The organism is Massilia sp. ZL223, assembly GCF_018119395.1.
Taxonomy (GTDB): domain Bacteria; phylum Pseudomonadota; class Gammaproteobacteria; order Burkholderiales; family Burkholderiaceae_D; genus Telluria.
The window spans coordinates 1-57,671 of record NZ_JAGPWD010000010.1 but is presented as its reverse complement, the minus strand read 5'-3'; the positions used below and the strand labels follow the sequence as shown (position 1 = coordinate 57,671).

Genomic DNA, 57,671 nt, shown 5'->3' with positions numbered 1-57,671 from the left:
TCCTGGCCTCGCCGGTCTGCTCCGGCTACATCACGGGCGTGGTGCTGCCGATTACCGGCGTGGTGGGCGAATAAACGAGGAGAAGCCATGGCGCGCAGCATGTGGAAAGGGGCGATCAGCTTCGGACTGGTCCACATCCCCGTCGAAATGTACGCGGCGGTCGACAACAAGGGACTCGACCTGACGATGCTCGACCGGCGCGATTTCTCGCCGGTCGGCTTCAAGCGCTACAACAAGGGCAACAACAAGGAAGTCTCGTGGGACGACATCGTCAAGGGCTATGAATACGCGTCCGGCGAATACGTGGTCCTGTCGGACGAAGACCTGCGCCGCGCCAACCCGGAAGCCACCCAGACCATCGACATCCTGGCCTTCGTCGATGCCGAGGAAGTCCCGCTGATCTACTACGAGCAGCCCTACTACCTCGCGCCCGGCAAGGGCGGCGACAAGGTCTACGCACTGCTGCGAGAAACGCTGAAAAAAGCCGGCAAGATCGGCATTGCCAACGTCGTCATCCGCGTCAAGCAGCACCTGGCGGCGCTGGTGTGCGTGGGCGACACCATCGTCCTCAACACCCTGCGCTACGCCGACGAGATCCGCGAGACCGAAGCGCTCAAGATCCCGGGCAAGACCGGCAGGGCCGCCGTCAACGACAAGGAGCTCAAGATGGCGATGGCGCTGGTGCAGGGCATGAGCGAGGACTGGGACCCCGAGCAGTACCACGACACCTACCGCGAGGACGTGCTGGCCATGATCGAGAAGAAGATCAAGGCCAAGCAGACCAAGACCATCACCATGCCCGAGCCGGAAAAGGAAAAGCGCGAATCGGGCAAGGTCATCGACCTGGTCGCCCTGCTCCAGGCCAGCCTGGGCAAGAAGCCCGGCAAGGCGGCCAGCGCGGACGATGACGACGACGACGAACCGCCGCCGCGCAAGTCGCGCAAGCCCGAGGCCGAGCAAGAGGAGGAGGAAACCCCGCGTCCCCGCAAGGCGCCTGCGCACAGCACCGAGCGCGTGGCAGCCAAGCGCACGACGGCTTCGAAATCGGCCGCCAAGCCGGCCGCGAAGAAGGCCACAGCGAAAGCAGCTCCCGCCGCCAAGGCGCCGGCGCGCCGCAGGAAGGCCGCCTGAAGGATGGATGGATTCATCGACTTCCTGCAATGGCCCGCCATGGCGGTGACCCTGTTCGCCGCCTACCTGATCGGCTCCAAGCGCGCGGAGCGGCGCGTGTTCGGCTTCTCCATGTTCATCCTCAGTAATGTGCTGTGGATCGTATGGGGCGTCCACGACGAGGCCTGGGCCCTGATCGCGCTGCAGGCGGCGCTGATGGTGACCAACATCCGCGGCATCTTCAAGAACGAGCAGTGAGGTGCTAACACTTTGCCGCTCATCTGTATTGTAAAAATCTATCGAAATAATTAAATCAATTATCTTTTTCTTTCTGGCACCACCGCCTAGAATCTCTTTCATTGACGTTCACACATCAACGAGGAGATTTCCGCATGACCCAGCCCCGCCTGACCACCGCTTCCGGCATCCCGGTCGACGACAACCAGAATTCGCTGAGCGCCGGCGCCCGCGGCCCGCTGCTGCTGCAGGACTTCCACCTGATCGAAAAGCTCCAGCACTTCAACCGCGAGCGCATTCCCGAGCGCGTGGTCCACGCCAAGGGCTCAGGCGCCTACGGCAGCTTCACCGTCACCCACGACATCCGCCACTTCACCAAGGCCGCGCTGTTCGCGGAGCTCGGCAAGCAGACCCCGGTCTTCCTGCGCTTCTCGACCGTCGGCGGCGAGAAAGGCAGCGCCGACACGGAGCGCGATCCGCGCGGCTTCGCCCTGCGCTTCTACACCGAAGAAGGCAACTGGGACCTGGTGGGCAACAACACGCCGGTGTTCTTTATCAAGGATCCGATCAACTTCCCGGACTTCATCCACACCCAGAAGCGCGACCCGCAGACCAACCTCAAGTCGGCCAACATGATGTTCGACTTCTGGAGCAAGGCGCCGGAGAGCCTGCACCAGGTGACGATCCTGTTTTCCGATCGCGGCACGCCGGACGGCTACCGCCACATGGACGGCTTCGGCAGCCATACCTACAGCCTGATCAACGCCGGCGGCGAACGCCATTACGTGAAGTGGCACTTCAAGACCCGCCAGGGCATCAGGAACCTGAGCGCGGCTGAAAGCCAGCGTATTGCCGGCACCGACCCGGACCACGCCCAGCGCGACCTGTTCGAGGCGATCGCGCGCGGCGACTTCCCGCAGTGGGACGTCAAGCTGCAGGTGGCGAGCGAGCAGCAGCTGGCCGAGTGGAGCCAGCGCACCGGCTGGAATCCCTTCGACCTGACCAAGGTCTGGCCGCATGGCGACTTCCCGCTGCTGCCGGTGGGCGTGCTGGAGCTGAACCGCAATCCGGCCAACTACCACGCCGAGGTCGAGCAGGCCGCGTTCTCGCCGGCCAATGTGGTGCCCGGCATGGGCTACTCGCCGGACAAGATGCTGCAGGGGCGCCTGTTCGCCTACCACGACGCGCAGCTGTATCGCGTGGGTACCAATCACCAGCACCTGCCGGTAAACGCCCCGCGCTGCCCCTTCCACAACCACCAGCGCGACGGCGCGATGGCGATCGCCAACGGCGGCGCGGCGCGCAACTACCACACGCTGGACGCCGTGGGGCGCGGCGCCACGGGCATGGGACACGGTGAACGCGAGCTTGCCATCGAAGGCAATGCGGGACGCTTCGATTTCCGCGGACGGGAAGACGACTTCACCCAGGCCGGTAACCTGTTCCGCCTGATGACGGCCCAGGAACGCCAGAACCTGTGCGACAACCTGGCCGGTCCGCTGAGCCAGGTGGATGCGGAGATCCTGGAGCGCCAGCTGGGGCATTTCGACAAGGCGGACCCGGCGTATGGACGCGGGGTACGGACGTCGCTCAAGGCTCTTGGTCGAAACGTCGACTAACCGTCACGCTGGGCTGTTTCACTCGCCTGGCCTCTAAACCGTCGTCCCGGCTTAGGCCGGGATGACGTGTTTTAGCTGCGGGGGATGGAAGCAGGTTGGTGTTCGTGGGCTCTTACGGCTCGAACCCCATCTTCTTCATCGCCTTCGCCAGGGTCTTCGCCGCCTTAGAATACCCCTCCCACGGCGTATTTCCCTTGTCCAGGCGCGTGTGCGCGTTCGTGATATCCCACTGCGTGCTCGACTTCAGTCCTTCCAGCTCGTCCCAGGCCAGCGGCACCGAGATGCCCAGTCCCGGCCGCACGCGCGCCGACCAGGCGCACACCGTGGTCGCGCCCTGCCCGTTGCGCAGGTAGTCGATGAAGATCTTGCCCACCCGGTTCTTCGGCCCGCTCTTGAACGCGAAGCGCTCCGGGAACACCGTGGCAAGATGCTTCACGATGGCCTGCGAGAAGCTCTTCACCGTATCCCAGTCGTAGCCGCCCTTGACCGGCACCACGACGTGCAGGCCCTTGCCGCCGCTGGTCTTCAGGAAGGACGGCAGCCCGAGTTCGTCGAGGAAGGCGTGCATCAGCTGCGCCGCCTCCTGCATCGTGTGCCACTCCACGCCCTCGCCCGGGTCGAGGTCGAACACCATCCGGTCCGGCGTCTCATAGGCCTTGCGCGTGGCGTTCTGGGTGTGGATCTCGACCACGTTCCACTGCGCCGCCGACAAGATGCCCTGGACGCTCGCGATCTCCAGGAAAGGCTGGTGCTCCGGGTCGAGCTCCTGCGGCATGTGCTTCACGCCCGGCATCTTGGCGACGTCGGCGTGCTTCTGGAAGAACAGCTCCCCGCCCACGCCCTCCGGCGCGCGCACCAGCGACACCGGCCGCGCCTTCAGGTGCTCCATCATCAGTTCGCCCACCAGCGCGTAGTAGCGGATCAGGTCCAGCTTGGTCGAGCCGGTCTGCTTGTCGATCACGCGCTCTGGATTGGTCACCTTCATGGTGGCGGGCAGCTTGCTGGTCACGCTTTCCTTCATGTCCTTCTCCTTGTCGGCGGCCGGCTCGGCCGCCATGTGCTTCGGCACTTCGCGCGTGATGTTCTTCGCCGGCTTGTCCTTGCGCAGCCCCTGGAACACGGGATGGCGGATCGAGCCGGTCGCCGTCCATTCGGAGAAACTCACCTCCGCCACCAGGGTCGGCTTGACCCAGTGGTGCTTGCGGCCCGGTACGGAGCGCGGCGGGAAGGGGCTGTCATCGGTGCGCAGCTTTTCAAGTTGCGCGCTGATCGACTTCAGCGAGGAGTGGTTGAAGCCCGATCCGACATTACCGACATAGCGCAGCACCCCGTTCTCGTCGTGGGTGCCGAGCAGCAGGGAGCCGACGCCGGTGCGCGAACCCTTCGGGTCGGTGAAGCCGCCGATCACGAATTCCTGGCGCAGGCCGCATTTGAGCTTGATCCATTCCGGCGAGCGCGCCGACACGTAGCGCGAGCTGCGCCGCTTGCCGATCACGCCTTCCAGGCCGATGCGGCAGGCGGCCACCACCAGTTCTTCCGGATTGGTGCCGAATTCGGCCGAGAAACGCACCCGGCCTTCCTCATGGCCCTTCAGTGCTTTTTCCAGCAGCGCGCGCCGCTCGACCAGGGGCACGTCGCGCAGGTCGTAGCCGTCGAAGTAAGGCGCGTCGAACAGGAAGTACAGGATCTCGGCGCCGCGCGTGCCGTCGAAGGCCAGCTGCAGCATGCCGAAGTTCGGCTTGCCGTTCTCGTCGTGCACGACGATCTCGCCGTCGTACCAGCCGTCCGGCAGCTGCATGCGCTCGATCTCTTCCTTGAGCGGCAGCAGGCGGTCGGTCCAGTCGTTGTCGTTGCGCGTGATCAGGCTGACCACGCCTTGCTCGATCCGGGCCAGCATGCGGTAGCCGTCGAACTTGACCTCGAACACCCAATCCTCGGGGTCGGGCGGCGGCGCATCGACCAGGGTCGCCAGTTCCGGCTTGAAGTGTGCGGGCAGCGCGGCTTTCACGGCGCCCTCCGGCATATCCGTGGCGCCGCGCTTTTTCGCCGGCGCCTTCTTTGCCGCGCCCTTTGCCGCGCTCCTGGTCGCGCTCTTTGCCGCCGGGGCCGCCTTCCTGGCGGCCGTGCGCTTGGGCGGCGGCGCTTCCTCCTCTTCTTCCTTCAGCGCCTCGATCTTGCGCTCGGCCGGCCGCTCCGGCATGGGCAGCGCTTTCACGCTGTCGGGCATTTCGTCGACCACCGAGAATTCCTCGCTGGAGCGCATGTACTCGTCCTTCTCCTTGATCAGCAGCCAGGGTTCCTGGCGGTCGTCCTCGTGGCCCTTCAGGCGCACCAGGGTCCAGCGCCCGTGCATCTTATGCCCGTGCATTTCGAACTTGATGCTGCCTTTCGCGAAGCCTTTGTGCGGATCCTCCAGCGGCGTCCAGGTGCCCTTGTCCCAGATGATGACCTTGCCGGCGCCATACTGTTTCTCGGGAATGGTGCCTTCAAAATCCGAGTACGAGATCGGATGGTCCTCGACGTGCACGGCCATGCGCTTGTCGCGCGAATCGTAGCTGGGACCCTTGGGAACTGCCCAGCTTTTCATCGTGCCGTCCAATTCCAGACGGAAATCATAATGCAGGCGCGATGCCCAATGCTTCTGGATAACGAAGGTCAAGGCGTCGGCACTGGCCTCGCCGCCTTCGGCGGGCTCCGACGTAATCGCGAAATTGCGCTTGGCTTTATAGAGTTTGAGCGCGTCAGGCATGGTGGCAACCTCCCCGGCAATCCGATGTCCTGAGTCTAGGGCGGTGAACCCGGCGCGACTGTTCGGCAGCGAACCTAGCCCGCAGCAACATGGGATCAGGGCATTTGTAAGCGGATGTAAATGCGTGATCAACGCGTCAACCGTGCGCCAAACCTCCACGTTGATAGCTCAGTAACACGGGAAACACCTCCCACCTTGTCATCCACCAAAACGAAGGAAAGACACTATGAGCAAAATCGTCGCTACCCTGATTGCCGGCCTGTTCGCTACTTCCGTGTTCGCCCAGACTCCCGCTGCCACCAGCACCAGCACCACCACGCCGGAAGCCAAGGCAGAAGCCAAAGCCGAGAAGAAAGAGGCGAAGGCCGAGGCCAAGCACGACAAGAAAGTGGCTGCGGCGGACGCCAAGGCCGCGAAGGCCGAAGCCAAGGCCGACAAGGCGGATGCGAAGGTAGAAAAAGCTGCCGAGAAGGCGGATGCCAAGGTCGAGAAGACCGCCGAGAAAGCCGACGCCAAGATCGAGAAGACCCACGCAAAAGCTGAAGCGAAGGCAGACAAAGTCGCTGCCAAGACCGAAGCACAACACAAATAACAATCCCCGAGAGCTCAAGCCCCCCTCGCTCGAGCCCCGCCATATTTGACGAAGACAGGCCCGCCCTGTCTTCGCCCCTCTTTTTCCCGATGGCTAGCGCCAGCGCACGTGTTCTACAATGCGGTTTTGCCCGCTGCGAAAGGACACCATGCACCGTATCGTCTTCCTCGACCGCGACAGCCTGATCGCGAACGTACGCCCGCCCGCTTTCGCCCACGCATGGCAGGACCATGCAGCGACCGCCGAGCACGAAGTGGTCGAGCGCCTGCAGGGAGCGACGATCGCCATCACCAACAAGGTACCCTTGCGCGCCGCCGCCCTCGCCCAGCTGCCGGACTTGAAGATGGTCGCGATTGCCGCCACAGGCTCCGACAACGTCGACCTCGCGGCCTGCCGCGAGCGCGGCATCGTGGTATCGAACATCCGCAACTATTCCACCGTTTCGGTGCCGGAGCATTGCTTCGCGCTGCTGCTGGCGCTGCGCCGCAACCTGCGCGCCTACATCGCCGACGTCGAGGCCGGCCAATGGGAACGCTCGACACGCTTCTGCCTGCTCGACCATCCGATCGGCGACCTGGCCGGCAGCCGGCTCGGCATCGTCGGCTACGGCGCGCTCGGCAAGCAGGTGGCCCACCTGGCGCGCGCCTTCGGCATGGAAGTGTGCGCGACCTCGCGCTCGCCCATCGGCGACAGCGGCGTGATACAGCTCGAACTCGACGAGCTGCTGCGCACCTCCAGCGTGGTCAGCCTGCACCTGCCGCTGACGGAGCAGACCCGCCACCTGATCGGCGCGCGCGAACTGGGGCTGATGCGGCGCGACGCGCTCCTGATCAACACCGCGCGCGGCGGCCTGGTCGACGAAGCCGCGCTGGCCGAAGCGCTTCAGGCGGGGACGATCGCCGGCGCCGGCTTCGATGTGCTGAGCAAGGAACCGCCGGTGCCGGACAACCCGCTGCTGCGCCTGCGCCTGCCGAACTTCATCCTGACGCCGCACGTGGCCTGGGCCAGCGGCGGCGCCATGCAGCGGCTTGCGGACATGCTGGTCGACAATATCGAGGCCTGGGCGGCCGGGCAAGCGCGCAACGTGCTCTAAGCTGGAGCGACAGGGCGTCCTGCCGCGCGCTCAGGCAGGCGTGGCCTCATCGGCGGCGCGCGCTTCCGGAGCGCAAAGGGGCAGCTCGATCACGAAGGCCGTCCCCTGCCCGATTTCGCTCTCGACGCGGATCGTGCCGCCGAGCAGCGAGGTAAGGATGTTGTAGGCGATGTTCAGCCCCAGGCCGGTACCGCCCTGCCCCATCCGCGTTGTGAAGAAGGGATCGAAGATGCGCGCCAGGTGCTCCTGTGCGATCCCGCGCCCATCGTCGCGGAATTCGATCCGCACCATCGACTCCACCTGCACGGCCGACAGCCTCATCGTGCCACCCGGCTGCTCGAAAGCATGCAGCATCGCATTGTTGATGAAGTTTATGATCACCTGACCCAAGGGTCCTGGGAAGCCATCCATCACGATGCCCGGCGGCACCTCCACCACCAGCCTGTGGCCGGCCAGCCGCACCGTATTCATCATGGTGGCCGCAATCTCGTGGCAGGCCTGGGCCAGGTGGAAGCGGCGGCGCTGGGCGCTCGCCTGGTCGACCGAGACCTGGCGGAAGCTGCTCACCAGTTCGGCCGCGTTGTGCAGGCTGCGCACGATCAGGTCCGATGCCTCGGTGGACGCCGCCATGTACTCGGCCAGGTCGGAACGCTTGAGCTGGGCCTGCTCGAAACGCGTGGCCACCGCATGGGTCTTTTCCTGCAGCGTGCTGGCCATCAGCAGGCTGTTGCCGATCGGCGTATTCAGCTCGTGCGCCACGCCGGCCACCAGGGAGCCGAGCGAGGCCAGCTTTTCGTGCGACGCCAGCTGGGCCTGGGTCTCCTTGAGCTGCTGGTAGGCGCGCGCATTGTCGATCGCCACGCCTACGTAGGCGGCGAGGGTCTCGAGCATATCGAGATGCACCTGGCCGTAGGCATGCAGCTCCGGACTCTGCACAGTCACGGCGCCGATCACCCGCTCGCCCACCGTCACCGGCACGCACAAGAGCGAACCTTGCATCGGGGCGGCCGCCTGGACGGTCGCGCTGTCCGACCCCAGGATCGTCGGCAGCTCGGCTGCCAGATCGCCCACCAGGATTTCACGCGCGCCATCCATGCACCAGGCCACCAGCTCGCGCCGCGGATCGTCCGGGACTTCATGGCCCGGCAAGCGCTGGCCGTCTGCAACCGCGAACGGGAAGCCGATCACCCCGCGCTGGGGCTGGCGCAAAGCCACGGCGAAACCGCGCGCGTCCATCAGGGCGCCCACATGCTCGTACAAGGTACGCATGATCGCCTCGCTGTCGAGGTTGGCCGTCAGCAGGCGGCCGATATCGGACAGCAGCGCGATGTCGCGGTGTGCCCTTTCCACCACCTCTTTCTGGCGTTCGACCTCGCGCTTGCCACGTTCGGCCGCATTCTTTTGCAGCAGCAATTCCGCGGTACGCGCGCCGACTTCGTGTTCCAGCAGCACCTTTTGCCGCACCAGCACCCGTACGCGGAAGCGGTATATCAGGTAGGACAGTGTCAGCACCGTGATGACCGCCAGGGCGCGGAACCACCAGGTCTTCCAGAACGGCGGCGTGATGTGGATCGTGAGGGTGGCCGCCTCCTGGCTCCACAGGCCATCCTTGTTGCTGGCCCGCACCCGGAACACGTAGGGCCCCGGATCGAGGTTGGTATAGGTGGCGAAGCGGCGGCGCGCATCGGTGTCGACCCAGCCCTGGTCGAAGCCCTCCAGCTGGTAGGCGTAGCGGTTGCCCTGCGGGTCCGCGAAATGCAGGCCGGCGAATTCGAGTGCGAATACCGAGTCGCGGTAAGACAGCGTGATCTCCTTCTTGCCGCCCAGGCTGTCCGCGCGCGAGCGGTTCAGCACCAGCAGGTCGGTGATCACCGGCACCGGCGGATACGGATTGTCGCGCACCGCTTCGGGGCGGAAGGAACTCATGCCGTTGATGCCGCCGAAGTGCAGCTGGCCGTCCGGGCTGCGCCAGCCGGAACCGACGAAATAGGAACCGTCGATCAGCCCGTCCTTGGAAGTGTAGTTCTTGATCTGGCCGCTGACCGGGTCGAGCCGCGTGATGCCGACCGTGGTGCTGACCCACAGGACGCCGGTCGCGTCTTCCAGCACGGCGCCGATCGGCAGCGCCTCCTGGCCCTTGGCGAAGGGATAGAAGCGGAAGCGCGTGCGGCCGCCGGCGGTTTCCATCTTGTGCAGGCCGCCCGCGGTGCCGATCCACAGATCGCCGCGCGACGACTCCTTCAGGTAGTACACGCGGCTGTGGCGCAGGCTGTCCGGATCCCGGGGATCGTGGCGGAAGCGGGTGAACACGCCGGTTCGGCGGTCGAAGCGCTCCAGGCCGGTCTCGGTGCCGATCCAGATGATGCCCTGGCGGTCCTCGAGCACCGTGAAGCCGTAGTTGTCGCCCAGGCTGGTGGGATCGTCGGGATCGTGGCGCCAGCTGCGCGAGATGTTGGAACCGGGCGGCAGCGCCGACAGGCCGCCGCGCGTGACCACCCATAGCGTGCCGTCGCGCCCTTCGGCGATCGCCTGGACGAAGTTGGCCGCCGGTCCCGGTCCCAGCGCCACCTGCCCCATGCGCCCCTGCGCGTCGCGCCAGGCCAGGCCCATGGGGGTGCCGATCCACAGCCGGCCACGGGCGCGCGCCAGCGAGGTGACCACATCGCTGGGCAGGCGCTCGTCACGCTGCGGCTGGACGCGGCCGCTGGCACGGTCCAGGTGCAGCAGGCCGGCGCCGGTGGTGCCCAGCCACAGCCCGGCGGCGCCGTCGTCGACGATGGCGCGCACCCTGGTCCGGCCCAGGCCCTGGCTGTCGCCGTAGCGCGTGAAGCCGCCGCTGGCCAGGTCGGTGCGGTTCACGCCGCCGTAATAAGTGCCGACCCAGAGCGTGCCGGTCCGGTCCACCAGGACCGCCGGCACCTGGTTGTCCGACAGGCTGTGCTGGTCATTCTCGACATGGCTCCAGGAATCGAAGCGCCCGGTGGCCGGGTCGCGCCACTTGAGGCCTTCGCTGTCGGTGCCGACCCATAGCTGGGCGCCGCTGTCGTGGTACAGGCTGATGATGCGCACGTCCTGCATGCCTTCGGCGGGGCCGAGGTGCTGGCGCTGCGGACTGCCCTCCCCCAGGCGCCAGGCTTCGAGGCCTGCGGCGGTGCCGATCCAGAGCGTCTCGCGCGGGCCCATGGAGAGAGTCAGCACCGTGTTGCGCAGGGCGTCGTGCGCCGGTTCGACGGCAAAGTGCGTGAAGCGCCCGCTTGCCGGGTCGAGCCTGTCCAGGCCCGCTTCGGTACCGACCCACAGCTGGCCGCGGCCGTCGGTGGCAAGCGAGGTGACGCGGTTGTCGCGCAGGCTGGAGGGGTCGTCGGGATCGTTGCGGTAGGCGCGGAAGCGCTTGCTGGCGGGATCGAAATGCAGCAGGCCGTCGCTGGTCGCCAGCCACAAGGCGCCCTTGGGCGCAGCGGCGATGGCGTTCACGGAGCGATTGCCGCGGCGTTCCAGGTCGTCGGGCGGCACGAAGCGCTCGAAGCGGGCGCTGCGCGCATCGAAGCGCGCGAGGCCGCCCTTGGTGCCGAACCACAGGCGGCCGTCGGCATCCTCGAAGGAGGCGGAGACAAAATTGTCCGGCAGGCTGGAAGAATCGTTGGGGTCGTTGCGGTAGACCGTCATGCGGTAGCCGTCGTAACGGTTCAGGCCGGCCTGGGTGCCGAACCACATGAAGCCCTGGCGGTCCTGCAGCATGGTGAGGGCCGATTGCTGCGACAGCCCTTCTTCGATCGACAGGTGCTCGAAGCGCAGGCTGCGCTGGGTGGCGCCGGCCGCCGTGGCCAGCAGCGTCAGCAGCAGGCAAAGCGCCAGTCCCGGCAGGAGGCGATGCAGGCCGACGCGCGCGGCCCTGGTGAATCCCGACATAGTATTCCGTTCTTGAAACCCGTTCGCCTAATCTACCAGAGGCGATGAAGGCTGAGAAAGAAAATGAGACTTCCGGAAATAAAATGTCGCTGCTATAATGCGTGCCTCGGGCGGCTGTAGCTCAGCTGGATAGAGTACTTGGCTACGAACCAAGGGGTCGTGGGTTCGATTCCTGCCAGCCGCGCCAGAATATGAGGGACCAGATTGAAAAATCTGGTCCCTTTTTTCGTTTTGGCCCACCATGTCCGCTGTCCGTTTTCGCCTTTTCCGCGTGCGATTCCGGCACAAAACTGCGGAGAATGGCGATGAACCTTTGCCAAGATGCGTGTACGCCGCTATAATGCGTGCATCGGGCGGCTGTAGCTCAGCTGGATAGAGTACTTGGCTACGAACCAAGGGGTCGTGGGTTCGATTCCTGCCAGCCGCGCCAGAATATGAGGGACCAGATTGAGAGATCTGGTCCCTTTTTTCATCCCCACCCCGATTTGCGTCGCCCTCCAAGAGATCGCTATCCAGCGAGAAGTCGAGCACGCTCTGGGCGCAGTCCTCTGCTCCGGTTTCGTCATGAAACCCGTAGCGAACTTCAAAAAGTTGCGCTTGACCAAGGTCGGCATGTCGCTTTAGACAACGATTGCTTCCCCCCAAACATCGACTGCACAAGTGAAGCAAGAATGGCGGACTCACATATCGCAAGGAGAACGCCATGAGCACTGCCGGAGTGCCTATTCAACCGAGGGAATCGCGCGGCTACTTCATGCTGCCCCAGGCGCCGAACAAGCAGGGTATTACGTATATGGAACCCTGCACTATGTTCCCGGAACAGGCGCCCAGGCGCAGTTTGCCCACCCTAATCTGCTCAGCGTGATCTTCAAAGTCGAGCGCGAATGGCAGGCGATCTGCGACCGCAAATTCGGGATTGGGAACATCAGCATTGCCGGCGGTGCCAAGTTCGACAAGCATGCAACCCACCGCAAAGGCATCGAAATGGATTGCCGTCCGGTCCGCAAGGACCACCTGACCGGCCAAGCAGCCCGCTGTTCGTTCCATGATAAAGCGCTCTACGATCGCGCCGCCACAATCAATTTGATTCAGCTTTTTGTCGAGCATCCATGGGTCAAACTAGTGTTTTTCAACGACCCTGAAGTGCAGATGGCTCTGGGCGGCCGGGTAAGGAGCTGCCCGGGTCACAACGATCACTTCCATGTCGAACTCTTGAAAGGATTTGCATCGTGAACGCGCACCTGATAATGACCGCCGTCGTGGGAATCCTCGCCATCCATGCGTACGCGCAGCCGGCCAAGACCAAACCGGAAGCCTGGGACGGCAGACCCAAACCGCTCAGAGGCGATTCTCAGGTGTACGGCGGGACGCTGTCCGAAGGGATTCCACCTACGAGCAAAGACAGGAAGGTCGCATTCATGTTCATCGGGCCACTAGCGAAGCAGCTGTTCGGCCAGATTGGTCCTGACACGAAAGTCTCTTGCAGCGATGCCGAAGGATATCGTGAACGGCGAAGGGGTGATCTCACATGTACCCAAGATCAGGACGGATACAGTTGCTATTTTGGATTGGACGTCCCGACCGGCAAGAGCACACACGGATCGATCTGCTGATTGTCCGATGTCGCTGACGAACTGTCGGCAATCCCTGCGGCATGCGGCCAACACCGAGTTTGGCGGGTAATCCACGATGAGCCTTTGCAAGACGCGCGCGCGCCGTTATAATGCGTGCATCGGGCGGCTGTAGCTCAGCTGGATAGAGTACTTGGCTACGAACCAAGGGGTCGTGGGTTCGATTCCTGCCAGCCGCGCCAGAATATGAGGGACCAGATTGAAAAATCTGGTCCCTTTTTTCATTTCCGGCCCTGCCCCTCCCCTTCGCCGACCGCGGCATTGCGATACACACGCCAACGCTCCGGTGCTCCAGGAGACGCCAATCCGGGCCGGGGCTTTGCCAAACCAGAACATGCTGCTATAATGCGTGCTTCGGGCGGCTGTAGCTCAGCTGGATAGAGTACTTGGCTACGAACCAAGGGGTCGTGGGTTCGATTCCTGCCAGCCGCGCCAGTTATACCTAAAATGGCTCAGAAGAGATTCTGAGCCATTTTTCTTTTCGAGCTCAGAATATTCATTCTTTCAGCTCTTCCGCGCAGCCCGTCTTTGCGCCCGCTCAGCAATATCGCCGATTTACTCGTCATCCATTGGCGTTCGCTCAATAAGATGCTGACAACTCCCGTTTGCTCAGCACCAGACTCGCCCTCCTCTTCCTGTAGGACTGGCCTGACATAATTCATGCAATTAGGCCGTTTTTTGCTCCTCATCAACGTAATCGGCGCAGCTTCTCCTATGAAGTGCGCCCCTCTCGCATAGCCGAGCGGAAATTTGTTGACGATTGGAATATAGCGCCCGTGTTGCGCACTGAACGGCGTGTGTCCGTGCTTTTCCATGCTCTTTTGATAGCATGGAGTTCCCCGATTCTTGAAACCCAAGCTGCAGGACGCGGCTGATTCTATGCGAGGAAAGAAATGAAAAAATCTCTGATTGCTGCAATTGTGTTGGCTTCCGCTTCGTTCGGTTCGTCGGCTGTGATGGCACAGGATGTTGTCGGCAATTCGCCTCAGGAACTCAACCTGATCGACAACAGCGCTTTCTTTGGTGATACCTTTGCCGCCGGCAACGAAGGCAACACCTTCGCTGACCGCTTCACCTTCACGGTGGACGGCACCACTGCCCTGAATCTGGATGCAATCATCTCGTCGATCAGCCGTACCGCAGACACCGGCCTGGACATCACCGGCCTGGCTCTGTATGGCGAAGGCGACACCCTGATCACCAACGGTTCCTCGATGATGAGTGGCGAAATGGATGTCTGGAGCATCTCCAGCGACAACCTGGCTGCCGGCGACTACTACCTGCAAGTCAGCGGTAACCTGGTGGGCGACACCGGCGCAAGCTTCGGCGGCGCCGTGATGCTGGCTCCGGTTCCGGAACCGGAAACCTACGGCATGATGCTGGGCGGCCTCGGCGTCCTGGGCTTCCTGGCACGCCGCCGCAAGGCTAAACAGGCGTAACAGCAGCCTGGTTTGAGTTGGGACGGAAGCGCAACATGCGCTTCCGTTTTTTTTCGTCCGTACGTAGCGAGGGAATGGCCGGACGCCCCGCCGCGGGACGCCCGGCAGGCGGGATCAGGTGCGCAGCTTCTTGATGATGCTGCGGTTCCCCAGGATCTCTTCGATCTGCTCGAAGCGCACCGGCTTGACCATGTGGTGGTCGAAGCCCGCCTCGAAGGCCAGCTGGCGGTCCTTTTCCTGGCCCCAGCCGGTAACGGCGATCAGCACCGTCATCGCGCCGCAGGACAGCTTGCGGATGCCGCGCGCCAGGTCGTAGCCCGACATGTGCGGCAGGCCGATGTCCAGGAAGGCGTAGTCCGGGCAGAAACGGGCCGCCGCCGCCAGCGCATCGGGGCCGTTGTGGGTGATCACCACGCTGTGCCCCATCGCCGTCAGCAGCGCGCCGATGCTGTTGACGAAGTCGACGTTGTCGTCCGCCAGCAGGATGCGGTAGCTCTCGGTGCTGATGAAGGTCGCCGGGGTCGGCTTGGTCAGCGGCTCCGGATCGACCACGATCGGCAGGCGCACCACGAAGCGGCTGCCGTGCCCCAGGCCTTCGCTGTGCGCGCTGATGGTGCCGCCGTGCAGCTCGACCAGCTTGCGCGCCAGCGACAGGCCGACGCCCAGGCCCGCATTGCTGCGCTCCAGGGTCGAATCGACCTGCACGAACATCTCGAACACCGAGTCCAGCATGTTCGGCGCCAGGCCGATGCCGGTATCGGCCACTTCCAGCACCAGGGTCTTGTCCTCGACCCAGCCCTTGAGCTCCACCTTGCCGCCGCGGTTGGTGTACTTGGCGGCATTGTTCAGCAGGTTCGACAGGATCTGCGCCAGGCGCGTGGCGTCGCCGTGCAGGAACACCGGGCGGTCCGGTAGGTCCAGCACCAGCTCGTGACCGTGCAGCTCGATGTAGGAACGCACCACTTCGAGCGCATCGTTGACCACCGCCTTGAGTTCGACGCGGCCCATCTTGATGGTGAACTTGCCGGTATTGATGCGCGAGACGTCCAGCAGGTCGTCCACCAGGCGCACCATCTGGCGCAGCTGGCGTTCCATGATGTCGGTGGCGCGCTGGGTGGCCGCCGCGTCGCCGCTGCGGATGCGCAGGATGTCCAGGCCGGTGCGGATCGGCGCCAGCGGATTGCGCAGCTCGTGCGCCAGGGTGGCCAGGAATTCGTCCTTGCGGCGGTCGGCCACGATCAGGGCCTGCTCGGCGCGCTGGCGCACTTCCATCTCGTGTTCCAGGGTGCGGTTGGCGGTCTGCAGCGCTTCCGAGCGGCGCCCGATCTCGGCCAGCATGTCGTTGAAGGCTTCCACCAGCACGCCGATCTCGCCCTTGTTGTTGCCCGGCACGCGCAGGCTGAAGTCGCGCCTCAGCATCACCTGGCGCGCCACATTGGTCACCGCCTCCAGCGGCCGCGTGATCGAGGCCTGCAGGCGCGAGGCGACCAGGGCCGCGATCACCAGGGCGGCCAGCAGAACGCCGCCCAGGATGGCGCCATAGTTCAGCATGCGGTCCAGCAGCCCGTAGCGCGAACGCACGTAGACGCTGCCGAGGATCTCGCCGTTCTCGACGATGTTGCGGAAGATGTGCAGGTCGTCCTGCTCGATGCGGTAGCCGGGCGCCTCGGGCTTGGCCGGGAACACCGCCTCCACGCCCGGCTGGGCGTAGGTGGCGAAGCGCTCCCCGTTGGCGGTGTACACGGCGGCGGCCACGATCTGCGGGCGCAGGCGCAGCAGGCGCAGGTTCTGGGTGGCGCCGGTGACGTCGTTGAAGGACACCGCCGGCGCGGTCACGCTGGCGACGATGTCGGCCTGGGTGGTGAGGTCCTCGACCCAGTAGCGCTGGAAGGTGCGCAGGTCGAGCAGCAGCATGGCGACTCCCGCCGACAGCAGCGCCACCACGGTGGTCGCCACCGCCATCAGGATCAGTTTGCTGCGGACGGAGCCGGTATCGTGCATGGGCATCACGGGGCTCCTTTCTGTACCCGGTTCGCCACCGTCAGCAGGCGCGAACTCAGTTTGACGTTGTTCTTTTCGGCGGCGTCGAGCGAGACGTCGAAGCGCACCCGTTCGTCGACGATGCGGAAATTAATGACGCTGCCGCAATGCTGGGGATTGGTGCACTCGGTGACGGTCAGCAAGGCCGAGGGTGCGGCACGCATCAGCCGGCCCACCCGCGCCGGGTCGGAGCCGGCGATGAACAGCAGGTGCACCGGGATCTGGGTGTCCTGCTCGCGGAACTGGCGCACCATGATCGTGCGTCCGCCGATCATGCGGCCCGCCGCGATGCGCGCCAGTTCCGCCGCCATCTCGTCCGATCCGACCACGCCGATGGTCAGGGGCGCGGCGCCGTCGGCGAAGGCCTGGGGCGGAAACTCCGCGTAGCCCAGGAATTTATACAGGAAAGCGGCCTTCACGCGCCGTTCGAGCACGCCTGAAGAAGGCGTGTCGGCGCTCGCGGGCGGCGTGGGCAGCAGCGCCAGCAGGGGCAGCGCCAGCAGCATGGCCGCCAGGCGGCGGTGCGGCCGCACCGGCGCCGCCAGGGCGCGGCTGCGCTGTTTCACTGCGTCGTCGAAGGTAGAAAAAATCATGAAGTCCATTGACCAGTCACACGCGGCATGACGTCCCTGGCCGGCCGGATCCCGGCCACTTCCTCGGCGACGACATCTGTTTCGACCGCATGATAGCCCGGCATGGGCAGTTGTGGCGTTCGCGCGACGTGCGACAGTGTGGAGCGATGCGTGGTGGTCAAGCGTAGCGGCGCCCCTGGGCACATGGGCCGGGCGCGGAACAGCGGCGCGACTCCGGCGCAGTTGGGCAGCGTGTTGGTAGGCATAGTTGCCATCGTAGAACATTTTTGCATGCGCACCAAGCGTGCACTGCTATCGCGCATGGCTTCTCCGCCACAGGAAACAACAAACGATGTCACTCAGCCATTATTTGAATTATTGATGACCGTCATTGCAAAGATAAATTGGACTGATTTACCGCAATGCAGCATCATGCTTCCTGTCTCCTCTATTCTCCTCCAAGGAAATAGATTCAGCCCGCTTCGCAGAAGCGGGCTTTTTTTTGCCCGTCGCCCGGGCAGCGGCCGGCCAGGCGCGCACGCTTCGATGCACCGGCGCCCGGGCATTTGGTGTAGGATTCATAAAGTTTTCGTTCCTACAACACACCGCCCATGTTCGAGACCGACAAGACCGCTCGCAGCACCGCGTCCTACGACTGGTCCGCAAGCGCCCTGGGCGAGACCGCGCGCTGGCCGCTGGGCCTGCGCGTCGCCGCCGATCTCCTCCTGAACGCGCCCCTCCCCGGCCTGCTGGTATGGGGACGCGAAATGGTCCTGCTGTTCAACGAGACCTACGGCGCCCTGGCCGGTCCGGGCTACGGCCGGGTCCCGGGCGGCAACGTGCCGCCGGTGATGCCGCCGCCCCTGGCCGCGGCCGGCGATGCCCTCACCCGCGCCTGGAACGGCGAACCGGTCGTCCTGAACGGCCTCGCCCTGTCCTTCCGCCATCCGCAAGGCCAGCGCGAAGAGCGCTGCGACATGCGCCTGACGCCGGTGCGCGACGAATCCGGCGAGGTGCGCGGCGTGCTGCTGCTGCTGGCCCCGGCCACCCCGGCCGCCGTGGAAGAACCCGCCGCGGGAGGCGCGCTGCAGATCCTGGTGGTGGAGGACAACCTCGATTCCCAGTACCTGGTGTGCGAGATGCTCAGGGCCTTCGGCCACGAGGCGGACGGCGTCGGCCATCCCGACGACGCCCTGGCCCTGCTCGGGCGCCAGCGCTACGACCTGCTGTTCACGGACGTCAGCCTGCCCGGCATGTCGGGCGTCGACCTGGCGCGCCGCGCCATCCAGGACCAGCCCGGCCTGCGCGTGATCTTCGCTTCCGGCTACGGCGACACCCTGCTGCGCCACCTGGATTTCCCTTACCTGTCGCTCCAGAAGCCGTACGAACTGGACCAGTTGCAGGATGCGCTCGCCAAGGTGGCGGGCATGCCGGCGGCGCGCGCGTGACAAGCGTGTGGGCCGGCCCCGCTCGGCTGGACTACAATGTCCGACGGACCCTGCCCCGCCGCATGCGGCGCGGCTTCGCCCAAGGCATTCGATGATGATTCCTACTGAGCCCATCGGCAGCATCCCCCGTCCGCCCGCGCTGGTTGCGGCGCTGGCCGCGGCCCTGCGCGATCCCGCCGGCCAGCCCCGGCTTGCGAGCCTGATCGACGAGGCCGTGCGCGCCACGATCGCCGACTTCGAAGCCACCGGCTCGCCGGTGATCAGCGACGGCGAGCAGGCCAAGGTCGAGAATTTCTGGAGCTACCCCGTCTACGGCGCGCCGAACACGGCGCCGGACGGCTTTCGCATCCCGCTCCCGAACGGCCATGGACAACGCATGCCGCGCCTGGTGCGCGGTCCCTTCCGCTACCAGCGCTACGCCGACGACTACCTGCGCGCGGCGCGCCGCCACGCCACCCAGCCGGTCAAGCAGGCGGTGATCTCGCCTTCGGCGCTGGCGCTGATGTACCCGGCCGAGGGCCTGCCCGGCTACCCGCGCGAACAATTCCTCGACGACCTGGTGCGCGAACACGAGACCGAACTGCGGCGCTGCCTGGAGGCCGGCGCGCACAAGGTGCAGGTCGATTTCGCCGAAGCCCACCTGGCGATGCAGCTCGATCCCGGCGGCGCCCTGCTGGCCAGCTTCATCGACCTGAACAACCTGGCGCTGGGCCGCTTTTCGCCGGAAGAACGCGCCCTGATCGGCGTGCACATGTCGGCCACGGGATGGAGCGAGCGCCAATCCGACATGGCGCGCGGCTCCATGGCTGGCTACGCCGAGCTGATTCCGGCCGTGCTCGAACTGCGCGCCGGGAACTTCTACCTGGCCCTGGCCGGCAGCAGCGAACCGGAACGCATCCTGCGCGCCGTGCGCGAGCATGCGCGCGCGGACCAGCGCATCTTCGTCGGCGTCACCGACCCGCACGATCCGCGCATCGAGACCCCGGAACTGGTGCGCGACCGCATCCTGCGCGCCGCCGAATACATCGATCCGGAACGCCTCGGCACCACCGACGACGCGGGCTTCGCGCCTTTCTTCGACGACGCCAGCATCAGCCGCGCCACCGCCTTCGCCAAGATCCGGGCGCGGGTCGAGGGCACGCGTTTGGCGTCCGCCATCCTGGAAACGGCCTGCCTGGAAAGCGCCGCCGCGGGAGGAGCAGCGTGAGCGACGAGCGCGACGAACTCGACGCGATGCGCGCCGTCGCCCTGGCCAACGCCAGCAGCGTGCTGGCCGCGCGCCAGCGCGCCGAGGAAGAACTGATCGCGGCCAAGGAAGCCCTGCGCCAGGCCAACGAGCGCATGGAGAACATGCTCGAGAGCCTGACCGACGGCTTCTGCGCGGTCGACCGCGACTGGCGCATCACCTATATCAACGGCCGCGCGCTGGAGATGGCGGCGCCGCTGAACAAGAGCCGCGGCGGCTTGGTGGGACGCAACCTGTGGGACGAGTTCGAGGACCTGCACGGCACCTCGGTGGCCGCCGACTGCCGCCGCGCCATGGACGAGCGCCAGACGATCACCCGCGAGTTCTATTACAAGCGCCTGCAGTGCTGGCTCGACATGCGCATCTATCCCTCGCCGGACGGCCTGACGCTCTACTTCCAGGACATCACCCAGCGCAAGCAGGACCAGCAGGCCCTGGTCGAGAACAACACCCGCCTCCAGGTGGCGCTGGCCGCCGGGCGCCTGGGCGACTGGCGCTGGGACGCGGCCCAGGACCGCATCAGCTTCGGCGCGCGCGCGGCCGAGATCCTGGGCCTGCCGGCCGAGGAGGCGCTCGACTGGCCGGCCCTGCGCACCCGGCTCGAACGCGACGACCGCGCACGCCTGCGCCACGCGGTGCTGGACGCCTTCGCGGCGCGCACCGACCTGGACATCGAATGCCGGGTGCGCGGCGCCGCCGGCGAGGAGCGCTGGATCACCCTGGTCGGCCGGCCCGACTACGGCGCCAGCGGCCAGGAGAGCATGCGCGGCATGAGCGGCGTGGTGCAGGACATCAGCACCCGCAAGCAGGCCGAGGACACCCTGCGCCAGAGCGAGGAAATGCTGCGCGCCCTGGCAAACACCATTCCCCAGCTGGCCTGGATGGCGGACGCCGACGGCGCCATCGTCTGGTTCAACGAGCGCTGGTTCGACTACACCGGCAGCACGCCCGAGGAAGCGCGCGGCTGGGGCTGGCAAAAGATGGTCGACCCGGCGGTGCTGGAAGCGATGCTCGAGCACTGGCAGGAATCGGTGCGCACCGGCGCGCCCTTCGAGATGGAGTTCCCGCTGCGCGGCGCGGACGGCAGCTACCGCTGGTTCCTGAGCCGCGTGGAAGCGGTGCGCGACCGCGAAGGCCGCGTGGTGCGCTGGTTCGGCACCAATACCGACGTCGACCAGGTCAAGCGCGCCGAGCAGGCGCTGCGCGAGGAATCGCACGTGCTCGAACTGCTCAACAGCACCGGCAGCGTCCTGGCCTCCACGCGCGATCTGCGGGCGCTGCTGCGCGCCGCCACCGACGCCGCCAGCGGCGTGTGCGGGGCCCGCTTCGCCGCCTTCTTCTACCACGGCGGCAGCGATCACGAAGACGGCACCCTGTTCTCGCTCTCGACCCTGGCCGGTTCCACCACGGCCGAATTCCAGGCCCTGGGCGAAGCGCATGCGGCCGCCCTGTTCGGCCCCGGCCTGCGCAGCCAGGACCTGGTGCGCGTGGCCGACATCGCCGGCGACCCGCGCTACGCCGGCAGCGCGCCGCACTTCGGCCTGCCGCCCGGGCATCCGGCGGTGCGCAGCTACATGGCGGTGCCGGTAGTGGCACGTTCCGGCGAGCTGCTGGGGACCATGTTCTTCGGCCACCCGGAACCAGGCGTGTTCGGCGAGCGCAGCGAGCGCATCGTGCGCGGCATCGCGGCCCAGGCCGCGATCGCCCTCGACAACGCCCGCCTGTACGACGCCACCCGCCGCGCCGCCGAGGAACGCAAGGTACTGCTCGAGAACGAGCGCGAAGCGCGCGCGGAGGCGGAGCGCACCAGCCAGATGAAGGACGAATTCCTGGCCACCCTGTCGCACGAGCTGCGCACGCCGCTGTCGGCGATCCTGGGCTGGTCCCAGGTGCTGCGGCGCGGCAGCCGCGACCAGGCCGACCTGCAGCGCGGCCTGCAGACCATCGAGCGCAACGCGCGCGCCCAGGCCCAGCTGATCGAAGACCTGCTCGACATGAGCCGCATCACCTCGGGCCAGGTGCTGCTCGACATGCAGGTGCTGGCCCCGGGCTCCTTCATCGACGCCGCCATCGAGACGGTGCGTCCCGCCCTCGAGGCCAAGCACATCCACCTGGAGCGGCGCTACGCCCCCGATGCCGGCATGGTGGCCGGCGACCCGGGGCGCCTGCAGCAGGTGATCTGGAACCTGCTGTCGAATGCGATCAAGTTCACGCCGCGCGACGGCATCGTCACGGTGGAAGTGGGCCGGCGCGACGACCAGGTGGCGATCACGGTGCGCGACAACGGCGCCGGCATCCGCCCGGAATTCATCACCCACGTGTTCGAGCGCTTCCGCCAGGCCGACGCCTCGATGACGCGCCGCCACGGCGGACTCGGCCTGGGCCTGGCGATCGTCAAGCACCTGGTCGAGCAGCACGGCGGCACGGTGCGCGCCGAGAGCGCCGGCGAAGGCATGGGCGCCAGCTTCACGGTGGAGCTCCCGGTAGCCCAGGCGGCGCGCGCCGGGGTGCGCCAGGGACGAGCGCCGGATGCGGCGCAGGCGGACATGGCGATGCCGGCGCCCCTGCCCGCGCAGTTGCCGGATTCCGCACCGGCGGAAGCCATGGTGCGCGACCTGACCGGCCTGTCGGTGCTGGTGGTGGACGATGACCGCGACGCACGCGAGCTGATCGCCCGCATCCTGGGCGATTGCCACGCCAGCGTGCGCATCGCCCCGAGCGCGCGCGAGGCCTTCGCGATGCTGCGCGAGCAGCCGCCGGACCTGTTGATCAGCGACCTGGGCATGCCGGAGGTCGACGGCCTGGAACTGCTGACCTGGGTGCGCCAGCTGCCGCGCGACGCCGGCGGCCTGACCCCGGCCATCGCCCTGACCGCTTTCGCCCGCTCGGAAGACCGCTTGAAGGCGCTGGAAGCCGGATTTTCGGCCCATATTTCGAAGCCCGTGGAGCCCAGCGAGTTGATTTCCGCCATCGGAATCGTGGTAGATCCAACGGCGCCGATGATGGCGGCCTCGGCGCGCGGACAAGGTCGCTGACCTTCCTACCGCGACACGCGGCGCTGTCCTACAAGAAATTTTGAGAGGTTTGCTAGACTATACAGAGATGGGTAAAGCCCGATTCCGGTAAGAAAGGAATTGCTTTCCAGTATCGCAGGAAGAGAAAAGCATGCCGAGTAGACAAGACATTTTGAACGCCAAAATCCTCGTGGTGGACGACTCGCCCGACAATATCGAGCTGATGGAAGAGATATTGCGCGAGGAAGGCTACACCGACGTCAGTTCGACCATGCTGCCGGAACAGGTCTGCCCGCTGCACCGCGAGCACAACTACGACCTGATCCTGCTGGACCTGCAGATGCCGGGCCTGAACGGTTTCCAGGTCATGAAGGGGCTGAAGGAGATCGAACAGGGCGGCTACCTGCCGGTCCTGGCCCTGACCGCCCAGCCGAGCTTCAAGATCGCCGCCCTGGAGGCGGGCGCACGCGACTTCATCAGCAAGCCTTTCGACTTGCTCGAAGTGCACAAGCGCATCCACAACATGCTCGAAGTGCGCCTGCTCTATAAAGAGCTGGCCCAGTACAGCCGCGCCCAGCAGGAACTGGCCCTGCACGACGCCCTCACCGGCCTGCCCAACCGCCGCCTGCTGGAAGACCGCATCGAAACGGCCCTGCAGCACGCCAACCGCGGACACGCCAAGGCCGCCGTCATGTACCTGGACCTGGACGGCTTCAAGGCGATCAACGACACCTACGGCCACGCCTACGGGGACGAGATCCTCAAGATGGTGTCGCAGCGCCTGCTGTCGAACTCGCGCAAGGAAGACACCGTCGCGCGCCTCGGCGGCGACGAATTCATGGTGGTGCTGGGCGACATCCACAGCCTGGCCGACGCCCAGGGACCGGCCGCCAAGCTGGTCGAGGCGCTCTCCGAGCCCTTCTTCATCAACGACCTCACCCTGCGCCTGTCGACCTCGATCGGCATCAGCATCTATCCGGACGACGCCGAATCGGTGGACGCCCTGATCAGCATCGCCGACTACGCGCTGTACGAGGCCAAGCGCGCGGGCAAGAACCGCTTCTGCTCGCCGGCCGCGAACCGCGAAAAGGCGGCGGCGGTCAAGCCGCCGGTGCCGGCCGCCCCTGCGGTCGAAATGGCGCCGCATCGTTAATTCCACAAAGGCCCGGCGCTCTGCCGGGCCACACCTGTCTCCTCTCGGCCAGACCTCCCCGCAAACCGCAGTGCAAATACAACAAAGGCCACGAAGTGTTGCTTCGTGGCCCCCCTTCGAATGACGGAGAAAACCGCCGTGTCAGCGATTCCCCTCGCCTTCGCCGCGCTGCAGGTAGCCGGTGCGGATCGCGCTGTTGCCCAGGGCTTCCTGGTTATGGGCTTCGATCGCGCTGGCGCCCTGGTGGTCGGTGCTGGCCTCGACCTTGTCCGGCGCCACCTCGATGCGGGTGATGCCGGCATCGACCGAGATCGGATCGCTGGCCGGGAAGGTCATCTCGACGGCGTCGTCGAGCAGGGTTTCCTCGGCCTCTTCCTTGCTCGACAGGCCCTCGCAGCCGGCCAGCGCCTTGATCGCGATGGCGTAGTTGACGAGCTTCGACCCGGCGAGGTCGCCGATGGTCTTGATACCCAGCGCTTCGAGCGCCGAGGCTTCCTTGTCGCTGATGCCCTTCAGGGCCGTGAGCGGCGCATCCACCAACGCGCGGAACGACTGGCCGTGGAATGCTTGATTGACGATGGTGTCGATATTCATGTCTTGTCCTCTCTAGTAGGCGCCCCTGTCCTCAACGATACGGTTGAACAGGACACGCCTTGACTATGGCATACACCCCTCGCCTGCGTATGTGCGGCAGCGTACACGCACCCCCGCGCACGATTGATTCTTTTGCTTTTTTGCACTTTATACCGCGTGATATCATGGCTCATTTCATCACGAATTTTTCTTTAGCGAAACAAGGCCCTCTGCTATGCTTCGCTGAAGCAAGCATTACATTAGAGACATAGGCATCAGGAACCATCGTGGCCACCACCGACAAACCCAAGATCCTGGTCGTCAATGACGACGCCGCCAGCCTCCTTGCGCTGACGAGTCTGCTCGACCAATGGGCTGAAGAAAGCAATTACACGGTGCTGTCCGCACGTTCCGGACAGGAAGCGCTGCGCCAGGTCCTCTTGCACGATTTCGCCGTCATCCTGCTGGACGTGAACATGCCGGGCATGGACGGTTTCGAGACCGCCGAGGCGATCCACCAGCGTCCGCGCTCGGCCGACATCCCGATCATCTTCGTCACCGCCTTCCTGGCGGACGAGATCGACCGCCTCAAGGCCTACCAGCGCGGCGCCGCCGACTTCCTGTTCACGCCGGTGATTCCGCAGATCCTCCACGCCAAGGTCTCGGTCTTCGTGACCCTGGCGATGAAGAACGAACAGCTCAAGCGCCAGGCCGAAAAACTGTCCCAGCGCACCACCGAACTGACCGCCACCAACCGCCGCCTCGTGCGCGAGATGGAAGAGCGGCGCGACGCCGAGCGCAAGAGCCATGCGAAGGACGAATTCCTGGCCATGCTGGGCCACGAGCTGCGTAATCCGCTGTCGGCGATCAGCAGCGCCTCCGCCCTGATCGGCCTGCCGGGCGCCAGCGGCGAGACCGTCGGCCGCGCCAAGCAGATCATCCAGCGCCAGAGCCAGCACCTGTCGCGCATCGTCGACGACCTGCTCGACCTGTCTCGCGCCATGTCGGGCAAGATCCTGCTGTCGCGCCAGCCGACCGACCTGGCCAACCTGGTGGCGTCCTGCCTCGAGACCTTCCGCGCCACCGGACGCACGGCGGGCTACCGCATCGCGGTCGATCTCAGCCCAGGCTGGGTCGACGGCGACCCGACCCGCCTGGAACAGATCGTCTCCAACCTGCTCGACAACGCCCTTAAATACACGCCCAGCGGCGGCAGCATCGACATCGGCCTGGGCCGCGAGGGCGAGGACGTGGTCCTGAGCGTGCGCGATTCGGGCGTCGGCATCCCGTCCGAGCTGCTGCCGCACGTGTTCGACGTCTTCGTGCAGGGCGCGATCTCGATCGACCGCTCGCAGGGCGGCCTGGGCATCGGCCTGTCGCTGGTGCGGCGCCTGATCGAACTGCACGGCGGCAGCGTCAGCGCGGACAGCTCCGGCGCCGGCAACGGCAGTACCTTCGTGATCCGCCTGCCGCGCACCGAGCCGGTGCTGCAGGGCGCGCCGCAGGAGGACGCCCGCAACGACGGCGCGGGCAAGCCCTCGGTGCTGCTGATCGAAGACAATGAAGATGGCCGCGAGATGATGGCGACCATGCTGGCCGCCCACGGCTATCCGGTGTTCCAGGCCGGCGACGGCCTGGCGGGCGTGGCCGCCGCCACGGCGCACCGGCCGGAGGCGGCCCTGGTCGACATCGGCCTGCCCGGCATCGACGGCTACGAAGTGGCGCGCCGCCTGCGCGCCGACCCGGCCACCCAGTCGATCAAGCTGATCGCGCTGACGGGCTACGGCCTGGCCGAAGACCAGCGCCGCGTGTTCGAGGCGGGCTTCGACCTGCACCTGGTCAAGCCGGTCAACATCGACCGCCTGCTCGAGGCCCTGAACCTGCCTAGCGAGCAGTCGGCCGCGGCCTGACGCGGCGGCCCGTGCCGCGGCTTGCGCCCGGCACGGACAGCAGGATCAGCTCGAGGCCATGATCTCGTCGCCGCGCGCCTTCATCTCCTGGCCGAGCGTCTCCAGGTCCAGTCCCATCTTGCGGACCTTGGGGAACATCTCCTTCTCTTCTTCCTCGACGTGGTGCTCGATCATCTCGCCGAGCACCTTGACCTTGGCGTCGTAGAGCTCCTCGTCCGGGTCCATTTCCTGGATCTGGGCGATCAGGTCCTTGGCCGAAGCGTGTTCGACGATAGCTTCTTCGACCATCTCCTCGGCTTCCTTCGAGCGTTCGCGCACGGCCGGGTAGAAAATCTCTTCTTCGATCATGGTGTGCATGACCAGGTTCTGGCAGATCTTGTCGGCGATTTTCTTCTTGCCGGCCTTGGCGCGGTCGCCCAGCTCTTCGAATTCCTTGAACATGGCGGTGACCTCCTTGTGCTGCGAGGTCAGGAGTGCGATCGCGTCTTGTGCTTGTTTCGTCGTCATGTGAAACCCCCGAAATATTGTTGATGTGTACTGCAACAGGTTTGGCGGCGCTGCGGCCACAGGTTCCAGCTTCGCCTACATCAGCCCGACAGTATGTGCGGACGCGCACGCAGGCCCGGGGTCGTGCCGGCGACCCGCTTGCGCGCCGTCGCCGCGCCAACTGTTGTATGATTTGGGAAATATTCAACCGAGCCAACGATGACCGAACCGGCCCATCCGCACTCCGACCGGGAACTCGAACTCCTGGCCGCGGCGCGCACCGCTGACCTGACAGAAATGCTGGCTTACCTCGCTTCCTGCTGGGACGAGGAGAAGCGCCTGCTGGCGCGCCGGCTGCACGACAGCCTGGGCTCGTCGATGACGGCCCTGACCATGCATCTTGCATTGCTGAGCCAACATATCCCGCCCGAGAACAAGGCGATGCGCGACCGCAGCGCCCAGATGAAGCAGCTGCTGGCGACCATCATCGAAACCAACCGCAAGATGCAGCTCGAGCTGTGGAACGACAAGCTGGAGTTTCTGGGCCTGCACGCGGCCCTGGCCGAGCTGGTCCCGGCCTTCGGCGCCGAGCACGGGCTCACCGCGCGCGCCAGCCTGCCGGACGAGGACGGCCACTATAGCCGCACCCAAGGTGTGGTCCTGCTGCGCTGCGCCGAGGAAGGCCTTCGCAATGCCAGCACCCATGGCAAGGCCAGCGAAGTCGATGTGATCCTGGACGACGACGGCGAGCAGGTGATGCTGACCGTGCGCGACAACGGCCTTGGTCCCCACGACTGCGACGGCGCCATGAGTTCGCTGGATTGCCACGGCCTGCGCCTGCTGCGCGAGCGCGCCCGCTACCTGGGCGGCGAGCTGGTGCTGGCGCGCGGCGAATCGGGCGGCGCGCTGCTGCGCATGACCCTGCCGCGCGAGGCCCAGGCCGCCTGACGCCTTGTAGCGACGCTAGAGTCTACTCACCGACTTTCTTTTGCTAGCAGTAAGACCGTCGCACCGGCGAAGGCCGGTGCCCAAGTTGTTTGCGCAATCGAGACGCGTGCAAACTTAGGTTCCGGCCTTCGCCGGAACGACGGTTTTGGGGTTAGTGGTGAAATCGAGCCAAACAGTCCCTAGTGCAGCTTGACCATCGGCGTACTGCGCCGAATGAGGAAGCGCGCCACCGCCAGCAAACCCGTACGGAGCGATCCCAGCACCGCGCGATGATGCATCAGGTGCAGGCTGGCATACATGGCGCGCGCCAGGGTCCCCTGCACGAACCAGCTGGCCCCGCGCAGCGATCCCATCAAACTGCCCACGCTGGTGCTCTGCCCGACCGACACCAGCGAACCGTAATCCTTGTAGATATAGGGCTTGTCCATCGGCGCCTGCCCTTTGGCCTGGCGCAGGAAAGTTGCGACCAGATAGTCCGCCTGCTGGTGCGCGGCCTGCGCGCGCGGCGGCACCGGCTGGCCGTTGCCGTCCAGGCAGGCGGCGCAGTCGCCCAGCGCATACACGCCCGCCACGCCCTTCACCCGCAATTGCGCGTCCACCTCGATCTGCCCGCCCTTGGCGGTCGGTAGCCCCAGTGAGCCGAGCAGTTCCGGCGCGCGGATGCCGGCCGCCCACACGCACAGGTCGGACGGATAGACATTGCCGTCCTTGTCCATCACGCGGTCGCGCTCGATCGCGGTGACGCGGCAATTGGTGACCACCTTGATCCCGCGCTTGTGCAGCAGGTCGAGCGCGGCGCCGGAGACCTTCTCGGGCAGCGGCGCCAGGATGCGCGGCGCGCCTTCGAGGATGGTGATGCGCACGTCGCGCCGCCCGTCCAGGGCATTGAAGCCGTAGTTGGCGTAGGCGCCGGAAGCCTCGCGCAGTTCGGCAGCCAACTCCACGCCGGTGGCGCCGCCGCCGATGATTACCACGTCCAGGCCGGCGTCCTTTCCTTCCTCGCGCTGCTGCTCGACGGCCAGCATCAGGCGCAGCATGCGCAGGCGGAACTGCTCCGCGTCCTCGGTGGCGTTCAGGGAAATGGTGTGTTCGCGCGCCCCCGGCACGCCGAAATAGTTGGAGGTGCTGCCCACCGCGATGACCAGCGAGCCATACGAAAGTCGCCGGTCAGGCAGAATTTCCTCGTTGTCGCTGGCGGCGCGCACGGCGCCGATGGAGATCGTCCGGGACGCGGCGTCCATGCCGGTCATCGGGCCGAAGACGAAATTGAAGCCGTTGTCGTGCGCCAGCATCGGGTACGACAGGCCTTCCTGGTGGATGTCGAGGGTGCCCGCCGCCACTTCGTGCAGCGAAGGCTTCCAGATATGGTAAAGGCGGCTGTCGACCAGCGTCACCTTGGACGGTCCGAGTTTGCGGCCCAGTTTGCAGGCCAGTTCCAGCCCGCCTGCCCCTCCACCCACGATCACGATCTCGCTGCGCAAGCTTGCCTCCATCATGGCGCCCGGTCCGGCTGGGCGCCGGAAGTGGGCAATGTGGCAATCTTACTACGCTTGCAAAAAACGGCGCGGCGGCTTGAACCGCGCCGTAGAGGACTCAGTCGTGGCCGCGGCCGTGACCCTTGCCGTTGCCATGGCCCTTGCCGTGGCCGTTGCCATGACCGCCGCCGTGGCCGCCGCCATGGTGCTCATAACGCGGTTCTTCGTAGCGCACCGGCGCCGGTGCATACACGCGGGTCTCGCGGTAGCGCGGCACCACCTCGCGGTTGTACCACTCGTCGCGCACGAACATCACCGGCTGGCCGCAGGCGCCGTAGTGCTTGCAGTGCTTCTTCCAGTTCTTGCGGTGGCCCGGCGGCACACGCAGGTAGATCGGCTCGGCGCGGTAGTGACGGCGCTCCTCAATGATCACCGGCTGGGCGTAGACCACCTGCGGACGGGCGAAGTCGCCGATGTCGATGCGGCCGTAAAAGCCGGGCTGGCCGATGCTGACGCTGACGCCAGTCTGGGCCATCGCAGGGAGGGCGGCGGCCAGCAGGGCCGCGCCGATGATCAGTTGTTTCATGGTGGTCTCACAAAAGAAAAATGTTGTGAGACGAACTTTACCATCTGCAACGTTTTCGACTGTGTTCGCCAGGCCACATTCTTACAGTCTGTCGAGTTTGTCACACTCGGTTACATTCCCAGGGGCGGCTTGTGGTGACACGCGGGTCGACTACTCGTCCTTCGCTTCTTCCGGTGGCGGGCCGGACGACGCGCTCGTGTGGTTGGCGAAGTTAGACTTGAACACGAGGGGCTTCTGGGCGCATTCGCTGCGGTGCGCGACGATCTGCTCGAGCGCGTAAGACATGCCGCCCATCGTCGGGCGAAAGCTGGCGACGCGGGATTCTTGCGCAGCACGCGCTTCCCATTCGTGGCGGCCGGCACGAATCTCTTGGAGATTTCCATGCCCATCGAACGGCCCTGGACAGTGATGGTCTTTCCGGCCAGAACGGCCAGCTCGGCCTTCATGTACTCGGAAACCATAGTTGCTGCGGTTGTCATTGGACGCTCCTTGATCTGAGCGCCCAACACTACCTTTGGCACAGTCCCATTTCTAGGGAGAAATGAGACTGGTGAGGTGTCTCGACAAAGCACGCCGCTATGCAGAACGGTTAATCGGTTCCATGATCAAACATTTAAAGAGATTTCTCTTGAAAGAAGCGTGTAAGCTTCTTGTATTGACATTGAGAAAATTCCCAGGAGGCAACATGCAAACTAACTTTAGGCGCACATTTGCGCGCTCTATATTTTTATGGTCATTAGCAATAAGTACTGTATTTGCAGGGGAGAAAATTACCAAAATACCTGACGCTTCTAATGTTAAAAAAGCATCGGTCGCCCTGTCAATTCTTGGGTCCATGACCCGAAAGCAGATAACAGAACAAGATATGCTAAAGGACAATGGTTGTAGTTTTAGCACTTCCAATCCTCAAAGGATTTCGGAACTTGTCGAAATCTTACGCACACACACTGCAGAAGACCCCGAAGGCGTCAAAAAGATTTCATTACGAAATATGGTCTACCTAGACTTGACCGATGGTTCAAGAGTTAAGTTTTTCTTTGGCCAACCAGAGTCCAAGAGCAACAATGTCTTCGGCACCATGAATACTGGAAAATCGGATAGTTATGTTGCGTTGCGCACCAATACCACGCTCGTAAATGAACTACGAGACTGGGCTTCAAAGCTAACTGCACCAAGAATCCCGCCCCACTTAGCTTGCTTAACCAAAGCACCTGTTTACGAAACCAATAATTAACTTACAATTAGAAAGGAATTCACATGGGACGAATTATAGCGCTGAATCCCGGCGGAGAAAACGATCATAAATTGACTCACGCCCTAAACTAGATAATGAATACTCAGGCAGGGGCTGACCTGTCTTGGCAAGTCTACAATTCCCCCCGAGATGTTTATATTCTCTTTATTAAAGAGGGTGAAAATTACCAGTTCACAAGCTATAAGACTTGGGACGACAAACTTCAGTTACCTGATGTAATTCGTTGGGATCCAAGCAGCGCGCTACAGGTCAGACAACCAGATACCACCATCGGTGCGCAATCACCAGCGCTTGGGCTGGCACATGAATTAATTCATTTTAGAGATAGAATCGGTACCTTGTACGGCGAAGAAATGACTACGTACGAAGAAATTAAATTAGCACAAGAACTTGGAGAGCCAATTCGTCAGACATATTCGGCTACCAAATTTAGCGTTGCCGTTACAAATACCACCGCTAGCTCGACGGGCAAAATATGGAAAGCCACCGATGGAGCTGGCCATATCATTTTTGGTCCGGCCTTCAATTCTGCGGACACCTCCGTGACAGTATCTAACATAAGCGAAGCTGGTGCTGGTGGCAGTTTTGAAAATATGTGGTGGGAGCCGGTCTACTCTAGTGGAGCAGAAATATTCTTCACACCTAAAACGCCCGGCGGTTATTGGAACCCGCAAATATATCCTGAAATGGTAGCTCCTTCTACGGACATTTATATTAGTGGTGACGAGCAAGCTTCCGTTTCGACGGACGGATATGCTGAGGTCGTCGGAATGTCCAATATCCATCTAGTCTCATATTAGAAGATCCAATAATTCTAGAGTCATACTGGAAATGCTCGCCTAACTGAGAATGCTGGTGAGCATTCAATCTCCTTTGATGAAGCGATAGAATTGGGAGCGGCTGATGTTGTATTCAACCATTAGCTCCTTCCGGTTCCGGCCGTTATACTTGGCACGAATCTCAACCGCCCGGGCCTCAGCGTCCACGTTGTACTTCTTGATGTAGACCTCCTGGCCAGACCCAAGTTTTCAATGAAAAATGCCAATCAGCTTAACTGACTGGCATTAGGTTACATCTGCCTTTCACATATGGCGAAACAAGGCCATGAAGGGCTGGCTGACGGATAAGGTCTCCGGGCGGTTCTTCAGGCGGATGGTGCCGCGCCCGGTCTCGTCGCGCGTCACCGCCGCCACCGCGCGCAGGTTGACGATAGTGGAGCGGTGCACTTGCTTGAACATGGTCGGGTCGAGCACCTCCAGCAGGTCGCGGATCGGCTTCCTCAGCAGGGCCTCGCCGTCGGCTGTCATCACCACGGTGTACTTGGAGTCGGCCTGGAAGTAGGCGACGTCGTCCACCAGGATCAGGCGCGTTTCCACCCCGCGGCTGGCGGTCAGCCACACCAGGGGCTCGGCGCGCGGCGCCGGGGTCGCCACCGAGGCGACGCCAGCCAGGCGTTCCAGCAGCGCGGCTAGCTGGCCGTTGTCCTGGCTGCCCCGGGCGAGGCGCTCGCGCACCCGGCCAACGGTTGCCGCCAGGCGTTCGCGCGCGACCGGCTTGAGCAGGTAGTCGACGGCGCCGCGCTCGAAGGCGTCGATGGCGTACTGGTCGTAGGCGGTGACGAATACCACCTCGGTGCGCACGCCGGCGTCCAGCATGGCGGTGGCGACTTCCAGTCCGGACAGGCCGGGCATGCGGATGTCCAGGAAGGCGATGTCGGGCTTGTGGGCGGCAATCGCCTCCAGGGCGCTGCCGCCGTCCTCGCAGGCGGCGACGATCTCGAGTTCGGGCCAGACCGAGGCCAGCTGCGCCACCAGCGACTCGCGCAGCAGGGCCTCGTCTTCGGCGATCACACATCTGATGGGCGAATTAGGCATTCTGGATTCCTCCGCCTTGCACCGCGAGGGGCACCGTGATGGTGGCAGCGACGCCGCTCGGGAAATTCGACACGATCGAGAACGAGGCGGCCGAACCGTAGGCCAGGCGCAGGCGTTCGCGCACATTGCGCAGGCCGATGCCCGTGCCGCCGCCTTCGGCCGTGAAGCCGCGCCCGTCGTCGGCCACCGTCACCGCCACCGTGCTGTCCACGGCGCGGGCCAGGACCCACACGGTGCCGCCGCCCGGCTTGGGTTCGATGCCGTGCTTGATCGCGTTCTCCACCAGGGTCTGCAGCATCATGGTCGGGAACAGCACGTTCTTGAGCGCGTCCGGCACGTCGAGCTGCAGGTTCAGGCGCGAGCCCATGCGGATCTTGAGGATGTCGAGATAGGCGCGCACCCGTTCCAGTTCCTCGCCCAGGGTCGAGGGCACGTCCTCGGTGCGCGGCAGCGAATGGCGCAGGTAGGAGATCAGGTTGCCCAGCATCTCGTCGGCGCGCGCCGGGTCGCTGCGGGTCAGCACCTGGGCGCTGGCCAGGGTGTTGTACAGGAAATGGGGCTCGACCTGGGCGTGCAGCAGGTTCAGGCGCGCCACCGTCAGTTCCTTCTCCGTGACGGTCTGGTGCACCCTGGCCTGCTCGCTGCGGCGGCGCTCGGCCACGCGGCGCGTGATGGCGCGCACGATGGCTTCGGCGTTCTCCAGGTTGGTGCCGTGGTCGACCAGGAACCAGTCGGTCCAGGCCGGGCCTTCCGGTTCGCAGATCAGGGTCACGCTGCCGGCATCGTCGCCGTTGGGCGTGACCGTGGCCAGGATCTGGTTGTGGCGGGTCGACAGGTGCTCCAGCGCCCAGCCGTAGGCCGACTGGCTGCCGTAGGGGTCGATGCGCTGCACCTTGGCCCGCACTTGCAGGCTGTCGCGGGCGCTGTCGGCGATGACCGAGCCGGGCAGCTCGCGGATGGCGGCGTCGATCATGTCGAAGGCTTCGCCGGCCTCGAAGGGAATCTCGATCTGGCGGCGCTGGCGGTTGGACAAGGTACTGCGGTTGAGCTCTCCCGCCACCAGGCGTACCCGGCGCACGTGCGAGAACGCGACCGACAGCACCCAGGCGCCCAGCAGGAAGCCGAACAGCACGATATACCCTTCCATGTGGATATCGAACTGCTCCAGCCAGGCTTCGTGCATGGTGATGAAGATGGCCAGGTAGGCCGCGACCCAGGCCAGCAGCAGCCGGCCGAGGTGAAATGTACTAGAGATCATGGTAGTCCTTCCATCGTGATTGGCATGGCCAGCATAGCCAGAACAATCATTGCCAAGTGACATTATGCGACGGAGTCGGGTATGGGCCGACGAAACCTGCCCGGTCGGCGATAAAAATACCCGGATCGATTGTTGCGCGCACGCCCCACAGGGCTTCGTGCAGGCGGCCCCGGCAGCTACAATGCCGGGTTTTGCAACAAGAGAATTGATTATGTCGCGTCTGACCACCTTCCGCGCAGCCCTCGGCTGCACCGCCCTGCTCGGCTTCGCCGCCCTCCCCGCCCACGCCCAGATCGGCATCACCCTTGACGCCGGCAGCACCGGCGCCGGCGTCCACCTAGTGGCGCCGCTGGGCCAGTCCTTCAACGCCCGCCTCGGCGCCAACTATATCGGCTACGACTTCGAGCAGCGTTCCGGCGAGATCGACTACCAGCTCGACGGCAAGCTGCAGACCGTCGACCTGCTGGTCGACTGGTATCCGGGTGCGGGCAGCTTCCGCATCACCGGCGGCGCGGTCTACAACGGCAGCCGCTTCGACGCCGTCGGCAACGCCGACCGCGCCGGCACCTACACCATCGACGGCAGGCAATACATCGCGCGCGACGTCGGCACCATCAACGGCACCGTCAGTTTCCGCAAGGCTGCGCCCTACCTGGGCATCGGCTGGGGCAATGCGCTGAACGCCGACAAGCGCCTGAATTTCAGCGCCGAGCTCGGCGCCTTCTACCAGGGCAAGGCGCGCACCAAGCTCGAGAGCGTGAACTGCGCCGCCGGAACCGCGCTGTGCAGCGCCCTGGCGCGCGACCTCAAGGCCGAGGAATTGCGCCTGTCCGAGGACGCTTCGGACTACAAATTCTTCCCGGTATTGCGCGCCAGCGTCTCTTACCGTTTTTGACACGTTTTTCGATACATATCTTCGGCAGGAGCGTATGATGGAGCCATTCCACGGAGGCTCCATCATGCAACCCCGCCATGTCGTGACCGCTGCGCTTGCCCTCGCCTGCCTGGCCCTGTCCGGCTGCCGCGAGCATAACGAGCCGGTCAAGCCGATCGCCGACTTCTCGGTCGTGATCGCCGTGGGCTGAGGCGCCGCCGCCGGCCCTGCCCCGTCCGCAAACGTTCGCCTTGCCGGCCGCGGCAAGGTAAACTACGGCTTATCCATATTTAGCCGAAAGTTCCCCTGTTCATGTCGTTCGCATCCCTGGGCTTGATCGACCAGATCCTCGCCACCCTCGACACCCTCGCCTACCACACCCCGACCGCCGTCCAGCAGCAAGCCATTCCCGCCGTTTTGGCCGGGAAAGACGTGATGGCGGCCGCCCAGACGGGCACCGGCAAGACCGCCGGCTTCACCCTGCCGCTGCTGCAGCGCCTGGTAAAGAGCTCGGGCAAGGTGTCGAGCAATGCCGTCCGCGCGCTGATCCTGGTTCCGACCCGCGAACTGGCCGAACAGGTGCACGAGAGCGTGCGTACCTATTCCCAGGGCCTGGAACTGCGCTCGCTGGCGGCCTATGGCGGGGTCAGCATCAATCCGCAGATGATGGCGCTGCGCAAGGGCATCGACGTGCTGGTGGCAACGCCGGGCCGCCTGCTCGACCTGCACCGGCAGAACGCGGTGCGCTTCAACGAAGTCAAGGTGCTGGTGCTGGACGAGGCCGACCGCATGCTCGACCTCGGGTTCTCAAAAGAACTCGACCAGCTGTTCGCGGTGCTGCCCAAGAAGCGCCAGACCCTGCTGTTTTCGGCCACCTTCTCCGACCAGATCCGCGCCATGGCCAACCGCCTGCTGCGCGAACCGGTGCGCATCGAGGCGACGCCACGCAATACCACGGTGTCGGCGGTCAAGCAGTGGCTGGTGCCGGTCGATAAGAAGCGCAAGCCTGAGCTCTTCGTTCACCTGCTCAAGAAGCACGCCTGGCCCCAGGTGCTGGCCTTCGCCAAGACCCGCAAGGGCGTGGACGAGCTGGTCGGCCTGCTGCAGGCCAAGCGCATCGACGCCGACTCGATCCACGGCGACAAGCCGCAGCCTGCGCGGCTGCGTGCGCTGGAGCGTTTCAAGGCAGGCGAAGTGAAGGTGCTGGTGGCGACCGATGTGGCGGCGCGCGGGCTTGATATCGAGGAGTTACCGGCGGTGGTGAATGTCGACCTGCCGATCGTGGCGGAAGACTATGTGCATCGCACCGGCCGTACCGGGCGCGCAGGGGCGTCGGGCGAGGCGGTGTCGCTGGTGTGTGCGGACGAGATCGACCAGTTGGCGGCGATCGAGGCGCTGATCAGGCAGGTGATCAAACGGGAAGTGGAAGGGGGCTTCGCGCCGGATCACCGCGTGCCGGAGACGGCGCCGGGCGGGCAGATCGTGAAGAAGCCCAAGAAGCCGAAGAAGCCGAAGGGCGATTCGCCTGTAGTGACCGAGGACGTGCGCTTCCGTAGGTAAGGCGCTGCACGTCAGTCCCGCAGCTTCAACACGTCGTTCCGGCGAAGGCCGGAACCTAAGTTCGTAGCGCAGCCGGTATGCATACAAACTTGGGTTCCGGCCTTCGCCGGAACGACGGTTTCACGGTTAGCGGGAGAACACTGTCAGTGACGTTTCACGCCTCCGGCACGTGGATCTTCTCCTTGATGTGCTTCAGGCTCGCCACGATGGTGAAGGTCATGATCACCAGCAGCGACCACGAACTCCACTTGCTCAAATGGACCACCGACCACGCCCCCAGCTGGTTCGGATAGCGCCACACGCCCCAGAAGGTGCCGATGTTCTCGGCCAACCAGATGAAGAAACCGATCAGCACAAACGCCAGCAGCAGCGGCATCTGGCGGTCGCGGTCCAGCGGCCGGAAGGTCACCATGGTGCGCGAATACAGGCCCAGCGCGCAGGCGGCCAGGTACCAGCGGTAGTCGCCGATGTAGTGGTGTGTGAAGAAGTTCGCGTAGATCAGGATCGCGATGGTGGCCGCCATCCAGTACGGCGGGTGGTGGCGCACGCGCAGGTCGAGCAGGCGCCAGGACTGGATCATGTAGCTGCCGATGGTCGCATACATGAAGCCCGAGAACAGCGGCACGCCGAAGATCTTGGTATAGGCGAAGTCCGGATAGCTCCAGGACTGGATGCTGGACGACACCTTGAAGGCCTCGAGCGCGAAGCCGACAACGTGGAACAGGCACACCGCCTTGAGTTCGTCCCAGGTCTCCAGCTTGGCCCAGACCATCCACAGCTGCAGGCCGATCGCGATCACCAGCAGCACGTCGTAGCGCGGGATGCCGAAGACGCCGGCGCGCGGCGTGAGCAGCATCGCGAACAGGAACAGGCCCACGAACAGGCAGGCGCGCGCCTCCTTGATGCCGAAGTAGAGGAATTCCAGCGCCCAGCGGCGCAGGCGTTCGATCTGCCGGGGCCGGGCGTCCATCAGGTAATTGTCGATCGCGGTCAGCATCTTTCCATCCTGTTCTTGAAGCAGGAGCAAGCATAGCATCCCGCGCGGCGAGGAAGTAAGCAGCTAGCGCAGCGGCAGCCGCATCTGGCGGATGCCCTCCTCCCCGATTTTCACTTCGAAGCCCAGCTTCTTCACCATGGCCACGATGCGCGAGTTCTGCGGCAGGGCCTCACCCACGATCTCGCGCGTGCCGCGCACGCGGCAATAGGCGATCAGCTTTTCCATCATGATGCGGCCCAGGCCCATGCCTTTCAGGTCGGAGCGCACCGTGACCGCGAATTCGGCGCTGATGTTGTCCGGGTCGGCCACCACCCTGCCCACCGCCAGGGTCTCGGGCACACCCTCGGCATTCGGGCGCGTAGCGATGAAGGCCATCTCGCGGTCGTAGTCGATCTGGGTAAAGCGCGCCAACTGCGAAGGCTGGAGCTCGCGGATGCGCACGAACATGCGGTAGCGGATGTCGTCCGGCGTCAGCGCGTCGAAGAAGGCCAGGTGGGCCGGGCCGTCCTCCGGACGAATGGGACGCAGCAGCAGCTTCTGGCCCTGCCACTCGATGGTCTCCTCCAGCTCGCGCGGATACGGCCGGATCGCCAGCCGGTCCAGGGTGCTGCCAGAGCGGTCGGCCATGGCCAGGCGCATGCGCGCGTCCAGCACCACCGCGCCATTGCTGTCGACGATCAGGGGATTGATGTCCAGCTCCGCGATCTCGGGAATGTCGGACACCATGCGCGACACCTGCACCAGGGCGGCCAGGATCGCGTCCAGGTTGGCCGGCGGGCGGTTGCGGTAGCCGGCCAGCAGGCGCGCCACGCGGGTGCGGTCGACCAGGTCGCGCGCCAGCACCAGGTTCAACGGAGGAAGGCCCACCGCATGGTCGCCGGTCACCTCCACCGCCACCCCGCCCTGGCCGAACACGATCACCGGCCCGAATACCGCATCCAGCGCGGCGCCCACGATCAGTTCATGGGCGTGCGAACGGCGACACATGGTCTGCACCGAGTACCCCTCGAAGCGGGCCTTCGGGAAGACCTCGCCGAGCCGGCGCCGCATGCGCAACGCGGCGGCGCGCACCGCTTCCTCGGAATCGAGGTCCAGCGCCACGCCGCCGAAGTCGGACTTGTGCATCACGTCCGGGGTCAGGATCTTGACGGCCACCGGAAAACCAAGGGCGCGGGCGCTGGCGACCGCCTCCTCGGCGTCGCGCGCCGCCCGGGTCTCGACCAACGCCATGCCGTAGTTGCGCAGGATGGCCTTGGTTTCCGGGTCGGACAGCAGGTAGCGCCCGCCGGCCAGGGCTTCGCGCACCAGGGCGCGCGCCGCCGCGCGGTCCGGCGCCACGGTGCCGGTCATCGAAGGCGGCACCTCCATCAAGAGGTTCTGGTTGCGCCGGTAGTTCACCAGCTGCAGGAAGCCGGCGACGGCGTCCTCCGGCGTGCGGTAGGCCGGCATGCGCGCGCCCGCGGCGATGGTGCGCGCCTCCGCCACCGAGGCGCCGCCCAGCCAGCAGGACAGCACGGTGCGCGAGGCGGCGCTCGCCACCGGCGCGATGGCCTCGGCCACCGCGCGGCTATCGACGGTGGCGGTCGGAGAATGCACGACCAGCACCGCGTCGGTTTGCGGATCCTGCAGCAAGATCTCCAGGGCCTGCTTGTAGCGCTCGGGCGGCGCGCCGCCGAACAGGTTCACGGGATTGCCCTTGCCCCAGCCGGCAGGCAGCAGCGCGTCGAGCCTGGCCACCGTTTCCTCGCCAAGCGCGGCGGCCACCCCGCCGCCATAGGCCAGGGCGTCGAGAGCCAGTACGCCCGGTCCCGCCCCATTGCTGACGATGACCAGGCGCTCGCCGTGCAGTGGCTTGGCATAGGCCAGGGTTTCCACCGCCGCGAACAGCTGCTCGGTGGTGTACACGCGCAGCATGCCGGCGCGGCGGATGGCGGCGTCGAACACCTCGTCGGCGCTGGCCAGGGCACCGCTCTCGCTGGCGGCGGCACGCGCGGAGCCGTTCTCCGTGAGCTCGCGGCGGGCCTTCAGCACCAGCACCGGCTTGCTGCGCGCCGCCGCGCGCGCGGCCGACATGAACTTGCGCGCATAGCGCAGGTTCTCCACATAGAGCAGGATGGCCGAGGTGCCGCCGTCGCTGGCCAGGTAGTCCAGGGTGTCGCCCAGGTCGACGTCGCTGGAGTCGCCCAGCGCGATGAAGCGCGAAAAGCCGATGCCGCGCGTGCGCGCCCAGTCCAGCACCCCGGTCATCAGGGAGCCGGACTGCGACACGAAGGCGATCCGCCCGGGCAGCGCGCCGCTGTGGGCGACGCTGGCGTTCAGGCCCAGGGCGGGCGCCAGCAGGCCGGCGCTGTTCGGGCCCAGGAGGCGCAGCAGATAGGGATGGGCGGCGTCCAGCGCCGCCTGGCGCAGGCTGCGGCCGCGCAGGTCCTTGGCCTGGGCCAGGCCGGCGCTCAGGATGATGGCCGCGCGGGTGCCCAATTCGCCCAGCTGGCGCACCAGTTGCGGCACGGTGGCGGGCGGGGTGCAGATCACGGCCAGGTCGGGCGCGGCAGGCAGCTCGCTCACCGAGGCGTAGCAGCGCCGGCCGGCCAGCTGCTCGTACTTCGGATTGACCGGGTAGAGCTGGCCGCGGAAGCCCCCTTCCTGCAGATTGTTCAGCAAGGTGGCGCCCAGGCTGCCCACCCGCTCCGAAGCGCCGATCAGCGCCACCGAACGCGGCGCGAACAGACGTTCCAGGTTGCGGACGCTCATGCCTGCCCCGCCCCGGCCCGGGTAACGCCGGATTTGGCGGGAGAATACCTTGCCCGAAGCATGCGCGACTCCTTTCCTGAGCTAATCAAGGGAGCTAATCAAGGGCGCCGGGGAGGCGCAACGCAAGCATAGCGCCGCTGGACGCGGCGGCGCGCACAGGATCAGCGCACCGGGTTCAGCGCACCAGCAGCCGGCGGTCGCGCAGAGCGTCGCTGGCCGGCAAGGCGCGTAGCGCGGGCGAACGCGCCAGCAGCTCGCGCATCAGGCCATCGGCCAGCAAGGGGGTATGGCGGCGCAGCGCGACGGCGTCGAGACTGGCCTCGCCCACATAGGCGCGCAGGATCAGCGCCTCGGGAAGATCGCGCAGGCCCAGGATCACGGCGCTCTCCGGCCAGGCGGGCGGCGCGGCGGATAAGAAGCGCAGCCGAAATTGCGGGTCGAGCAGCACGGTGCCGTTGAGGAAGCGGTCGACGCCGACGTCGAACAGCACCTGCCGGATGACCTCGGCCGCGCGTCCGGCCACTTCCTGCTGGGTCTTCCGGCGGCGGGGCCTGAACAGGCGCGTCAGCATTTCCACGGCAAGCTTTCCTGGTGATGAAGGTGCGCGGATGCTAGCAGGATGTTAATAATTTGGCAATCACTCCATGAAACCATCTGTTGCATGTTTGCCGCGCTAGGTACAGGCCTGGCGCAGCAGCTCGATTAGTTGCTGCGGCGCGACCGGCTTGGTCAGGTGCTCGTTGAAGCCCGCCTCGAAGGAGGCCAGGCGGTCTTCCTTGCGTCCCCGCCCCGTCACCGCCACCAGGAAAGGCCTGGGCACACGGCGCGACAGCACCTGGGCCACTTCCAGCCCGCTCATTTCGGGCATGCCGAGATCCAGCACCGCGATCCGCGCCGGGCGCGCATTGAACAGGCGCAGCGCCTGGGCGCCGTCGTGCGCCACCTGGACGCTCGCTCCTTCCGAGCGCAGCAGCCAGGCCAGCGATTCGGCGGCGTCGGCATTGTCGTCTGCGATCAGGATGTCGCAGCACAGCGTGCCTTCCTCGCTCGCCGGCGCCGGTTCGCCGGCGGCCGCTTCCATGCCGGTGTCGAGCGGCAGGCGTATGGTGAAGCTCGACCCCTTGCCGGGGCCCTCGCTGGCGGCCGTGATCGCGCCGCCGTGGAGCTCGACCAGGCCCTTGGCCAGGGACAGGCCGATGCCGAGCCCGCCCTGGGCCAGGTGGCTGGCGCTGGCCACCTGCACGAAGGGGTCGAACACGCGCTCGAGCATCTCCGGCTCCAGGCCCACGCCGTTGTCGCGCACCGTCACCTCGGCCATGCCGTCCGCCGCCTTGAGCGCGATCTCGATCACGCCGCAGGCCGGCGTGTACTTGGCCGCATTGTTGATCAGGTTGGCCAGCACCTGGGTCAGGCGCAGCGCGTCCGCGTCCACCCATTGCGGTTCGGCGCACAGGTCGAGCTGCACCTGGTGGCGCCCGGCCTCGATCAGCGGCATGCTGGTCTGCAGGGTGTCGCGGATCAGGCGTCCCAGCTCCACCCGCGCGCGCCGCAGCTCGATCTTGCCGCGGCTGATGCGCGAGACGTCGAGCAGGTCGTCCAGCAGGCGCGACATCTGGGCCGTCTGGCGGCTGACCATGGCGGCGATCCACTCGATGCGGTCCGGCTGCAGCTGCTTGCTGCGCAGGAGCGAGGCCGCGTTGGCGATCGGCGCCAGCGGGTTGCGCAGCTCGTGCGCCAGGGTGGCGATGTAGACGTCCTTGCGCTTGTCGGCTTCCTTGAGCGCGTCCATGGCCTGTTCGCGCTCGCTCACGTCCAGCACCAGCGAGAAGCCGGTCACGATCTCGCCGTGCTCGTCGTGCAGCACCGAGTTGTACCACTCGCAGCACAACACGCGCCCGTCGCGCGTGCGGTTGCGGTTGTTCGACTTGACGTACTTGGTGGCCGAATCGACCAGGCGCGTGACCACCTCCGTGACCTTGGCCGCGTCTTCCTCGTGGATGAACGGCACCGCATCGATGCGCTGGCCGATCGCCTCCGCGGCGCGCCAGCCGAACAGCTCCTCGGCGCGCCGGTTCCACAGCTTGATCCGGAAGTCGCGGTCCCATTCGATCACGGCCAGCGGCGTGTGCTCGATCAGGTAGCGGGTCTGGTCGAGCGCGCGCGCCAGGGCGGCGCTGGCCTCGGTGCGTTCGGTGATGTCGTCCAGTACCACCACGGCCGCCGCCAGTTCGGCCGCGCCGTCGCGCAGCTGGGCGCCGCTGACCGCGTACACGCGCCGCGCTTCGCCAGAACTGGTTTCCAGCATCGCGTCGCGAAAGGCCTGGCCTTCGATGGCGCGCCGCACCGGCTCGCCGATCAGGGACAGCATGGTGGCCGGCCCCAGCCCGGCCTCGCCTTTCGCGTCCGCTGGAACGAAGTGCTGGGCCATGCGCATGGCCTGGTCGTTGGCCATCACGCAGCGGCCTTCGCGGTCGACGATCAGGACGCCGTCCGGGAGCTGGCGCAGCACCGTGCCGAGCAGGCTTTGCCACTGGGCGCGGGCGCGCGTGTCGACCATCTCGTGGAAGGTGGCCTGAAGGCGCGCGTGCAGGCCGATGTTGTCCTTGGCCAGCGCCCCCAGCACGAACAGCGAAGCCGCCAGCCCATACATGCGTCCCGCATAGAAACCGAGGTCGTAGCGTGCGCCATTGAGCACGCCGGACAGCGCCACCTCGAACACCCAGGACGCCATCGCCACCGTCAGCCAGACGTCGAGCACGCTGCGCGGGCGCTTGCGCGCCGTGGTCCACAGGGTCCACAGCGACAGCACCAGGATGGCGGCGCTCAGCCAGCGGTACAGCGGCAGGTAGCGCGAGCCTTCCATCAGGGCCGGCAGGTAGAGGGCGCCCGAGGTCGACATCATGAGCAGGCTCGCCACGAACAAGGCCGTCAGCAGGCCGCCCAGGCGCATGAAGTGGGCCGGCAGCGCGCTGCGGTAAGGCACTGTATAGCCGAGCACGAACAGCGGGTACAGCAGGTGCCAGGCGATGTTCAGCCAGGGCGCGGTCTGGGCATTCCCGCCCAGCATGCCGTGGTCGAAGAACAGGCCGGGAAAGGTCAGCATGTGGGCCACCGCGATCAGCGCGGTGAACAGGTAGCCGAGGGAGAGGATGCCGAGCGCCAGCGAGCGCCCGGTATGCAGATGTCCCAGCAGGAGTATGCCGGTGAGCAGGTTGCTAGCCACCAGCACCGACTGGTACATGGGGAGGAATTCCGGCGCCACCGGCAGCGGCGTGCCGGCCGCCGGGGCCAGGATGGCGAACAGGAGCGCGAGGATGACAAGAACGCCGATGACGTTGCGCAGCTGCGAGCGCGTGGGCGGGTGTTTCGCCAGGTCGGTCGGTTCTGCCAGCACGCCATCTCGCATTGCTTGTCCCAGGAAGCCGCCGGCAATGCCCGGCGGTAGTCGTATCGGTTCAGCTCGTCATGCGGTCTTGCCTTGTTCAGTTTCTATCAAAATATAACGTAATTGATACCGGCGGTACAGATTTTTTGACCTGATATCGCTATCGCCGCCGGCACCTGATCAGGCAGCCGAACGTGCGCTGACCGGATAGCCGGCCGCGTCGATGGCGGCGGCGATCTGCTCCAGGTCGGCCTGGCTGTCGATGCGCACCTTCTTGGTCGGCAGGTCGATGGCGACCTTGGCGTCCTGGTCGACGTCCTGGACCGACTTGGTGACGCGGCCGACGCAGTGGCCGCAGCTCATGCCTTCCACGGTGAGTTCATACATGGTGTTTCCTCCTTGTTGGTAGGGCGCGGCGGCCCCGGTGGTGATTGAAATCGGTGCTTCGGCATGCATACGCGCGGCCGGCTCCCAGCGGCGCAGCAGCAGCGCGTTGGCGACCACGCTCACGGAACTGAGCGCCATCGCGGCGCCGGCCAGGACCGGATTGAGCAGGCCGAAGGCGGCCAGCGGCACGCCGATCAGGTTGTAGACGAAGGCCCAGCCCAGGTTCTGGCGGATCTTGCGGTAGCTGCGCTGCGACACGGCGATGGCGTCCGGCACCAGGCCGGGATCGCCGCGCATCAGGGTCACGCCCGCCGTATGCATGGCGACGTCGGTGCCGCCGGCCATGGCCATGCCGACATCGGCCGCGGCCAGCGCCGGCGCGTCGTTGATGCCGTCGCCGACCATGGCGACCTTTTTCCCGTCCTGGCGCAGCAGCTCGACCACTCTCGCCTTGTCGGCCGGGAGCACCTCGGCGTGGAAGCGCGCGATGCCCAGCTGGGCCGCCACCGCCTGCGCGGCGCCCTGGTTGTCCCCGGTCAGCATCACGGGTTCCACACCCATGGCCTTGAGACGCGCCACGGCTGCCTGCGCGCCGGGCTTGAGGCGGTCGCCGAAGGCCAGCAGACCCAGTACCTTCACCCGTTCTCCGCGCCGCTCGGCCAGCCAGGACACGGTGCGCCCTGCCTGTTCGTGGGCCGCCGCAGTCTCCAGGCCGTCGCGCACGCCCAGTTCTTCCATCAGGCGGCGGTTACCCAGGAAGACGCTGGCGCCACCGACCTCGGCGCGCACGCCGCGTCCCGGCAGGGCCGCCGCCTCGCTGGCTTCCATCAGATGCAGGCCACGCTCCGCCGCCGCTTCGGCCACGGCGCGCGCCAGCGGGTGGGCGCTGTACTGCTGCACCGCCCAGGCCAGCTGCAGCACCGCCGCCCCGTCGCCGCCTTCCACCGCCGCCACCGCCGGTTTGCCCTCGGTCAGGGTGCCGGTCTTGTCGAACACGACGACGTCCACCGCATGCGCGGTTTCCAGCGCTTCGGCGTCCTTGATCAGGATGCCGTGGCGCGCCGCCGCGCCGGTGCCGACCATGATCGCGGTCGGCGTGGCCAGGCCCAGCGCACAGGGGCAGGCGATCACCTGCACCGCCACCGCGTTGAGCAGCGCCTGCTGCCAGTCGCCGGTGAGCAGGCCCCATCCAATCAAGGTAAGCAGCGAGATGAGCAGGACGACCGGCACGAACACCGCGCTGACGCGGTCGACCAGGCGCTGGATCGGCGCCTTCACCGCCTGCGCATCCTCCACCATGCGGATGATCTGCGACAGCATCGACTCCGCGCCGACCGCCGTCGCCCGCACCAGCAGCAAGCCTTCGCCATTGACCGCGCCGCCGGTCGCCTTGTCGCCTGCCCTCTTCGCCACCGGCAGGCTCTCGCCGGTCAGCAGCGACTCGTCCAGGTGGCTGGCGCCCTCCTCGACCAGGCCGTCGGCCGGCAGGCGTTCGCCCGGCAGCACCACCATCAGGTCGCCCTTGGCCAGTTCGGCCAGCGGCACGCGAAGCTCGCGCCCGTCCCTGCGCACCAGGGCGGAACTAGCGCGCAGCGCTTCCAGCGCCTCGATCGCCTGCACCGTCTGGCGCTTGGCGCGGCCTTCCAGCCATTTGCCCAGCAGGACCAGGGTGATGACGACCGCCGACGATTCGAAGTACAGGTGGGCATGGCCGCCGTGCGACAGCAGCAGGTAGAGCGAGAGGCCGTAGGCGGCGCTGGTGCCGATCGCCACCAGCAAGTCCATGTTGCCGCTGAAGGCGCGCAAGGCCTTCCAGCCGGCGCGGTAGAAGCGCGCGCCGAGCCAGAACTGGACCGGGGTCGCCAGCAGCAGCTGGATCCAGCCGGGCAGCATCCAATCCATGCCGAACAGCTGGCCGGCCATCGGCGCCACCAGCGGAATGCTCAGCAGCGCCGCGGCAGCCACCGGCCACCAGGACGGCAGGCCGCCCTTGCCAGCCGCCTCGGGCGCAATCGCCGGTGCGCCCTCTTCCACCTCGGCGGCTTCGTAACCGGCCGCCTGCACCGCCTCGCGCAGCGCCTCGGGCGCGGCGGCGCCGTGCACGGTCGCTTTCTCCGTCGCCAGGTTGACGCTGGCGCTTTCCACGCCCGGCACCGCCTGCAGCGCCTTTTCGACCCGCGCCACGCAGGACGCGCAGGTCATGCCGCCGATGCGCAGGGTCGTGTCGCGGCTTTCTACTTCGGTATCCATATGCTTTCTCCTCGATCACATATGGACAGCATATTCCTTCCCACGATGGGAAGGTCAAGGGCTTTGTTGAACAACTTCCGGCTGGGCTTCCGGCCTGATGCAGCCGCGCCCGGCACGCTTGGCCTCGTACATGCGCTGGTCGGCCTCGCGGATCAGCGCCTCGGGGCCCAGGCCGGCGCCCGGCGGGCACAACGCGATGCCGACGCTGGCCCCGACCTGGACCTGGGTATTCCACAGGCTGGCCGGCTCGGACAGGACGTCGATCAGCTTGGCGGCGACGGCGTGCGCGTCCATCCTGGTCTCGCCCAGGTCTTCGAGCACCACGGTGAACTCGTCGCCCGCAAGGCGGAACACGCTGTCGGTCTTGCGCACCGCGGCGCGCAGGCGGTCGGCGAGCACCCGCAGCAGGGCGTCGCCCGCATCGTGGCCGAATTCGTCATTGATGGCCTTGAAGCCGTCCAGGTCGAGGAACAGCAGGCCCATGGTGCGGCCGCTGCGGCCGGCGCGCGACTGCACCACCGGCAGGGCTTCCATCAGCGCGCGCCGGTTCGGCAGGCCGGTCAGCAGGTCGTGGCGGCTTTCGTATTCGCGCCGCGCCTCGGCTTCCTTGCGCTCCGTAATGTCGTGCAGGAAGGCGCTGAACAGCGGCTCGCCGTCGATGTCAAGGGCCCGCAGCCGCAGCTCCACCATCAGGCGGCTGCCGTCGCGCCGCACGGCGGGCAGTTCCAGGCGGCGGTCGACCACCTTCGCCACCCCGGTCGACAGGTAGCGCCGCATGCCGGCCTGGTGGGCGCCGGCCAGCTCGGGCGGGATGATCAGGCGTTCCAGCGTGGCGCCGAGCGCCTCTTCGGCGCGCCAGCCGAAAGTCTCCTCGGCCTGGCGGTTCCAGGCCGTGACCCGGCCGTGGCGGTCGAGGCTGATGTAGGCGTCGTAGGCGTTCTCGATCACGGTGCGCAGCTGGACCTCGCGCGCGCGCAGGTCCTGCTCGGCCTGGCGCTGGCGCTGGATGGCTTCCTGCAGCGCGCGCGTGCGCTCGTCGACCCGCCGTTCGAGGTCGGCGTGCAGCGCGGCCACCTCTTGCTCCGCCCGCTTCTGGGCGTCGATGTCCTTGACCACCGCGACGTTGTACTCGTGCTCGCCGCTCGGCCCCAGCTTGCGCGAGACATCGACCTGGATCCAGACCAGGCTGCCGTCCTTGCGCACATAGCGTTTCTGGCGGGTCAAGCGTTCGATCTCGCCGGCGTGCAGGCGCCGGATCAGTTCGGCGTCCTCGGCGCGATCGGGCGGATAAGTGATTTCCGGGAAGCGGATCCCCAGCAGCTCCTGCTCGGTATAGCCGAGGATCTGGCACAGGGCCGGGTTGACACTGACCCAGGTCCCGTCGGGCAAGACCAGGGCGATGCCGACCACGGCCGCCTCGAACACCGCGCGGAAGCGCGCCTCGCTCGCGCCGAGCACCTCGCCCGTGCGCGCCAGCTGGTCGCGCGCCACCGCCAGCCGTTCGCGGTAGCGGACTTCCTCGGTGATGATCGCGGCCAGGTCGGCCAGCACCGCCAGGTCCTCGTCGCCGAGCTCCCTCGGCTGGGTGTCGACCACGCATAGGGTGCCGATCGCCAGCTCCGCGCCGGTGCGGATCGGCACGCCCGCGTAGAAGCGGATATTCGGCGCCCCGGTGACCAGCGGGTTGCTGCGGAAACGCTCGTCCTGGGTCGCATCCGGCACCACGAGCGGCGCGTCGTGGAGGATCGCGTGGGCGCAGAATGCGAGCTCGCGCGGGGTTTCCGTCTCGTCGAGTCCGACGCGCGACTTGAACCACTGGCGCTCGGCATCGATCAGGGTGAACAGCGCCATCGGCACGCCCAGCAGCCTGCTCGCCAGCCGCGTGACGCGGTCGAACAGCGGCTCGGCGGGCGTGTCGAGCAGGGCCAGGGCGTGCAGCAGCGCCAGGCGTTCGGCTTCGTCGGACGGCAAAGGAGCGGCAGGCATGTCGTCGTTTTGGCGTGAAGTGAAAGGGGCGGCAGCCACAGCGGCGCTGCGTGGGAACCACTGTATCAGATGTCCCCGCCGCTTCAAGACAATGGCCGATGTCTGAATGTGACTTGCAAAAGCAATATTTCGTTACAATCTTACAGTCAGGAATTTATATACTGTCTGCGGTCATCACAGTTTCCGCCACACATGCGCACCCTGCCTTTCTTCCTTGCCGCCGCCCTGCTCTCCGGCCCATCCCATGCCTTCGATGCCATGGGCGCCGCCGCCGCCGCCGCAGCAGCAGCGGGCGACACCGCAGCCGCTTCCATTCGTGACGCCGAACGCAAGCGCGCGGCAGCGGTGGCGAGCGGCGACATCGACACCTTGCGCAAGCTGATCGGCGGCGAGTACTACCATGTAGAGAGCAACGGCCGGGTGCGTACCAAGACCGAATTCCTGCAGGCGCTGATGCGCAACGAATTCAGGATGAGCGGCTACGGCCTGGACGACATGGAAATCACCGTGCTCGGCAACGGCCGCGCCGCCGTGGTTACCGGGCGCTTCCACGCCCGGATGCAAAGCCTGAACGCGCTGCGCCAGTTCCGCGGGCGCTACGTGCGGGTCTGGACCCTGCAGCCGGACGGCTGGCGCAACACCCTGCACCAGAGCACCGAGATCCGCCCGGCGGGCATCCCCGCCCCGGATGCGCGCCCGCTGCCCCTTCAGTAACGCCTGCCAGGCTGCTATGGAGGGGGCCCCGTCGCCGTCTGAAGAAATGGCCTGATGTAAATATTGCTTGCCAACACGCATACACATGGACAAAAATCCCCGCGTACATACGACACGAGGCGGGGGCGATGCGCATGGCGGACGACAGGGAAATCGCGGTGCTCGAACAGCAGGCGCTGCAGGCGGACGGACGGGGCGACCGGGGGCGTGCGCTCCAGTACTGGGAAACCATCCTCGCCCGCGCCCCCGGCCACCCGCGCGCCCTGCGCGCCCTCGCCCACGATGCCTTCAGCGCCGGCCGACTGCCGCAGGCGCGCGCGCTGCTCGAGCGCCTGGTCCGGGCCGACGGCCGCGACAAGCAGCAATGGCTCAACCTGGCCGTGCTCTGCCTGGCGCAGAAGGACGAGGACGGCGAGGAAGCGGCGCTGAGCGGCGCCCTGACACTCGATCCCTACGACCTGGTGGCGCTGGTGCTGCGCAGCCGCCTCTACATCCGCCAGGGCAAGCGCCAGGCGGCCGCCGGCGCCTGCGCCGCGGTGGCCGCCGTGGCGCCGCCGCTGCACACGCTGCCTGCCGACCTGCAGCCGGCGGTACGCGAGGCGCTCGACTGGCATGCCGCCTACAACCGCGAGTTCGGCGATTTCCTCGACGCCTTCCTGGCGCCCCAGTTGCGCGAGCTGCAAGGCGCAGACCTGCAACGCTTCCGCGACTCGCTCGACATCATGACCGGCCGCAAGCGGCGCTACGACTCCCAGCCCGCCCTGTTCCACTACCAGGGCCTGGCGCCGGTCAGCTTCTTCCCGCGCAGCGCGTTTCCCTGGCTGGATGCGCTGGAGGCGGCCACCGCCGACATCCGGTCCGAGTTCCTGGCGGTGCTGGCCCGGGAAGAAGGCTTTGCGCCGTATATCAACTATGCCGAAGACCAGCCACTGAACCAGTGGGCCGGCCTCAACAAGTCGCTCGACTGGAGCGCCTACCACCTGATCGACAAGGGCAAGCCGGTCGCCGGGCACGCCGAGCGCTGTCCGCGCACGATGGAAGCGCTGCGCGGCGCGCCCCAGCCCGACCAGCCGGGGCGCACGCCGAGCGCCATGTTCTCCGTGCTCAAGCCACGCACCCGCATTCCGCCGCATACCGGAGTCAGCAATGTGCGCCTGGTGACCCACCTGCCCCTGATCGTGCCGCCCGGCTGCGGCTTCCGGGTCGGGAACGACACCCGCGCGTGGGAGCCCGGCAAGGCCTGGGTGTTCGACGACACCATCGAGCACGAGGCCTGGAACGACAGCGCGCAGTTGCGCGTGGTCCTGATCTTCGACATCTGGCATCCGCAGCTGTCGGCGGCGGAGCGGGCCATGATCACGGCGATGACGGCGGGGATCAACCAGTTCACCCAGACGGCAGGCGGGTTCGCGCTCTAAGCGGGATCACGCGGACTTGATCTATCGCAGATCTCCGTAGCCGCCCGGTGCTCTTGCGCGGCGCTGCCCAAACTTCGTCCCCGGCGATGAGTCAAACGGTCGGGTGATCGCTCGGTGGCCCCTGCTTCAGCTCAGGGGATCCGTCGGAAGCGTCTCGCCACACCTCTTGCCTTCGGACCATACGCACCATCGGGAGAACGAACATGCAGACGAAGCTGATCCTGTTGCTATCCCTGTCCTTGACGCTCGGGGCTGGCGCCGCCGCTGCCGTTCCTTCCGAGTGCGACAACGTGCTGCTCACTAAAAACATCTCCCGCGCCAGGCAAAGCAACCAGGTCTTCAGCGCCTGGCTGAGTTTGATCGATGTGTCCAACTATGGAAAGATCAAGCAGGATGCGAGTGCGGACGTACCCGGCTATTTTTCGGGAGACTACCAAAGCTTCGATGAAAAGCGCCGGCGCTATCTCAACCAGCAGGCAAGCACTTTCACGAGCAGCAACGCCAGGGAAACCTTGTCCAGCAGTCTGCCTGAACAGGCCATTCCGGCCTGGCGGGCTTGTGTCGCCTCGCATTCGAGCGGCTTGTTCGCCTATCCCGTCAGAGGCACCCGAAAATCGGTGGACGTCGTGGTGGGCTGGCGCCATCCGCCCGGCCTGGCCAATCCCGGCAAGCTCGAAGTCGCGGTCAACGGGCGTACCCTGGACGCCGCCTTCCCTTCCAATTTTGAAGGAGAAAAAACCATCGCGGTGCCGCGCGACGGGGAAGAAATCGTCGGCAATGTCAACGCGACGGTGGGAGGGGCGAGCTATACCGCGGCCTTCCACGTTCCGTCCTATGTCGCACCGAAGCCGCCGCGCTTGTGCGGCAGCGGATCCCGGCGGATCGAGGCGAAGAATGGGGACGGTGCGGCCGCTCAATTGCTGATTCCACCCAGCGACTGCGACCGGCAAATTCGCGTGGGTGGCGTAGCCGGCGCTGTCTACGAGACGCCGGGCGACCCGTGGGTGAAGGTCTCGATGGATACGGGGGACGGCACGGCGCCCGCCCAGGCACAAAATGGCGTCGCAGCCTCGGGTATCACCTATGCCAGCGTAACGCGGGAGCTTTTCCTACGTGCCGGCGAGGAGCGGCGAATCACGGTCAAGCATGAGAACTTCCGGGCGCGCGCCGCGGAAACCTCGGCATGGGCGGAGGTGCCTACGCCCTGAGTCGCGTGACTGCGGTTTGGATGCGCGCGGCATCACGTTCGCGCCCGCCTCGCGGCGGTCCAGCCACCTTTTCCCCCTTACTGGCATTGCGGCTTTGCCCGTTGCCAGGCCGATCGCAGGTTCTACCGCCTGTCGAACAGTCGGCATGGAGCTGTTGATCCTTCCAGTGAGTAGCAATGCACCGGCCTACGGCCGGCGGCTGGCGGCTGGCGGCTGATGGCTGGTGGCTGGTGGCTGGTGGCTACTAGCCAACGGTCTACGGCTCGCGGCGCATTTCATACAGCCGAACCGCATTTCACATCGTAATATTCTCAACCCTCTGCGACACCCGCCGATATCTCGTTTCGCAAAATTCCTTCCCGCATCCCGAAACCAAGCACGTAAGTGCTTGATATTTCGGCGATAAGTTTTATGTCATATGTCTTATATAAGACATGAAATCTTCTTCTGACCTGTCTTATCATGAACTCATGCGAACACGCCCCGGGCCTGCTCGGCAGCTCGGGAAAGCGCAGACGATTTCAATCACCACTCAGGAGCTCGACATGTCCCAGTACCAGAACGATATCCAGTCCCTCACCCGCCTCAAGGAACAGGCAGGCAGCGGCTGGGCCGCCATCAATCCCGAGTCTGCCGCCCGCATGCGCGCCCAGAACCGCTTCAAGACCGGCCTGGACATCGCTCGCTACACCGCCGGCATCATGCGCCGGGACATGGCCGCCTACGATGCCGATCCGTCCAAGTACACGCAGTCGCTGGGCTGCTGGCACGGTTTCATCGGCCAGCAGAAGATGATCTCTATTAAGAAGCACTTCGCCAGTACCGAACGCCGCTACCTCTACCTGTCGGGCTGGATGGTCGCCGCACTGCGTTCGGAATTCGGCCCGCTGCCGGACCAGTCGATGCACGAGAAGACCGCGGTCGCCTCGCTGATCAAGGAGCTGTACACCTTCCTGCGCCAGGCCGATGCCCGCGAACTGGGCGGCCTGTTCCGCCAGCTGGACGCCGCCGACACCGCGGACGCGCGCGCCGCGATCCAGGACAAGATCGACAACTTCGTCACCCACGTGGTGCCGATCATCGCCGACATCGACGCCGGCTTCGGCAACGCCGAGGCGACCTACCTGATGGCCAAGCAGATGATCGAGGCGGGCGCCTGCTGCATCCAGATCGAAAACCAGGTGTCGGACGAGAAGCAGTGCGGCCACCAGGACGGCAAGGTCACCGTGCCGCACGAGGACTTCCTGGCCAAGATCCGCGCCGTGCGCTACGCCTTCCTGGAGCTGGGCGTGGACGACGGTGTCATCGTCGCGCGTACCGACTCGCTGGGCGCCGGCCTGACCAAGCAGATCGCCTTCACCCGCGAGCCGGGTGACCTGGGCGACCAGTACAACAGCTTCCTGGACGCCGAGGAAATCGCCGCCGGCGACCTGAACAACGGCGACGTGATCATCAAGCGCGACGGCAAACTGCTGCGCCCGAAACGCCTGCCAAGCAACCTGTTCCAGTTCCGCGAAGGCACCGGCGAGGCGCGCTGCGTCCTGGATTGCATCACCTCGCTGCAGAACGGCGCCGACCTGCTGTGGATCGAAACCGAGAAACCGCACATCGCCCAGATCGGGGGCATGGTCAGCGAGATCCGCAAGGTCATCCCGAACGCCAAGCTGGTCTATAACAACAGCCCGTCCTTCAACTGGACCCTGAACTTCCGCCAGCAGGTGTTCGATGCCATGAAGGCCCGCGGCGAGGACGTCTCGGCCTACGAGCGCGGCCAGCTGATGAGCGCCGAGTACGACGATTCGGCCCTGGCGCGCGAAGCGGACGAGCGCATCCGCACCTTCCAGGCCGACGCGGCCCGCGAAGCCGGCATCTTCCACCACCTGATCACCCTGCCGACCTACCACACCGCCGCGCTGTCGACTGACAACCTGGCCAAGGAATACTTCGGCGAACAGGGCATGCTGGGCTACGTGGCCGGCGTGCAGCGCAAGGAAATCCGCCAGGGCATCGCCTGCGTCAAGCACCAGAACATGTCCGGTTCGGACATCGGTGACGACCACAAGGAGTACTTCAGCGGCGAAGCGGCGCTGAAGGCCGGCGGCAAGCACAACACGATGAACCAGTTCTAAGCAAGGAGCGCCGCCGGCCGGCGCTTCTGCGCTTGCCCGGCGGCGCTTGTTCGTTCGACAGCGATACCGATAGCAAGTCAAGGGAATAGCCATGAAAATTGGTATACCGGCGGAATCACATCCGGCGGAAACGCGGGTGGCAGCCACACCCGAAACAGTCAAGAAGCTCGCAGCCAGACATCATGTGATCGTTGAGTCGGGCGCAGGCCTGCAGGCGGCGATCACCGACGATGCATTCAGGGCAGCCGGCGCCATCGTCGGGACAGCCGCCGATGCCCTTGGGGCCGATGTAGTACTCAAGGTGCGCGCACCGAATCCGCAGGAACGCACACAAATGAAACCCGACGCAGTACTGGTCGGAATGCTGGACCCTTTCGATACCGGCAACCTGGCCGCCATGGCCGACAGCGGCCTGTTTGCCTTCGCCCTGGAGGCGGCGCCGCGCATCACCCGGGCGCAGTCGATGGACGTGCTCTCCTCCCAGGCCAACATCGCCGGCTACAAGGCCGTGATGCTGGCCGCGAACACCTACCAGCGCTTCATGCCCATGCTGATGACCGCCGCCGGCACCGTCAAGGCCGCACGCGTGCTGATCATGGGTGTCGGTGTGGCCGGTTTGCAGGCCATCGCCACCGCCAAGCGCCTGGGCGCCGTGATCGAGGCGTCCGACGTGCGTCCGCCGGTCAAGGAACAGGTGGAGTCGCTGGGCGCCAAGTTCATCGACGTGCCCTACCTCACCGAGGAGGAGCGCGAAATCGCCAAGGGTGAAGGCGGCTACGCCCGTCCGATGCCCGCGGACTGGATGCGGCGCCAGGCCGAACTGGTGCACGAGCGCGCCAAGCTGGCCGACATCATCGTCACCACGGCGCTGATCCCGGGCCGCAAGGCGCCGGTCCTGATCTCCGAGGATACCGTCAAGGCGATGAAACCCGGCTCGGTAATCGTCGACATGGCCGTGGCCCAGGGCGGCAACTGCCCGCTGACCGAACTCGGCAAGACCGTGGTCAAGCACGGCGTGCACATCATCGGCCAGCCCGACCTGGCGACGCTCGTCGCAGCCGACGCCTCCGCGCTGTACGCCCGCAACGTGCTGGATTTCCTCAAGCTGATCATCGACAAGGACGGCAAGCTCGTCGTCGACCGCGAGGACGAGATCATCAAAGCCACGCTGGTCTGCGCCGGCCGGGAAGTCCTGCATGGCCGCATGAAGGCGGCTGCATAAAGACAAGAAGGAAGCAAACGGGGAGTTCTTATGGAAGTCAGTCATACCATCATCAACCTCATCATCTTCGTGCTGGCCGTCTACGTCGGCTACCACGTGGTCTGGACCGTCACCCCGGCCCTGCACACGCCGCTGATGGCCGTCACCAACGCCGTTTCCGCCATCATCATCGTCGGCGCCATGCTGGCCGCCGCCCTCACCGAAGGCGTCACCGGCCAGGTGGCAGGCACCGTCGCGGTGGCCCTGGCCGCCGTGAACGTATTCGGCGGCTTCATGGTCACCCAGCGCATGCTGGAGATGTTCAAGAAGAAGGACTGCAATGCCAAAGCAGGTGCGAAGTCATGAGCGCCATCTCCATGAACATGGTCACCCTGCTCTACCTGGTGGCTTCGATCTGCTTCATCCAGGCCTTGAAGGGCCTGTCTTCACCTGCCAGCGCGCGCATGGGTAACGCATTCGGCATGGCCGGCATGGGCATTGCCGTCCTGACCACCGTGACCCTGATCGTCAAGCTGCAGGCAATGCTGTCCACCGGCGGCTTCGGCTTCGGCCTGGTGCTGCTGGGCATGGCGGTGGGCGGAGGCATCGGCGCCATCGCCGCCCGCAAGGTCGAGATGACCAAGATGCCGGAACTCGTCGCGGCGATGCACTCGCTGATCGGCCTGGCCGCGGTGTGCATCGCGGTGGCCGCCGTCTCCGAGCCCTGGGCCTTCAACATCGCCACCCGCACCACGCCGCTGCCCTTCGGGAACCGGCTGGAGCTGTTCATCGGTACCTTCGTGGGCGCGGTGACCTTTTCGGGCTCGGTGATCGCCTTCGGCAAGCTGTCGGGCAAATACAAGTTCCGCCTGTTCCAGGGCGCGCCGGTGCGCTTCGCCGGGCAGCACATCCTGAACCTCGTGCTGGCCATCGCCATCATCGGGCTCGGCCTGGCGTTCTGCTTCGCCGAAGGCGTGGAGCCGGCGTGGGAACCCTTCATCCTCATGGCGGCGCTGTCCTTCATCCTGGGCGTCCTGATCATCATCCCGATCGGCGGCGCCGACATGCCGGTGGTGGTGTCGATGCTGAACTCGTATTCGGGCTGGGCGGCCGCAGGCATCGGCTTCTCGCTGAATAACTCGATGCTGATCATCGCCGGCTCGCTGGTGGGTTCGAGCGGCGCCATCCTGTCGTACATCATGTGCAAGGCGATGAACCGTTCCTTCTTCAACGTGATCCTGGGTGGCTTCGGCGGCGAAGCCTCCGTTGAAGCGGGCGGCGCCAAGGAACAGCGCCCGGTCAAGGCCGGGTCGGCCGACGACGCGAGCTTCGTCATGGCCAATGCCGAGTCCGTGATCATCGTCCCCGGCTACGGCCTGGCGGTGGCGCGCGCGCAGCATTCTCTCAAGGAGCTGGTGGAGAAGCTGACCCACAAGGGCGTCTCGGTGCGCTACGCGATCCACCCGGTGGCGGGCCGCATGCCCGGCCACATGAACGTGCTGCTGGCCGAAGCCGAAGTGCCCTACGACCAGGTGTTCGAGATGGAGGACATCAACGCCGAGTTCGGCCAGACTGACGTGGTGCTGGTGCTGGGCGCGAATGACGTCGTGAACCCGGCGGCCAAGGATCCGAAGTCGCCCATCGCCGGCATGCCGATCCTGGAGGCGTACAAGGCCAAGAGCATCATCGTCAACAAGCGCTCGATGGCTTCCGGTTATGCGGGGCTGGACAACGACTTGTTCTACCAGCCGAACACGATGATGGTGTTTGGTGACGCCAAGAAGGTCATCGAAGACATGGTCAAGGCAGTAGATTGAGTTAGGGAATGCAAGGATCGCGGACCGGCATGCGCATGCATGGCCTTCCCGTATTCCGCAATCGCCTCCTGCGCGCGGGCGCGCCTGTATCTTGATATTTGCGTGGATGCGGCCGCCGTCCAGGATTGGCAGGCGCGATTAGAGGTCGCGCTTTGCCACCCCGGCGCGCCTCAGGGCGGGGACGAGCCCGCGGCCGGCCAAGCTCAGTGCCCGTCGGCGCGGCGTTCGCGCACCATCTGCTCGAAATCGCGTCCGCGCAGGGGACGGCTGAGGTAATACCCCTGGACTTCGTCGCAGCCCCGGCCCAGCAGGTAGTCCCACTGGGCCCGGGTCTCGACGCCCTCGGCGATGACGCGCAGTCCGAGCTCGTGGGAGAGCGAAATCATCGCCGCCACCATGGCCGAGCTGCTGGCGTCGTGGCCGATGTCGCGCACGAAGGACTGGTCGATCTTCAGGACGTCCACCGGAAAGCGCTTCAGGTAGGACAGGCTCGAGTAGCCGGTGCCGAAATCGTCGATCGACAGGTGCACACCCATTGCCTTGAGCGCGCGCATGGTCGCCACCGCCGTGTCGACATCCTCCATCATCAGGCTCTCGGTGAGTTCGATCTCCAGGCTGGTGGACGGCAGCGCCGTGTCGCGCAGGATCTGGGCGACCAGTTCGGGCAGCCCGGCATCCCTGAACTGGCGCGACGACAGGTTGACGGCCACGCGCAAGGGCCCGAGGCCGGCGCGCTGCCAGGCCGCCGCCTGCGCGCAGGCGGCGCGCAGCACCCAG

General features: G+C 65.8%; 46 protein-coding genes, 4 tRNA genes and 1 pseudogene (1 of these 51 running past the window's edge). 31 read left to right on the top strand and 20 right to left on the bottom strand.

The window, feature by feature from the left end; all coding sequences use genetic code 11:
• The 4 genes from KBW95_RS08965 to KBW95_RS08950 form a co-directional block, all read left to right on the top strand.
• Positions 1-74 carry the 3' portion of an SDR family oxidoreductase gene (locus tag KBW95_RS08965; RefSeq protein ID WP_211524019.1) on the top strand. The gene continues 892 nt to the left of window position 1, outside the view, so only the last 74 of its 966 coding nucleotides appear in the window; its start codon lies beyond the left edge, outside the window; it ends in the stop codon at positions 72-74.
• A gap of 13 nt (positions 75-87) precedes the next feature.
• Complete coding sequence (locus tag KBW95_RS08960; RefSeq protein ID WP_211524018.1) at positions 88-1,131, top strand: Ku protein; 1,044 nt, start codon at positions 88-90, stop codon at positions 1,129-1,131.
• 3 nt (positions 1,132-1,134) lie between these two features.
• Positions 1,135-1,368, top strand: a complete 234-nt coding sequence (locus KBW95_RS08955; protein WP_211524017.1) for a hypothetical protein — start codon at positions 1,135-1,137, stop codon at positions 1,366-1,368.
• Positions 1,369-1,502: 134 nt separating this feature from the next.
• On the top strand, positions 1,503-2,966 hold the full coding sequence (locus KBW95_RS08950; protein ID WP_211528033.1) for a catalase: 1,464 nt from the start codon (positions 1,503-1,505) through the stop codon (positions 2,964-2,966).
• Between the two features lie 112 nt (positions 2,967-3,078).
• Here KBW95_RS08950 and ligD read toward each other — a convergent pair whose 3' ends face one another.
• On the bottom strand, positions 3,079-5,715 hold the full coding sequence (ligD, locus tag KBW95_RS08945) for a DNA ligase D (RefSeq protein ID WP_211528032.1): 2,637 nt from the start codon (positions 5,713-5,715) through the stop codon (positions 3,079-3,081).
• A gap of 226 nt (positions 5,716-5,941) precedes the next feature.
• On the opposite strand from ligD, the gene KBW95_RS08940 reads away from it, so the two are divergent.
• Together KBW95_RS08940 and KBW95_RS08935 are read left to right on the top strand one after the other, a co-directional pair.
• Entirely contained in the window at positions 5,942-6,307 is a 366-nt protein-coding gene (locus tag KBW95_RS08940) for a hypothetical protein (RefSeq protein ID WP_211524014.1), read from the top strand.
• Positions 6,308-6,455: 148 nt separating this feature from the next.
• A complete protein-coding gene (locus tag KBW95_RS08935) occupies positions 6,456-7,400 on the top strand; it encodes a D-2-hydroxyacid dehydrogenase (RefSeq protein ID WP_211524013.1) in 945 nt (314 codons plus the stop codon).
• 30 nt (positions 7,401-7,430) lie between these two features.
• Here KBW95_RS08935 and KBW95_RS08930 read toward each other — a convergent pair whose 3' ends face one another.
• Entirely contained in the window at positions 7,431-11,309 is a 3,879-nt protein-coding gene (locus tag KBW95_RS08930; protein WP_211528031.1) for a two-component regulator propeller domain-containing protein, read from the bottom strand.
• A 110-nt stretch (positions 11,310-11,419) separates the two neighbouring features.
• Between KBW95_RS08930 and KBW95_RS08925 the strand changes: the two genes are divergently transcribed.
• The 6 genes from KBW95_RS08925 (at position 11,420) to KBW95_RS08900 (ending at position 13,375) form a co-directional block, all read left to right on the top strand.
• Positions 11,420-11,496, top strand: a tRNA-Arg gene (locus KBW95_RS08925).
• A 166-nt stretch (positions 11,497-11,662) separates the two neighbouring features.
• A tRNA-Arg gene (locus KBW95_RS08920) sits at positions 11,663-11,739 on the top strand.
• A gap of 230 nt (positions 11,740-11,969) precedes the next feature.
• Positions 11,970-12,542: a penicillin-insensitive murein endopeptidase gene (locus tag KBW95_RS08915; RefSeq protein ID WP_211528030.1), complete on the top strand. Its 573-nt coding sequence runs from the start codon at positions 11,970-11,972 to the stop codon at positions 12,540-12,542.
• The gene (locus KBW95_RS08910) at positions 12,539-12,922 is read left to right on the top strand and encodes a hypothetical protein (RefSeq protein ID WP_211528029.1); all 384 of its coding nucleotides are present in this window, start codon (positions 12,539-12,541) and stop codon (positions 12,920-12,922) included. The genes KBW95_RS08915 and KBW95_RS08910 overlap by 4 nt, the downstream gene beginning before the upstream one ends.
• Before the next feature lie 123 nt (positions 12,923-13,045).
• Positions 13,046-13,122: transfer RNA gene (locus tag KBW95_RS08905), tRNA-Arg, on the top strand.
• Positions 13,123-13,298: 176 nt separating this feature from the next.
• Positions 13,299-13,375: transfer RNA gene (locus KBW95_RS08900), tRNA-Arg, on the top strand.
• 17 nt (positions 13,376-13,392) lie between these two features.
• On the opposite strand, the gene KBW95_RS08895 is transcribed toward KBW95_RS08900, so the two are convergent.
• Complete coding sequence (locus KBW95_RS08895; RefSeq protein WP_211524009.1) at positions 13,393-13,755, bottom strand: hypothetical protein; 363 nt, start codon at positions 13,753-13,755, stop codon at positions 13,393-13,395.
• 78 nt (positions 13,756-13,833) lie between these two features.
• Between KBW95_RS08895 and KBW95_RS08890 the strand changes: the two genes are divergently transcribed.
• A complete protein-coding gene (locus KBW95_RS08890) occupies positions 13,834-14,379 on the top strand; it encodes an FxDxF family PEP-CTERM protein (protein ID WP_211524008.1) in 546 nt (181 codons plus the stop codon).
• Between the two features lie 114 nt (positions 14,380-14,493).
• Here KBW95_RS08890 and KBW95_RS08885 read toward each other — a convergent pair whose 3' ends face one another.
• Together KBW95_RS08885 and KBW95_RS08880 are read right to left on the bottom strand one after the other, a co-directional pair.
• Positions 14,494-16,386, bottom strand: a complete 1,893-nt coding sequence (locus tag KBW95_RS08885; protein ID WP_211524007.1) for an ATP-binding protein — start codon at positions 16,384-16,386, stop codon at positions 14,494-14,496.
• Positions 16,386-17,012: a YfiR family protein gene (locus KBW95_RS08880; protein ID WP_211528028.1), complete on the bottom strand. Its 627-nt coding sequence runs from the start codon at positions 17,010-17,012 to the stop codon at positions 16,386-16,388. Before KBW95_RS08880 ends, KBW95_RS08885 begins: the two co-directional genes overlap by 1 nt.
• Positions 17,013-17,602: 590 nt before the next feature.
• Between KBW95_RS08880 and KBW95_RS24550 the strand changes: the two genes are divergently transcribed.
• From KBW95_RS24550 to KBW95_RS08860, 4 genes are all read left to right on the top strand, one after another.
• Entirely contained in the window at positions 17,603-18,439 is an 837-nt protein-coding gene (locus KBW95_RS24550; RefSeq protein ID WP_229429641.1) for a response regulator, read from the top strand.
• A gap of 91 nt (positions 18,440-18,530) precedes the next feature.
• Positions 18,531-19,646: a 5-methyltetrahydropteroyltriglutamate--homocysteine methyltransferase gene (locus KBW95_RS08870; RefSeq protein ID WP_211528027.1), complete on the top strand. Its 1,116-nt coding sequence runs from the start codon at positions 18,531-18,533 to the stop codon at positions 19,644-19,646.
• Positions 19,643-22,720 carry an ATP-binding protein gene (locus tag KBW95_RS08865; protein ID WP_373888777.1) on the top strand — a complete coding sequence of 1,026 codons (3,078 nt, stop codon included), beginning with the start codon at positions 19,643-19,645 and terminating at the stop codon, positions 22,718-22,720. The genes KBW95_RS08870 and KBW95_RS08865 overlap by 4 nt, the downstream gene beginning before the upstream one ends.
• A gap of 130 nt (positions 22,721-22,850) precedes the next feature.
• On the top strand, positions 22,851-23,852 hold the full coding sequence (locus KBW95_RS08860; RefSeq protein WP_211528026.1) for a diguanylate cyclase domain-containing protein: 1,002 nt from the start codon (positions 22,851-22,853) through the stop codon (positions 23,850-23,852).
• 141 nt (positions 23,853-23,993) lie between these two features.
• Here the strand turns inward: KBW95_RS08860 and KBW95_RS08855 are convergent, their stop codons facing one another.
• Positions 23,994-24,446 (bottom strand): hypothetical protein, encoded by a 453-nt coding sequence (locus KBW95_RS08855; protein ID WP_229429640.1) that lies wholly within the window; start codon positions 24,444-24,446, stop codon positions 23,994-23,996.
• 266 nt (positions 24,447-24,712) lie between these two features.
• Between KBW95_RS08855 and KBW95_RS08850 the strand changes: the two genes are divergently transcribed.
• Positions 24,713-26,335, top strand: a complete 1,623-nt coding sequence (locus KBW95_RS08850; RefSeq protein ID WP_211528025.1) for a response regulator — start codon at positions 24,713-24,715, stop codon at positions 26,333-26,335.
• Positions 26,336-26,380: 45 nt separating this feature from the next.
• Here the strand turns inward: KBW95_RS08850 and KBW95_RS08845 are convergent, their stop codons facing one another.
• The gene (locus KBW95_RS08845) at positions 26,381-26,842 is read right to left on the bottom strand and encodes a hemerythrin domain-containing protein (protein WP_211528024.1); all 462 of its coding nucleotides are present in this window, start codon (positions 26,840-26,842) and stop codon (positions 26,381-26,383) included.
• Between the two features lie 198 nt (positions 26,843-27,040).
• On the opposite strand from KBW95_RS08845, the gene KBW95_RS08840 reads away from it, so the two are divergent.
• On the top strand, positions 27,041-27,769 hold the full coding sequence (locus tag KBW95_RS08840) for a sensor histidine kinase (RefSeq protein ID WP_211528023.1): 729 nt from the start codon (positions 27,041-27,043) through the stop codon (positions 27,767-27,769).
• A 179-nt stretch (positions 27,770-27,948) separates the two neighbouring features.
• On the opposite strand, the gene KBW95_RS08835 is transcribed toward KBW95_RS08840, so the two are convergent.
• From KBW95_RS08835 to KBW95_RS24720, 3 genes are all read right to left on the bottom strand, one after another.
• Positions 27,949-29,265: an NAD(P)/FAD-dependent oxidoreductase gene (locus tag KBW95_RS08835; protein WP_373888776.1), complete on the bottom strand. Its 1,317-nt coding sequence runs from the start codon at positions 29,263-29,265 to the stop codon at positions 27,949-27,951.
• Positions 29,266-29,362: 97 nt separating this feature from the next.
• Positions 29,363-29,830 (bottom strand): hypothetical protein, encoded by a 468-nt coding sequence (locus KBW95_RS08830; protein WP_211528022.1) that lies wholly within the window; start codon positions 29,828-29,830, stop codon positions 29,363-29,365.
• Between the two features lie 150 nt (positions 29,831-29,980).
• On the bottom strand, positions 29,981-30,115 hold the full coding sequence (locus KBW95_RS24720) for a hypothetical protein (protein WP_267875454.1): 135 nt from the start codon (positions 30,113-30,115) through the stop codon (positions 29,981-29,983).
• A 400-nt stretch (positions 30,116-30,515) separates the two neighbouring features.
• On the opposite strand from KBW95_RS24720, the gene KBW95_RS08825 reads away from it, so the two are divergent.
• Positions 30,516-31,064: a hypothetical protein gene (locus KBW95_RS08825; protein ID WP_211528021.1), complete on the top strand. Its 549-nt coding sequence runs from the start codon at positions 30,516-30,518 to the stop codon at positions 31,062-31,064.
• 95 nt (positions 31,065-31,159) lie between these two features.
• Positions 31,160-31,885, top strand: a complete 726-nt coding sequence (locus tag KBW95_RS08820) for a hypothetical protein (RefSeq protein WP_211528020.1) — start codon at positions 31,160-31,162, stop codon at positions 31,883-31,885.
• A gap of 63 nt (positions 31,886-31,948) precedes the next feature.
• Here KBW95_RS08820 and KBW95_RS24860 read toward each other — a convergent pair.
• The 3 genes and pseudogenes from KBW95_RS24860 to KBW95_RS08805 form a co-directional block, all read right to left on the bottom strand.
• Positions 31,949-32,092, bottom strand: a pseudogene (locus KBW95_RS24860) (hypothetical protein); the annotation flags it as partial.
• A gap of 75 nt (positions 32,093-32,167) precedes the next feature.
• Entirely contained in the window at positions 32,168-32,959 is a 792-nt protein-coding gene (locus tag KBW95_RS08810; protein WP_211528019.1) for a LytTR family DNA-binding domain-containing protein, read from the bottom strand.
• The gene (locus tag KBW95_RS08805) at positions 32,952-34,217 is read right to left on the bottom strand and encodes a sensor histidine kinase (protein WP_211528018.1); all 1,266 of its coding nucleotides are present in this window, start codon (positions 34,215-34,217) and stop codon (positions 32,952-32,954) included. Before KBW95_RS08805 ends, KBW95_RS08810 begins: the two co-directional genes overlap by 8 nt.
• A 211-nt stretch (positions 34,218-34,428) precedes the next feature.
• Here KBW95_RS08805 and KBW95_RS08800 point away from each other — a divergent pair, with 211 nt between their 5' ends.
• The 3 genes from KBW95_RS08800 (at position 34,429) to KBW95_RS08795 (ending at position 36,651) form a co-directional block, all read left to right on the top strand.
• On the top strand, positions 34,429-35,112 hold the full coding sequence (locus KBW95_RS08800) for a hypothetical protein (protein ID WP_211528017.1): 684 nt from the start codon (positions 34,429-34,431) through the stop codon (positions 35,110-35,112).
• 64 nt (positions 35,113-35,176) lie between these two features.
• Positions 35,177-35,302 carry a hypothetical protein gene (locus tag KBW95_RS24715; RefSeq protein WP_267875453.1) on the top strand — a complete coding sequence of 42 codons (126 nt, stop codon included), beginning with the start codon at positions 35,177-35,179 and terminating at the stop codon, positions 35,300-35,302.
• A 101-nt stretch (positions 35,303-35,403) separates the two neighbouring features.
• Positions 35,404-36,651, top strand: a complete 1,248-nt coding sequence (locus KBW95_RS08795; protein ID WP_211528016.1) for a DEAD/DEAH box helicase — start codon at positions 35,404-35,406, stop codon at positions 36,649-36,651.
• 154 nt (positions 36,652-36,805) lie between these two features.
• Here the strand turns inward: KBW95_RS08795 and KBW95_RS08790 are convergent, their stop codons facing one another.
• The 6 genes from KBW95_RS08790 to KBW95_RS08765 all read right to left on the bottom strand — a co-directional run bounded on the left by KBW95_RS08790 (position 36,806) and on the right by KBW95_RS08765 (position 48,407).
• Positions 36,806-37,621: a DUF817 domain-containing protein gene (locus tag KBW95_RS08790; protein ID WP_373888779.1), complete on the bottom strand. Its 816-nt coding sequence runs from the start codon at positions 37,619-37,621 to the stop codon at positions 36,806-36,808.
• 90 nt (positions 37,622-37,711) lie between these two features.
• The gene (locus KBW95_RS08785; protein WP_211523990.1) at positions 37,712-40,399 is read right to left on the bottom strand and encodes a bifunctional acetate--CoA ligase family protein/GNAT family N-acetyltransferase; all 2,688 of its coding nucleotides are present in this window, start codon (positions 40,397-40,399) and stop codon (positions 37,712-37,714) included.
• Between the two features lie 175 nt (positions 40,400-40,574).
• Positions 40,575-40,976, bottom strand: a complete 402-nt coding sequence (locus KBW95_RS08780; protein WP_211528015.1) for a hypothetical protein — start codon at positions 40,974-40,976, stop codon at positions 40,575-40,577.
• Between the two features lie 96 nt (positions 40,977-41,072).
• Positions 41,073-43,793, bottom strand: coding sequence for an ATP-binding protein (locus KBW95_RS08775; RefSeq protein ID WP_211528014.1), 2,721 nt, complete (start codon positions 43,791-43,793; stop codon positions 41,073-41,075).
• A gap of 171 nt (positions 43,794-43,964) precedes the next feature.
• Positions 43,965-46,421 (bottom strand): heavy metal translocating P-type ATPase, encoded by a 2,457-nt coding sequence (locus tag KBW95_RS08770; RefSeq protein ID WP_211528013.1) that lies wholly within the window; start codon positions 46,419-46,421, stop codon positions 43,965-43,967.
• A 54-nt stretch (positions 46,422-46,475) separates the two neighbouring features.
• Positions 46,476-48,407, bottom strand: coding sequence for a PAS domain S-box protein (locus KBW95_RS08765; protein ID WP_211528012.1), 1,932 nt, complete (start codon positions 48,405-48,407; stop codon positions 46,476-46,478).
• Between the two features lie 192 nt (positions 48,408-48,599).
• Between KBW95_RS08765 and KBW95_RS08760 the strand changes: the two genes are divergently transcribed.
• From KBW95_RS08760 to KBW95_RS08730, 7 genes are all read left to right on the top strand, one after another.
• Positions 48,600-49,121: a nuclear transport factor 2 family protein gene (locus KBW95_RS08760; RefSeq protein WP_211528011.1), complete on the top strand. Its 522-nt coding sequence runs from the start codon at positions 48,600-48,602 to the stop codon at positions 49,119-49,121.
• Between the two features lie 134 nt (positions 49,122-49,255).
• Positions 49,256-50,539, top strand: a complete 1,284-nt coding sequence (locus KBW95_RS08755; RefSeq protein WP_229429639.1) for an aspartyl/asparaginyl beta-hydroxylase domain-containing protein — start codon at positions 49,256-49,258, stop codon at positions 50,537-50,539.
• 203 nt (positions 50,540-50,742) lie between these two features.
• A complete protein-coding gene (locus KBW95_RS08750) occupies positions 50,743-51,747 on the top strand; it encodes a hypothetical protein (protein WP_211528009.1) in 1,005 nt (334 codons plus the stop codon).
• Between the two features lie 545 nt (positions 51,748-52,292).
• A complete protein-coding gene (locus KBW95_RS08745) occupies positions 52,293-53,876 on the top strand; it encodes an isocitrate lyase (RefSeq protein ID WP_211528008.1) in 1,584 nt (527 codons plus the stop codon).
• Between the two features lie 91 nt (positions 53,877-53,967).
• Positions 53,968-55,098 carry a Re/Si-specific NAD(P)(+) transhydrogenase subunit alpha gene (locus KBW95_RS08740; protein ID WP_211528007.1) on the top strand — a complete coding sequence of 377 codons (1,131 nt, stop codon included), beginning with the start codon at positions 53,968-53,970 and terminating at the stop codon, positions 55,096-55,098.
• A gap of 30 nt (positions 55,099-55,128) precedes the next feature.
• On the top strand, positions 55,129-55,443 hold the full coding sequence (locus KBW95_RS08735) for an NAD(P) transhydrogenase subunit alpha (protein WP_211528006.1): 315 nt from the start codon (positions 55,129-55,131) through the stop codon (positions 55,441-55,443).
• Positions 55,440-56,894: an NAD(P)(+) transhydrogenase (Re/Si-specific) subunit beta gene (locus KBW95_RS08730; RefSeq protein WP_211528005.1), complete on the top strand. Its 1,455-nt coding sequence runs from the start codon at positions 55,440-55,442 to the stop codon at positions 56,892-56,894. The genes KBW95_RS08735 and KBW95_RS08730 overlap by 4 nt, the downstream gene beginning before the upstream one ends.
• 203 nt (positions 56,895-57,097) lie before the next feature.
• Here KBW95_RS08730 and KBW95_RS08725 read toward each other — a convergent pair.
• The coding region (locus KBW95_RS08725; RefSeq protein ID WP_211528004.1) for an EAL domain-containing protein at positions 57,098-57,671 on the bottom strand (574 nt) is incomplete at its 5' end.

Bases quoted from the DNA above. Each gene is read 5' to 3' on its own strand.
- KBW95_RS08960 (WP_211524018.1), top strand. From the start codon at position 88: ATGGCGCGCAGCATGTGGAAAGGGGCGATCAGCTTCGGACTGGTCCAC.
- KBW95_RS08955 (WP_211524017.1), top strand. From the start codon at position 1,135: ATGGATGGATTCATCGACTTCCTGCAATGGCCCGCCATGGCGGTGACC.
- KBW95_RS08950 (WP_211528033.1), top strand. From the start codon at position 1,503: ATGACCCAGCCCCGCCTGACCACCGCTTCCGGCATCCCGGTCGACGAC.
- ligD (WP_211528032.1), bottom strand. From the start codon at position 5,715: ATGCCTGACGCGCTCAAACTCTATAAAGCCAAGCGCAATTTCGCGATT.
- KBW95_RS08940 (WP_211524014.1), top strand. From the start codon at position 5,942: ATGAGCAAAATCGTCGCTACCCTGATTGCCGGCCTGTTCGCTACTTCC.
- KBW95_RS08935 (WP_211524013.1), top strand. From the start codon at position 6,456: ATGCACCGTATCGTCTTCCTCGACCGCGACAGCCTGATCGCGAACGTA.
- KBW95_RS08930 (WP_211528031.1), bottom strand. From the start codon at position 11,309: ATGTCGGGATTCACCAGGGCCGCGCGCGTCGGCCTGCATCGCCTCCTG.
- KBW95_RS08895 (WP_211524009.1), bottom strand. From the start codon at position 13,755: ATGGAAAAGCACGGACACACGCCGTTCAGTGCGCAACACGGGCGCTAT.
- KBW95_RS08890 (WP_211524008.1), top strand. From the start codon at position 13,834: ATGAAAAAATCTCTGATTGCTGCAATTGTGTTGGCTTCCGCTTCGTTC.
- KBW95_RS08885 (WP_211524007.1), bottom strand. From the start codon at position 16,386: ATGCCCATGCACGATACCGGCTCCGTCCGCAGCAAACTGATCCTGATG.
- KBW95_RS08880 (WP_211528028.1), bottom strand. From the start codon at position 17,012: ATGATTTTTTCTACCTTCGACGACGCAGTGAAACAGCGCAGCCGCGCC.
- KBW95_RS24550 (WP_229429641.1), top strand. From the start codon at position 17,603: ATGTTCGAGACCGACAAGACCGCTCGCAGCACCGCGTCCTACGACTGG.
- KBW95_RS08870 (WP_211528027.1), top strand. From the start codon at position 18,531: ATGATGATTCCTACTGAGCCCATCGGCAGCATCCCCCGTCCGCCCGCG.
- KBW95_RS08860 (WP_211528026.1), top strand. From the start codon at position 22,851: ATGCCGAGTAGACAAGACATTTTGAACGCCAAAATCCTCGTGGTGGAC.
- KBW95_RS08855 (WP_229429640.1), bottom strand. From the start codon at position 24,446: ATGAATATCGACACCATCGTCAATCAAGCATTCCACGGCCAGTCGTTC.
- KBW95_RS08845 (WP_211528024.1), bottom strand. From the start codon at position 26,842: ATGACGACGAAACAAGCACAAGACGCGATCGCACTCCTGACCTCGCAG.
- KBW95_RS08840 (WP_211528023.1), top strand. From the start codon at position 27,041: ATGACCGAACCGGCCCATCCGCACTCCGACCGGGAACTCGAACTCCTG.
- KBW95_RS08835 (WP_373888776.1), bottom strand. From the start codon at position 29,265: ATGATGGAGGCAAGCTTGCGCAGCGAGATCGTGATCGTGGGTGGAGGG.
- KBW95_RS08830 (WP_211528022.1), bottom strand. From the start codon at position 29,830: ATGAAACAACTGATCATCGGCGCGGCCCTGCTGGCCGCCGCCCTCCCT.
- KBW95_RS24720 (WP_267875454.1), bottom strand. From the start codon at position 30,115: ATGTCTTACGCGCTCGAGCAGATCGTCGCGCACCGCAGCGAATGCGCC.
- KBW95_RS08825 (WP_211528021.1), top strand. From the start codon at position 30,516: ATGCAAACTAACTTTAGGCGCACATTTGCGCGCTCTATATTTTTATGG.
- KBW95_RS08820 (WP_211528020.1), top strand. From the start codon at position 31,160: ATGAATACTCAGGCAGGGGCTGACCTGTCTTGGCAAGTCTACAATTCC.
- KBW95_RS08810 (WP_211528019.1), bottom strand. From the start codon at position 32,959: ATGCCTAATTCGCCCATCAGATGTGTGATCGCCGAAGACGAGGCCCTG.
- KBW95_RS08805 (WP_211528018.1), bottom strand. From the start codon at position 34,217: ATGATCTCTAGTACATTTCACCTCGGCCGGCTGCTGCTGGCCTGGGTC.
- KBW95_RS08800 (WP_211528017.1), top strand. From the start codon at position 34,429: ATGTCGCGTCTGACCACCTTCCGCGCAGCCCTCGGCTGCACCGCCCTG.
- KBW95_RS24715 (WP_267875453.1), top strand. From the start codon at position 35,177: ATGCAACCCCGCCATGTCGTGACCGCTGCGCTTGCCCTCGCCTGCCTG.
- KBW95_RS08795 (WP_211528016.1), top strand. From the start codon at position 35,404: ATGTCGTTCGCATCCCTGGGCTTGATCGACCAGATCCTCGCCACCCTC.
- KBW95_RS08790 (WP_373888779.1), bottom strand. From the start codon at position 37,621: ATGGACGCCCGGCCCCGGCAGATCGAACGCCTGCGCCGCTGGGCGCTG.
- KBW95_RS08785 (WP_211523990.1), bottom strand. From the start codon at position 40,399: ATGAGCGTCCGCAACCTGGAACGTCTGTTCGCGCCGCGTTCGGTGGCG.
- KBW95_RS08770 (WP_211528013.1), bottom strand. From the start codon at position 46,421: ATGGATACCGAAGTAGAAAGCCGCGACACGACCCTGCGCATCGGCGGC.
- KBW95_RS08765 (WP_211528012.1), bottom strand. From the start codon at position 48,407: ATGCCTGCCGCTCCTTTGCCGTCCGACGAAGCCGAACGCCTGGCGCTG.
- KBW95_RS08760 (WP_211528011.1), top strand. From the start codon at position 48,600: ATGCGCACCCTGCCTTTCTTCCTTGCCGCCGCCCTGCTCTCCGGCCCA.
- KBW95_RS08755 (WP_229429639.1), top strand. From the start codon at position 49,256: ATGGCGGACGACAGGGAAATCGCGGTGCTCGAACAGCAGGCGCTGCAG.
- KBW95_RS08750 (WP_211528009.1), top strand. From the start codon at position 50,743: ATGCAGACGAAGCTGATCCTGTTGCTATCCCTGTCCTTGACGCTCGGG.
- KBW95_RS08745 (WP_211528008.1), top strand. From the start codon at position 52,293: ATGTCCCAGTACCAGAACGATATCCAGTCCCTCACCCGCCTCAAGGAA.
- KBW95_RS08740 (WP_211528007.1), top strand. From the start codon at position 53,968: ATGAAAATTGGTATACCGGCGGAATCACATCCGGCGGAAACGCGGGTG.
- KBW95_RS08735 (WP_211528006.1), top strand. From the start codon at position 55,129: ATGGAAGTCAGTCATACCATCATCAACCTCATCATCTTCGTGCTGGCC.
- KBW95_RS08730 (WP_211528005.1), top strand. From the start codon at position 55,440: ATGAGCGCCATCTCCATGAACATGGTCACCCTGCTCTACCTGGTGGCT.